This is a genomic window from Dendronalium sp. ChiSLP03b, assembly GCF_034531165.2.
Lineage (GTDB): Bacteria > Cyanobacteriota > Cyanobacteriia > Cyanobacteriales > Nostocaceae > Dendronalium > Dendronalium minutum.
The window spans coordinates 1-48,861 of record NZ_JAVRBR020000121.1 but is presented as its reverse complement, the minus strand read 5'-3'; the positions used below and the strand labels follow the sequence as shown (position 1 = coordinate 48,861).

Annotated in this window: 40 protein-coding genes and 1 pseudogene; 22 read left to right on the top strand and 19 right to left on the bottom strand. The window is 42.6% G+C overall.

Features of this window, described 5'->3' with window-relative positions:
- Window positions 1–133: 133 nt before the first annotated feature.
- Window positions 134–355 (top strand): annotated as a pseudogene (locus RMY31_RS27480) (Uma2 family endonuclease); the annotation flags it as partial.
- Window positions 356–403: 48 nt separating this feature from the next.
- Here the strand turns inward: RMY31_RS27480 and RMY31_RS27475 are convergent.
- The 3 genes from RMY31_RS27475 to RMY31_RS27465 all read right to left on the bottom strand — a co-directional run bounded on the left by RMY31_RS27475 (window position 404) and on the right by RMY31_RS27465 (window position 2,029).
- Window positions 404–634 (bottom strand): type II toxin-antitoxin system HicB family antitoxin, encoded by a 231-nt coding sequence (locus RMY31_RS27475; protein ID WP_322663871.1) that lies wholly within the window; start codon window positions 632–634, stop codon window positions 404–406.
- The gene (locus tag RMY31_RS27470) at window positions 631–846 is read right to left on the bottom strand and encodes a type II toxin-antitoxin system HicA family toxin (protein WP_322663868.1); all 216 of its coding nucleotides are present in this window, start codon (window positions 844–846) and stop codon (window positions 631–633) included. The genes RMY31_RS27475 and RMY31_RS27470 overlap by 4 nt, the downstream gene beginning before the upstream one ends.
- 271 nt (window positions 847–1,117) lie before the next feature.
- On the bottom strand, window positions 1,118–2,029 hold the full coding sequence (locus RMY31_RS27465) for a DUF6615 family protein (protein WP_322663866.1): 912 nt from the start codon (window positions 2,027–2,029) through the stop codon (window positions 1,118–1,120).
- A gap of 132 nt (window positions 2,030–2,161) precedes the next feature.
- On the opposite strand from RMY31_RS27465, the gene RMY31_RS27460 reads away from it, so the two are divergent.
- Window positions 2,162–4,753, top strand: coding sequence for a U32 family peptidase (locus RMY31_RS27460; RefSeq protein WP_322663864.1), 2,592 nt, complete (start codon window positions 2,162–2,164; stop codon window positions 4,751–4,753).
- Here the strand turns inward: RMY31_RS27460 and RMY31_RS27455 are convergent.
- Together RMY31_RS27455 and RMY31_RS27450 are read right to left on the bottom strand one after the other, a co-directional pair.
- Window positions 4,702–4,884 carry a hypothetical protein gene (locus RMY31_RS27455; RefSeq protein WP_322663862.1) on the bottom strand — a complete coding sequence of 61 codons (183 nt, stop codon included), beginning with the start codon at window positions 4,882–4,884 and terminating at the stop codon, window positions 4,702–4,704. The genes RMY31_RS27460 and RMY31_RS27455 overlap by 52 nt on opposite strands.
- Window positions 4,885–4,965: 81 nt before the next feature.
- Window positions 4,966–5,865: a LysR family transcriptional regulator gene (locus RMY31_RS27450; RefSeq protein ID WP_322663860.1), complete on the bottom strand. Its 900-nt coding sequence runs from the start codon at window positions 5,863–5,865 to the stop codon at window positions 4,966–4,968.
- 155 nt (window positions 5,866–6,020) lie between these two features.
- On the opposite strand from RMY31_RS27450, the gene RMY31_RS27445 reads away from it, so the two are divergent.
- Window positions 6,021–6,797 carry a class I SAM-dependent methyltransferase gene (locus tag RMY31_RS27445; protein ID WP_322663858.1) on the top strand — a complete coding sequence of 259 codons (777 nt, stop codon included), beginning with the start codon at window positions 6,021–6,023 and terminating at the stop codon, window positions 6,795–6,797.
- A gap of 601 nt (window positions 6,798–7,398) precedes the next feature.
- Here the strand turns inward: RMY31_RS27445 and RMY31_RS27440 are convergent.
- The 4 genes from RMY31_RS27440 to RMY31_RS27425 all read right to left on the bottom strand — a co-directional run bounded on the left by RMY31_RS27440 (window position 7,399) and on the right by RMY31_RS27425 (window position 14,989).
- Entirely contained in the window at window positions 7,399–11,937 is a 4,539-nt protein-coding gene (locus RMY31_RS27440) for a PAS domain S-box protein (RefSeq protein ID WP_322663856.1), read from the bottom strand.
- Window positions 11,938–12,280: 343 nt separating this feature from the next.
- Window positions 12,281–13,447, bottom strand: coding sequence for an 8-amino-7-oxononanoate synthase (gene bioF, locus RMY31_RS27435; protein ID WP_322663854.1), 1,167 nt, complete (start codon window positions 13,445–13,447; stop codon window positions 12,281–12,283).
- Window positions 13,448–13,604: 157 nt separating this feature from the next.
- Window positions 13,605–14,243: a Holliday junction branch migration protein RuvA gene (ruvA, locus tag RMY31_RS27430; protein ID WP_322663853.1), complete on the bottom strand. Its 639-nt coding sequence runs from the start codon at window positions 14,241–14,243 to the stop codon at window positions 13,605–13,607.
- Window positions 14,240–14,989, bottom strand: a complete 750-nt coding sequence (locus RMY31_RS27425; RefSeq protein WP_322663851.1) for a sucrose-phosphate phosphatase — start codon at window positions 14,987–14,989, stop codon at window positions 14,240–14,242. The genes ruvA and RMY31_RS27425 overlap by 4 nt, the downstream gene beginning before the upstream one ends.
- 294 nt (window positions 14,990–15,283) lie before the next feature.
- Between RMY31_RS27425 and RMY31_RS27420 the strand changes: the two genes are divergently transcribed.
- A complete protein-coding gene (locus RMY31_RS27420; RefSeq protein WP_322663849.1) occupies window positions 15,284–16,456 on the top strand; it encodes a serine/threonine-protein kinase in 1,173 nt (390 codons plus the stop codon).
- 92 nt (window positions 16,457–16,548) lie between these two features.
- On the opposite strand, the gene msrA is transcribed toward RMY31_RS27420, so the two are convergent.
- The gene (gene msrA, locus RMY31_RS27415; protein ID WP_322663846.1) at window positions 16,549–17,217 is read right to left on the bottom strand and encodes a peptide-methionine (S)-S-oxide reductase MsrA; all 669 of its coding nucleotides are present in this window, start codon (window positions 17,215–17,217) and stop codon (window positions 16,549–16,551) included.
- Between the two features lie 125 nt (window positions 17,218–17,342).
- Here msrA and RMY31_RS27410 point away from each other — a divergent pair, with 125 nt between their 5' ends.
- Window positions 17,343–18,188: a class I SAM-dependent methyltransferase gene (locus RMY31_RS27410; RefSeq protein ID WP_322663844.1), complete on the top strand. Its 846-nt coding sequence runs from the start codon at window positions 17,343–17,345 to the stop codon at window positions 18,186–18,188.
- 134 nt (window positions 18,189–18,322) lie between these two features.
- Here RMY31_RS27410 and RMY31_RS27405 read toward each other — a convergent pair whose 3' ends face one another.
- Window positions 18,323–19,756 (bottom strand): Rieske 2Fe-2S domain-containing protein, encoded by a 1,434-nt coding sequence (locus RMY31_RS27405; RefSeq protein WP_322663842.1) that lies wholly within the window; start codon window positions 19,754–19,756, stop codon window positions 18,323–18,325.
- 237 nt (window positions 19,757–19,993) lie between these two features.
- Between RMY31_RS27405 and RMY31_RS27400 the strand changes: the two genes are divergently transcribed.
- The 3 genes from RMY31_RS27400 to RMY31_RS27390 all read left to right on the top strand — a co-directional run bounded on the left by RMY31_RS27400 (window position 19,994) and on the right by RMY31_RS27390 (window position 21,294).
- Window positions 19,994–20,236, top strand: coding sequence for a hypothetical protein (locus RMY31_RS27400; protein ID WP_322663840.1), 243 nt, complete (start codon window positions 19,994–19,996; stop codon window positions 20,234–20,236).
- Window positions 20,233–21,036, top strand: a complete 804-nt coding sequence (locus tag RMY31_RS27395) for a phosphate/phosphite/phosphonate ABC transporter substrate-binding protein (protein WP_322663838.1) — start codon at window positions 20,233–20,235, stop codon at window positions 21,034–21,036. The genes RMY31_RS27400 and RMY31_RS27395 overlap by 4 nt, the downstream gene beginning before the upstream one ends.
- A 144-nt stretch (window positions 21,037–21,180) precedes the next feature.
- Window positions 21,181–21,294 carry a type II toxin-antitoxin system RelE family toxin gene (locus RMY31_RS27390; protein ID WP_409878597.1) on the top strand — a complete coding sequence of 38 codons (114 nt, stop codon included), beginning with the start codon at window positions 21,181–21,183 and terminating at the stop codon, window positions 21,292–21,294.
- Between the two features lie 15 nt (window positions 21,295–21,309).
- Here the strand turns inward: RMY31_RS27390 and RMY31_RS27385 are convergent, their stop codons facing one another.
- The gene (locus RMY31_RS27385) at window positions 21,310–22,560 is read right to left on the bottom strand and encodes a tetratricopeptide repeat protein (RefSeq protein ID WP_322663835.1); all 1,251 of its coding nucleotides are present in this window, start codon (window positions 22,558–22,560) and stop codon (window positions 21,310–21,312) included.
- 932 nt (window positions 22,561–23,492) lie between these two features.
- Between RMY31_RS27385 and RMY31_RS27380 the strand changes: the two genes are divergently transcribed.
- Entirely contained in the window at window positions 23,493–24,500 is a 1,008-nt protein-coding gene (locus RMY31_RS27380) for an SDR family oxidoreductase (RefSeq protein ID WP_322663833.1), read from the top strand.
- A 126-nt stretch (window positions 24,501–24,626) separates the two neighbouring features.
- Here the strand turns inward: RMY31_RS27380 and RMY31_RS27375 are convergent, their stop codons facing one another.
- The gene (locus tag RMY31_RS27375; RefSeq protein WP_322663831.1) at window positions 24,627–25,067 is read right to left on the bottom strand and encodes a thermonuclease family protein; all 441 of its coding nucleotides are present in this window, start codon (window positions 25,065–25,067) and stop codon (window positions 24,627–24,629) included.
- Window positions 25,068–25,433: 366 nt separating this feature from the next.
- Between RMY31_RS27375 and bchD the strand changes: the two genes are divergently transcribed.
- A complete protein-coding gene (bchD, locus tag RMY31_RS27370) occupies window positions 25,434–27,458 on the top strand; it encodes a magnesium chelatase ATPase subunit D (protein WP_322663829.1) in 2,025 nt (674 codons plus the stop codon).
- Window positions 27,459–27,508: 50 nt separating this feature from the next.
- Here bchD and RMY31_RS27365 read toward each other — a convergent pair whose 3' ends face one another.
- Complete coding sequence (locus RMY31_RS27365) at window positions 27,509–28,294, bottom strand: RNA polymerase sigma factor SigF (protein WP_214430307.1); 786 nt, start codon at window positions 28,292–28,294, stop codon at window positions 27,509–27,511.
- A gap of 616 nt (window positions 28,295–28,910) precedes the next feature.
- Between RMY31_RS27365 and RMY31_RS27360 the strand changes: the two genes are divergently transcribed.
- The 10 genes from RMY31_RS27360 to RMY31_RS27315 all read left to right on the top strand — a co-directional run bounded on the left by RMY31_RS27360 (window position 28,911) and on the right by RMY31_RS27315 (window position 42,039).
- The gene (locus tag RMY31_RS27360; protein ID WP_322663826.1) at window positions 28,911–30,224 is read left to right on the top strand and encodes a Fis family transcriptional regulator; all 1,314 of its coding nucleotides are present in this window, start codon (window positions 28,911–28,913) and stop codon (window positions 30,222–30,224) included.
- The gene (locus tag RMY31_RS27355; RefSeq protein ID WP_322663824.1) at window positions 30,217–33,693 is read left to right on the top strand and encodes a hypothetical protein; all 3,477 of its coding nucleotides are present in this window, start codon (window positions 30,217–30,219) and stop codon (window positions 33,691–33,693) included. Before RMY31_RS27360 ends, RMY31_RS27355 begins: the two co-directional genes overlap by 8 nt.
- Entirely contained in the window at window positions 33,686–36,448 is a 2,763-nt protein-coding gene (locus RMY31_RS27350) for a pPIWI_RE module domain-containing protein (protein WP_322663822.1), read from the top strand. Before RMY31_RS27355 ends, RMY31_RS27350 begins: the two co-directional genes overlap by 8 nt.
- A gap of 107 nt (window positions 36,449–36,555) precedes the next feature.
- Window positions 36,556–37,284 carry a Bax inhibitor-1 family protein gene (locus RMY31_RS27345; RefSeq protein WP_322663820.1) on the top strand — a complete coding sequence of 243 codons (729 nt, stop codon included), beginning with the start codon at window positions 36,556–36,558 and terminating at the stop codon, window positions 37,282–37,284.
- A gap of 615 nt (window positions 37,285–37,899) precedes the next feature.
- A protein-coding gene (gene prfB, locus RMY31_RS27340) for a peptide chain release factor 2 (RefSeq protein ID WP_322663818.1) occupies window positions 37,900–39,022 on the top strand; the annotation gives its coding sequence in 2 pieces (ribosomal slippage) (window positions 37,900–37,971 and window positions 37,973–39,022; 1,122 coding nt in all).
- A 136-nt stretch (window positions 39,023–39,158) separates the two neighbouring features.
- A complete protein-coding gene (locus RMY31_RS27335; RefSeq protein ID WP_322663816.1) occupies window positions 39,159–39,314 on the top strand; it encodes a DUF3285 domain-containing protein in 156 nt (51 codons plus the stop codon).
- A gap of 39 nt (window positions 39,315–39,353) precedes the next feature.
- Window positions 39,354–39,878 carry an rRNA maturation RNase YbeY gene (gene ybeY, locus RMY31_RS27330; RefSeq protein ID WP_322663814.1) on the top strand — a complete coding sequence of 175 codons (525 nt, stop codon included), beginning with the start codon at window positions 39,354–39,356 and terminating at the stop codon, window positions 39,876–39,878.
- Between the two features lie 122 nt (window positions 39,879–40,000).
- A complete protein-coding gene (locus RMY31_RS27325; protein WP_322663812.1) occupies window positions 40,001–40,453 on the top strand; it encodes a diacylglycerol kinase family protein in 453 nt (150 codons plus the stop codon).
- Between the two features lie 215 nt (window positions 40,454–40,668).
- On the top strand, window positions 40,669–41,268 hold the full coding sequence (locus RMY31_RS27320; protein ID WP_322663810.1) for an aminodeoxychorismate/anthranilate synthase component II: 600 nt from the start codon (window positions 40,669–40,671) through the stop codon (window positions 41,266–41,268).
- A gap of 3 nt (window positions 41,269–41,271) precedes the next feature.
- Window positions 41,272–42,039 (top strand): MBL fold metallo-hydrolase, encoded by a 768-nt coding sequence (locus tag RMY31_RS27315; protein WP_322663808.1) that lies wholly within the window; start codon window positions 41,272–41,274, stop codon window positions 42,037–42,039.
- Window positions 42,040–42,292: 253 nt separating this feature from the next.
- Here RMY31_RS27315 and RMY31_RS27310 read toward each other — a convergent pair whose 3' ends face one another.
- From RMY31_RS27310 to RMY31_RS27300, 3 genes are all read right to left on the bottom strand, one after another.
- The gene (locus RMY31_RS27310; protein ID WP_322663806.1) at window positions 42,293–43,522 is read right to left on the bottom strand and encodes an FG-GAP repeat domain-containing protein; all 1,230 of its coding nucleotides are present in this window, start codon (window positions 43,520–43,522) and stop codon (window positions 42,293–42,295) included.
- Window positions 43,523–44,072: 550 nt separating this feature from the next.
- The gene (locus RMY31_RS27305; RefSeq protein ID WP_322663804.1) at window positions 44,073–44,543 is read right to left on the bottom strand and encodes a hypothetical protein; all 471 of its coding nucleotides are present in this window, start codon (window positions 44,541–44,543) and stop codon (window positions 44,073–44,075) included.
- A 390-nt stretch (window positions 44,544–44,933) separates the two neighbouring features.
- The gene (locus RMY31_RS27300; RefSeq protein ID WP_322663802.1) at window positions 44,934–45,338 is read right to left on the bottom strand and encodes a response regulator; all 405 of its coding nucleotides are present in this window, start codon (window positions 45,336–45,338) and stop codon (window positions 44,934–44,936) included.
- Window positions 45,339–46,105: 767 nt separating this feature from the next.
- Between RMY31_RS27300 and RMY31_RS27295 the strand changes: the two genes are divergently transcribed.
- A complete protein-coding gene (locus tag RMY31_RS27295) occupies window positions 46,106–46,321 on the top strand; it encodes a methylated-DNA--[protein]-cysteine S-methyltransferase (protein WP_322663800.1) in 216 nt (71 codons plus the stop codon).
- Here the strand turns inward: RMY31_RS27295 and RMY31_RS27290 are convergent.
- Window positions 46,315–47,169, bottom strand: a complete 855-nt coding sequence (locus RMY31_RS27290) for an acyl-CoA desaturase (RefSeq protein WP_322663798.1) — start codon at window positions 47,167–47,169, stop codon at window positions 46,315–46,317. The two genes, RMY31_RS27295 and RMY31_RS27290, sit on opposite strands and share 7 nt — an antisense overlap.
- 217 nt (window positions 47,170–47,386) lie before the next feature.
- On the opposite strand from RMY31_RS27290, the gene RMY31_RS27285 reads away from it, so the two are divergent.
- On the top strand, window positions 47,387–48,616 hold the full coding sequence (locus RMY31_RS27285) for a TetR family transcriptional regulator (protein ID WP_322663796.1): 1,230 nt from the start codon (window positions 47,387–47,389) through the stop codon (window positions 48,614–48,616).
- A gap of 60 nt (window positions 48,617–48,676) precedes the next feature.
- Here the strand turns inward: RMY31_RS27285 and RMY31_RS27280 are convergent.
- Window positions 48,677–48,861 (bottom strand): hypothetical protein (locus tag RMY31_RS27280; RefSeq protein WP_409878589.1); only part of this gene is annotated, 185 nt, incomplete at its 5' end.

Here is a 48,861-nt window from a genome sequence, read left to right as displayed (position 1 = left end):
CAATCAGGCTTTGTAAACACTATTGAGACTTCGGTCTTAACTGTCAGGACACTTATAAATTTATCTGTTAATCAGTCCCATTCAACACTGTTTCTTTCATTCATAACGGGTGGTGCGCCGCCAGTGGGGCTGCTTTCAAGAATATCTGTTAATTGACCAAACCCGAATTCATGTAGAGCAATTTTCTAAAAGTGGAAAGAAGCAATGGACGCTTCGTGAATATGATGAAGAAGATGAAGCGATCGCTCTTGCAACTGTACCCTTTGAGATTACCTTGCAGGATTTATACAACAAAGTTAATTTTAAGCTTGTTGAGTCGGAAGCTGAAAGTGCTGATGCTGAGAATTTAGGATGAAACTCTAATTGTACAAAGTGTACATTTTATCCAGAATCAAAACCAGTTTTACGCTATTTTTAACGGCTTTTGAGGAAAAGTAATTGCCTCCGGCAGAGGTTTACCCTGTTCTTGATACCATTCAATCAGAGATTCAATCACTTCTTGTCCGTGTTTAGCAGCTTCCTCATACGTTTTGCCATGAGTATGGAATTGCTGCCAAGGAAATTCTGGTAAGTGTACCAAGTAGCAGTTATCTTCATCTGACCATTGGATTACCATACTGTAGCGATCGTTCATTCTTCCTCTTCTATTTCCCCTAGCTTTTTCAAAACACGATTGACTTGCTTTTCAAGGTATTGCGGTGCATCGTCTCCATCTTTGCCAGCAATGGTGACTGGTTCATCAGGTATCAGTGGGTGAGTCCAGAAGGTGTGACTACCTTTTGCAGGACGGTAGACAAACCCAGCTTTCAACAGAATTGCCTTTAACTCCCTAATTTTCTTGGGCATCTATCCTCAATCTAAATCACCATACTGATTGTTGACTATTAACCACTTAATTTATTTCATAACTTCTACAAATAGAAGGTTTGCGATCGCTCTCCTTGATAAAATCACTATGGTACTGGTTAACCCTGCCCAAGTCCGATGAAAAGCGATCGCTCTTGCAACTGTACCCTTTGAAATTTCCCTACAAGATTTATATAACAAGGTGAATTTTAAGCTTATTGAGTCTGAAGAGGAAAGGGTTGATACAGAGTAATTGGGATGAAAGGCGGTATCACCACAATTGATCATAACCTTCTCTAAAAATAGTTACAGTTCTTATATCATTATCAGGTGGTTCAATCACCTCACCTTCCATAAGTTGAGAGACATAATCAGGAGGGTGTTGGGTAAGTTCAATATTTTGATAGAGCTTGCGAAGCGCAGATAGCTTTTGAAGCTCAGATATTTTATTTTCATTTTTTAATCCGTAATAAAATTCATTATCAAAGTCGAATTCATTTAAAATATCTTTCTCGTCTTCATTTAAAACATCTTCTTCAATGAAAGCTATACTGTTTTTCCAGTATGTCCATGCACGCTGTGGTAAATCTTTATCTTCGTAACCATGAGAACACACAAGCTCATGCCAGGGATTTATATAAGGCAGCAAATATTTTATCCTTGTTTTTTTAATATCCATTATTCGATGATACACCACAGCAAAAGCTGAAATTAAGGAGCAGCCATAACTTTCCTGAAAATGATAGTTTTTATGATATTTCCAATCAGTAACTGAGGCGTAGTTTGTATACAAACAATATAAAGGAATAAGTTTTACTCCATATTTATTATCCAAGGCAGAGCGGATTAATATATTACTTTGATAATCACTTTTGCTTTTATAGTGAAGATGCTTGAATTTATCTGATTTGAACTCTATGATTTTGGCTTGTACTCTGAAACCAATCCACTTCCCACTAGTTCCTGTAAACCACCATTCCCAGTCAGATCCATTTTGACTTTCTTCCGATTTGGTAAATGTCTGACTATATATTTCTGATTGATGTCTGATTTTTAGCTCAAGAAGATTCAGGTCTGTAAGTGATTCTTCTCCTAATTGAATACCTACGGAACGGCCTTTTGAGAGTAAATCCCAAGACCTGAGTGCAAGATTTCGGAATGTATCACAAAGTGTGGGCTTCATTCAAACTTACAACGATGTTATTTATAATACTTTTCATACTTCAAATTATGGACAAAACAAAAATGATTGTCCATCATCCCCGACTAACTTCGATAAAATCACTATGGTGCTAGTTAAATCTTCCCAAGTCTAATGAAAAGCGATCGCCCTTCTTCCCTACTCTCCCCTCAACGTCCTGAAATACTTGCGCCAGCAGGTAATTGGGAATGTGCTAAAGCTGCTGTGGAAAATGGGGCAGACGCAATTTACTTTGGGTTGGATAGGTTCAACGCCAGAATGCGGGCGCAAAACTTTACCGAGGTTGACTTACCTCAATTAATGGCGTTCCTGCACCGTCGGGGTGTGAAAGGCTATGTCACTGTTAATACCCTCATCTTTCCTAAAGAACTAGTAGAAGCGCAGCAATATCTCCGCACAATTATTGCAGCTGGTGTGGATGCAGCGATCGTTCAAGATGTGGGTATCTGTCGTCTCATCCGTCACCTATCACCTGATTTCCCCATCCACGCTTCTACGCAAATGACTATTACTAGTGCGGCTGGAGTGGAATTTGCTAAGTCTCTTGGTTGTCAGTTGGTGGTGCTGGCCCGTGAATGTTCCCTCAAGGAAATCAATAAAATTCAGCAGCAGATTGCCCAACAGAATACTTCACTACCTTTGGAAGTCTTCGTTCACGGTGCTTTGTGCGTAGCATATTCTGGTCAGTGTCTGACTAGTGAAGCTTTGGGAGGACGTTCTGCTAATAGAGGCGAATGTGCCCAAGCTTGCCGGATGCCTTACGAGTTAATCGCTGATGGGGAAGTTGTAGATTTGGGAAATCGCAAATATTTACTCAGTCCTCAAGACCTAGCAGGGTTAGAGGTTCTGCCGGATTTGGTAAAGTCAGGAGTAACTAGCCTCAAGATTGAAGGTCGCTTGAAAGCCCCAGAGTATGTTGCCAATGTCACCCGTGTTTATCGACAAGCCTTAGATGGGGTGATGGAAGAATTGGAAAGACCTAACCCCCTAGCCCCCTTCCCTACCAGGGAAGGGGGAATTAAAACTCCCCTCTCCGAAGCGGAGAAGGGTAGGGGGAGAGGTCAAACAAATCGAGAAAACTACAATCTGGAGATGGCATTTTCTCGCGGACTCTACACAGGCTGGTTTAGTGGGATTAACAATCAAAAATTGGTTCACGCCCACTTTGGTAAAAAGCGCGGTGTTCTCCTAGGCGAAGTCATTCGCATCCGTAACGAACAAGTCACAGTCAGACTGGAAGCACCAGTTAAACCAGGTGATGGAATTGTTTTTGATTGCGGTCATCCAGAGGCGAGGGAAGAAGGCGGTCGTGTTTATGGAGTTGTTGAGAAAGGTAAAGAAGCCTTACTAACCTTTGGTCGAAGTGACTTGAACCTACGCCGAGTACATGTAGGTGATAAGGTTTGGAAAACCAGTGACCCAGAACTCGATAAGCAACTACGCCAGAGTTTTGCTGGCGATAACCCTCAATTTCAGCGCCCTATTTCCTTGGAGGTTTACGGAGAAGTTGGGCAGCCACTGATTGCGATCGCCCGCGATGAACTCGGTAATATTGTACAGCTGGAGTCTGCAATTTCACTGGTGGAGGCACACACCAAACCCTTGGACACAAACCGTTTACAAGAACAGTTGGGCCGTCTTGGTAACACTCCCTTCTGTTTAGGAATGCTAATCAATCATCTCAGCGGTGCTGTTATGCTGCCCGTAAGTGAGTTGAACCGGATGCGGCGAGAAATAGTGACGCAGTTGGAAGAATTACGAAGTCAACCCAAACGCTGGCAACTACGTTCTGATGTCTCTTTCCAAGACTTACTCCCTTCCTCATCTGCCTCATCTATCTTATCCTCTTCACTCATCGTTCTAGTACGCAACCTCAAGCAACTCCAAGCCGCACTCCAAGCTGGTGTCGAAACACTGTACTGCGAATTTGAAGACCCTCGTGCCTACCGAGAAGCAGTGCAATTAGTCCATGAACACAGACAACAATCCCAACTCCCCACTATTTGGGTTGCACCACCCCGAATTACCAAACCTGGGGAAAACTGGATTTTACAACAAGTGCGTGCCTCCAAGGCAGATGGCTATCTGGTGAGGAATTATGACCAACTACAATTTTTTGCCGCAGACCGTTGTATCGGAGATTTTTCGCTTAACGTTACTAACCCTTTAACAGCCGATTACTTTCAACAACACTTTGGTTTAGAACGCTTGACCGCATCTTACGACCTGAATATTAGCCAATTAGAAGACTTGATTACCAATTCTCCACCTAATTGCTTTGAGGTGACAATCCATCAGCACATGCCGATGTTTCACATGGAACACTGTGTCTTCTGTGCTTTCCTCTCTACGGGGACAGACTACACCAACTGCGGACGACCTTGTGAAAAGCATGAAGTGAAATTAAAAGACCGCGTCGGTAGCGAACACGTCCTGCAAGCAGATGCTGGTTGTCGGAACACTGTATTTAATGGTACTGCCCAAACTGGAGCCGAGTACGTACAACGTCTTCTAGAATTGGGATTGCGTCACTTCCGCATCGAATTTGTGAATGAAACTCCAGACCAAGTGCAAAAAACAATACATCACTACCGCCAATTACTGCAAGGCAAGATTACAGGTTCGCAACTGTGGCGAGAGTTAAAGCTGCAAAATCAATTAGGCGTAACTCGCGGCCCTTTGGGTGTGTCTGCATTGCGGTCATAACTGATTTTATTGCGATCGCCTACTGGCTGCATTTCAACAATTACGCCATCGTGTAGTTCATAGCGTCCGCCGTCTGGTTTCCAATTTAGGAATTCTTCAAATGCGATCGTTTTTGGTGAGGCTTGAAACATCACACTTACTCCTAATAATAATTCAGAGTTTAGCAAATAACACTTGCGCCTGCTTCCCGTAAAACCTGGGGGCAGAAACTCTCATAATTGCTTTGCAACTTGTCTAACTATCTCTAGGAATCCCTGCACAGTCGGGGATTTTTCGTTTCGTCGCCAAATCATCGCGATCGCTGCACTAACATCTTTAACTAAGCTAGCTTCCTGAATATTTTTATAAACTACTCCAGTGCGTTGCAAGTTTTGCAAAGATGCAGGCACGATCGCCACACCCATATCGGCTGCGACTAAACTAACAATCGTTTGCATCTGGATGGCTTCTTGAGTAACCGTAGGGCTAAAGCCTGTTTGCTGGCAGAGACTGATAATTAAGTCGTACAGTCCAGGCGCTAATATTCTGGGAAATAAAATAAACGGTTCATTGGCAAGCGATTGCAAACAAACATCAGATTGATTTGCTAGCGGATGTGTTTCAGGAAGTGCTATTATCAGCGACTCTTGAAAAATTTTCTCCCAACTAAATGTATTGTCCTCCACAGGCGGACGCAAAAATCCTACATCTATTCGACCTTGCCGCAAACAATCTAATTGCTGGTCTGTAGTCAGTTCATGTAACTCTAAGCTTACGCCAGGGATGCAACTACGAAAAGTTTGCAGAATAGTTGGCATAACATTATACGCTGCTGAACTGACAAAGCCAATTACCAACTGTCCAACTTCGCCTCTACTAGTTTGTTGTCCGACTTGGATTGCCTGTTGTAATTGCTTGAGAATTTGCTGCACTTCACTCAGAAACACTTGCCCTGCCTCTGTTAACTGCACATTTCGTTTCGTGCGATAAAACAGTTCAAAACCCAATTCCTTCTCTAGTTGCCGAATTTGCTGACTTAGAGGAGGTTGGGCAATATGTAATCGTTCTGCTGCCCGTCCAAAGTGTAATTCTTCTGCCAAAGTTACAAAATAGCGTAGGTGTCGTAATTCCATCTCTGAGTTAAATTCATATCTTTTAGATATTAGTTAAGATAGAAAAATATATTGGACATGATTAAAAATCTTTTTTATTGTAATGGTTAGGCAGTCATCGACCTAAAGCGCGTGGTTGAAGATCGGCAAACCAACATCCTGTAATTTCACCCTCTATGAATAATCTTTTGATACCCAATAATGATTGGGATAGTAATCTTTATGAAGATAAACACGCTTTCGTGTGGCAATATGGCGAAGACTTGCTGAAATTACTCAACCCAAAACCAGGAGAATCAATTTTGGATCTTGGTTGTGGTACTGGGCAACTTACAGAAAAAATTGCTTTGACAGGGGCAGAAGTCATAGGAATTGATAGCGCGCCTGCAATGATTGAGAAGGCTAGACAAAACTATCCCCATTTGCGTTTTGAGGTTGCTGATGCCAGAAATTTTCAAGTAAAAGAACCAATAAATGCTGTATTTTCTAATGCTGCCTTGCATTGGGTAAAAGAAGCAGATGCAGCGATCGCCTGCGTACATCAGGCATTAAAATCAGGAGGGCGTTTTATAGCCGAGTTTGGTGGTAAGGGAAATATACAGGCGATTCTTCAAGCTTTGTACAATGCTTTGGCAGCATTTAATATCCCTACAGAAGGACTAAATCCCTGGTATTTTCCTAGTATTAGTGAGTATGCCACTCTTCTAGAAAAGCAAGGCTTTGATGTTACTTATGCCATTCTGTTTGACCGCCCCACTCCTTTAGTAGAGGGAGAAGCAGGTATAGCAAACTGGATGCAAATGTTTGCAGGTACTTTCTTAGTAGGACTATCTGCTGAACAACAAACACAAGTAACTAGTGCGATCGAGGAATACCTGAAGCCGACACTTTATCACAATGGTACTTGGACAGTCGGCTATCGACGAATTCGCATCGTTGCCATCAAAGGTTAAGGCTGAAAGCGTTATTTAAAACACAAAAATAAGCAGGTTCAAGGCGTTGTGGCTTTTTCGAGCGAAACTTTGATACAGATTTCTTCACAAGCAAAAGTATTAAGTAGGTCGGCGTGAATATTTATCATTAAGATAAGGCAGAGGGCAGATGGCAGAAGGGAAGAGAGTTTTAGTTAAGTTTACTTTTCGTAATATAGTTCTGTTTATTTGCACCGTTCTACTTAATTCTGGATTTTAAAGATAAAACTAAGTAAGCCGATACATTAATAATGTCAGTCGATGCATTAACAATGTGAGCCGATGCATTAATAATGTAATACCATTTCCCAAAAATAATGATACAGATCCAAACCCAGAAACCTAGACTAAATGGGACTTTCTTAATTACGAATTACGAATTACGAATTACGAATTGGTATAAGTTGATGCATTAACAATGTAAAACCGACTTAGCAAAAAACAGTGCGTTTTCGGATAGAGTCAAACGGATTGTCCTTGACTATCAAGAGTGTAAACAGTGGTTAGCCCACAATGGGTCAATTTATAAGCTTTAAATATCTTTGCTTTAGATTGGTGGAACTGTTTCTTCCTCTAAGCTTTTTTAATCGCTTGCTTCAGTATTAATACTGTTATTATGTCCGATGAGATTGACGATCGCAGTAGCTAACTCAACTGGATCGGCAGGCTTAGGTATATGCTTTTGAAAACCTGCTGCTAGTGCCCGATTGTAGTCAATTTCTCCGGCATAAGCTGTCAAAGCGATCGCAGGAATTTGCCCATTTTGCTCTGGTGGCAATTTTCTCACCTCGCGCAGCAACATATAGCCATCCATCATCGGCATTCCAATATCGCTTAACAAAATATCTGGCTTTGACCGAGCTAAGGCTTCTAATACCTCACTTGCCGATGCCACCGCCGTTACAGTTGCCCCATACTGTTCGAGTGCAAAACTAAAAAACTCCCGCACATCAGCCTGATCGTCAACTAGCAGAATTTGCACTCCAGAAAGTATTGCTTCGTCAGTGATTTCTAATTGAGCAGACTCAACACTCAGCACTCGGTACTCAGCACTTTTGTGTAACGGTAGCTTAATTGTAAAAGTTGCTCCTTGTCCTTCTCCGGGACTCTCTGCGTGAACCGTACCGCCGTGAAGTTCCACCAGATGACGTACAATTGCCAGTCCCAGCCCCAGTCCGCCAAATACCCTGGTTGTCTTGGCATCTGCTTGACGAAAGTAATCAAAAACGTAAGGCAAAAATTCCGGGCTAATTCCCTTACCTGTATCAATGACTTGGATTTGGACATAATTGTCAGTTGTTAGTTGTTGGTTGTTTGTTGTTGTTGACCACTGACCACTGACCACTGACCACTGACCACTAACTACTGACAATTGCACCTCTATCCGTCCCCCTGTAGGTGTGAACTTCACAGCATTCGATAGCAAATTCCAGATTACCTGTTGCAAGCGATCGCTATCGCCCATAACTTGGCCGATATCATTGCTGAGTACTGTGTGAATTTGAATTGACTTAGCTTCTGCTGCTAAACTCACCGTTTCTAGAGCTGCCGCGATCGTGGTTCTCAAATCCACTTCACCAATATTCAGACTCAGCTTACCTCGTAAAATCCGCGAAACATCAAGCAAGTCGTCAATTAGTTGAGTTTGTAACTTGGCATTGCGCTCAATTGTTTCCAAAGCCCGGACTCTTGCAGCTTCATCAAACTTGCGGGTTCGGAGTAACTTTGCCCACCCCAAGATAGGATTGAGGGGAGTTCTTAACTCATGGGAAAGGATGGCGAGGAATTCATCTTTAATTCGGTTAGCTGTCTCAGCTTCTGCCCGTGCAGTTTGTTCTGCTTCGTAAAGTTGAGCGCGGGCGATCGCTTGGGCACACTGCTGCCCTAGAGTTAACATGAATCTCCGGTCTTGTTCGTTAAATGTTTGGGCAGTAGCAAAGCTTAATCCCAGTGCCCCAATCGCTTGTCCCTCTAGAATCAGTGGGATAGAAACCCAAGCATTATTCCCAGTTTTAGCTATAGTATCAGCTAGGTTGGGATACCTAGTAGTTAAGGCTGCGACATTTTCTAAAAAAATAGGCTTTTTAATTCTGACTGTTTCTGCAAGCGGTACAGCAGTAGTTATCGGGAAACTTACCCAGGTATCTATAACCGATTGCGGATAGCCCATTATTTGTAAAACTTTCAGGTCAGTGCCAGTTAATAAGACAACAGAACCAGCTTTGGCTTTCAAGGCAGCAATTCCTTTGTTAACAACCACGTCAGCTACCTGCTGGGGAGTTAAGGCTTCACTCAGGGCAGCGGTGATTTTTTGTAAAAGTACCGTGCGATTGACAGCTTGCTCGGCTGCCTGTTTTGCTTTTTGAGCTTCTTGGTAGAGGCGGGCGTTGTCAATCGCTGTCGCAGCACGCCGAGCAATATCCTCTGCTAAGGCTAAATCTACCTGCTCGTAGTGACGACCTGAATCAACTGTGACAAAAGAAATTGCTCCGAATACTTGTCCGCGAGAGCGGAGGGGAATCACCATCAGAGAAGCAATCCCTAGGCTGCCTAGTTGCTGAAAATATTCCGCTTCTTGGCTGTCTACAACAATAGAGTCTAAATCGGAATAAAAAACCGATTTTCCCTGCCGTAACTTCTGCAAAAAAGGATGTTTTCCGCCGACTAAAGATGGAAAACGCTCTCGTAATTTGAGTAAGATATGCCGTTTTGCCGGATCGGCAGTGGCGATCGCAATTTGTTGAATTGAGCTATCTTCCCTAAAAATATCTACAATACACCAGTCAGCTAAGGTCGGAACTGCCATATTCGCGACACTAGCTAGGGTGATTTTATAATCCAAAGAGGCAGCCAGTAGGGCGCTGGTTTCGACTAAAAATTGTTGCGCTGCTTCTGCTCGTTTGCGTTCGCGCTGCGCGGCTTGCCGTTCGCTGATATCTTCAATAATGCCTAAAATATACTTCAGCTGTGCGTTAGCATCACACACCACTGATGCAGTTAGGTTTACCCAAACGATGGAACCATCTTTGCGGATGTAGCGCTTTTCTAGAGAATAACCATTAATTTCCTTTGCTAACACTCGCTGAGCTTGCACTGAATCAGCTTCCAAGTCCTCGGGGTGGGTAATTTCCTCACAGTTCATTTGGATTAATTCTTCATGGCTGTAGCCAGTAATCTCACATAGAGCAGGATTAATCTGAAGGAATTGCCCATCTAATGCTACTTGGGCAATGCCTACAGCTGCCTGGTCGAACATCGCCCGGAATCTTTCTTCGCTTTCGCGTAAGGCAATTTCCGCCTGCTTTGCTGCTGTTACGTCTACCAAAATAATCCCAACTCCTACCGTTTCCCCCACTGCATCGCAGACAGGGTAATAGTTACCCAGCCAGTAACCATAACGTCTGGGTTGCTCCCGTGTCTCACCGCTGATTTCCACATTCAGCAGAGGTTCTCCCGTATCCAAAACACGCTGTAACTGTGGTTCAAACTCAGCCTTCATCTTTGGTAGGACTTCCTGAAATTTGCGTCCTAGATGCTCTTCTATGCTCAAACCGTTAATATTAGCAAATACCTGATTAATCCGAATATATCGTAGTTCTCGATCTAGGAAGCAGACAGCGACAGGAGCCGCTGCTAACAGCGCATCTAAAAGAAATAGCGATTCGGCATAATGCAGTAAAGTCTCATGGATGTCTCGATAAAGTCGGGCATTTTCAATTGCTAAAGCAGCACGCTGGGCAATATCCTTGGCTAAAGCTAGGTCATATTCATCATAACGACGAGCTGATTGGGCGGTGACAAACGTAAGGCTGCCAAGTACTTGCCCTCGTGTAGCTAAAGGCACAATCATCACAGACTCGATCCCCATCTGTCGAACAACTTGTAAGTGTTCGTTATTTTGAGTAATCGCCATTAGTAACGAGTCAGATACTGCTGGGATTAATTCGCTTTGCTTGGTTTGCAGTACCCTAGCAACTGGAGTTACACCCTTGGGGTCTGGTGCATACTGCTGAAGTTGACGCGCTAACTCAGCTTTTGCTGGGTCTGCGTGGGCAATGCTGAGACAGCGAATTGAACCATCTTCGTTCAAAATCTCGACACTACACCAATCAGCTACCTGGGGGACTGAGATTTTGGCAATCTGTTTTAAGGTTTCTTCGTAATCTAGGGATGTGGAGAGGGTATTACTAATTTGGGCAATATAGCGGAGTGCTTCCTCAGCTTGCTTGCGTGCTGTGATGTCGAGAACAAAGAAAGCTCCTCGATCTAAAGTAGTTTCTAAGGTACCTGCTAAAGGTGAACTGGCCAGCCAAGCATTTAGTAAAGCCAGAAATTCATCTTTTTGTTGGAGTTCTTGATATAGTTTGGTGTTTTCTAATTCTGTCTGCTGGCGATCGCGCTGCACAACTCGCCGTTCGCTAATATTCACAGCTGCACAGGTAATGCCCTGAATGCTATTTTCTGCATCCTTGAGTGGTTTAACCAATAAGTCATAGTAACGGGTCTCTCCACTTACCGTTACCCGAACCTCTTCACGGTTTGAAACACCACTTTCCACTACCCGCCGCTTTATTGTCGTCAATTGCTCTGCTATTGAGGCTGGGAATAATTCATAGTCAGATTTGCCTATGATTTCCTCGCTGGTTTCTTTACTTTGAGGATTATGAATCCACCGATAGCGCAAATCTCGATCTTGCTGAAAGATGACGATATGTAAACTGCTTAATGCTAATCGAAATTGTTCCTCACTCACTTTCAGCTTCTGTAGATTCACCTCAGTCTGTTGTTTAGTGGTTCTCAATGCCTCAAATAGGACACTCAAGAGCAATCCTTGCACAACAAACAACCCAACTTGCACAGCATCAGGTGGATCAAAATTTAGGCTATACGTTGGGGCAAGAAAAAAGTAATCGCTCAGTAGAACAGATAAGAAAGTTGCTAAAACACCTGACTTCAAACCCCCATACCAAGCACTCACAATTACAGCACTAAAAAACGGCAACAAAGGAGTTCTGCTGATGTTCAGCCACGGGTCTAGTATCAGCATTAGTGCCAGTGTTGTTGCAATAATTAATACATCGCAACCATAACTCCGTAATTGAGAATAATTAATATAAGGCATGAAAAATAAATATGAAAATGTTTTGGAACAACCAATACTTTTCAAGGGGATTGATCATACCTTAAGCTAGTTCGTAAATTTTAGTAATTTATCTCCAGATAGATTTTCATCTAACTTTAAAAATACTTTTGCTAGAGGCTAATTTTTTACTAAGCTGGTACCTTAGCATCAAGTATTTAACATTGAATTAAAAATTTTAGATGAGTAGATAATACATTTACAACATTATTTTATTTATTAAATTAATGAATTTAAATCAATGTATTAATTCTAATTTAGAGAAAAACTTATAGATGAAATCTAAGCAGAGAAAGGATAAAGCGCCAAGAATGATTTATAGTTGTTATTTGCTGATGTTGTTCAGTTCTGCTATTAATTTATCGATATGCTTTAGTTCATGAGTTGCCATTAAAGATATTCTTAGCCGACTTGTTGGAACTGTGGGGGGACGAATTGCTGGGGCAAAAATGCCAGCTTGTCTGAGTTGCTTTCCAACTTGCAGCGCCTCGGATGCACTTGGTAATTGAAAACAGACTATGGGTGATTCTGAGGGTAGCAATTTTAGGTTTAGTAGCTGCTGTTGCAGTAACTTTTTCAAGTAATCTACATTCCGCCACAATTGCACACGCCGTTGTGGTTCTTGTTGAACTATATTGATTGCTGCTAACGCCGCCGCTGTATCAGCAGGAGACAGTCCGGTTGTGTAGATCCAAGTGGATGCGCGATTCCGCAAAAATTCAATCAAGGAGGCGCTTCCCGCTACGTAACCGCCTAAACTACCCAAGGCTTTACTCAAAGTGCCAATTTGAATTAACAGCCTCCCCGTACATCCAAAATGTTCGACACATCCAGCACCAGTTTTGCCCAGTATTCCAGTGGCATGAGCTTCATCGACTAGCAGCATACAGCTAAACTCATCAGCCAGATCCAACAGTGTCAATAAAGGACACAAATCGCCATCCATGCTGAAAACGCTATCAGTCAGAATCAAACAGCGTCGGTATTTCTGTCGCTGCTGACTCAACTGAGTTTTTAGTGCTGCAACATCACAGTGGGGATATTCAATAACTGCTGCACCGCTAAGAATCGCCCCATTTTTCAGACTTGAATGGTTGTACTGGTCAGATAAAATTAAATCGCGCTTACCCACTAAGGCGGTAATTGCACCCAAATTTGCTAGATAGCCGGAACTAAATACTACCGCATCTTCTGTTTGCTTTAGAGATGCGATCGCAGTCTCTAACTCCCTATGTAATTCCCGATGTCCGCTTAGTAATCTAGAGCCAGTACTACCAGTACCATATTCTTGAATAGCAGCGATCGCCGCCTTCATCAAGCGCTCATCTCCAGCCAATCCTAGATAGTCATTACTGGCAAAATTAATAACTTCTTGCCCCGCTAGAAGTACAATTGCACCCGGTTGACCGTGGATTGTTTGTACTGAGCGATACCAGTCTGCCCGATGAATAGTTGCCAGAGATTCTTTTATCCAAGCATAAGGGTCAGTCATGGGAGGATCGGATGCAGGGGGGCAGAGGGGCAGGGGGGAAAAATTATAAATAACTAAATCAATAATGGCTGTTGACAACTGACAACTAACTACTGACCATTGTACAGACGCGTAGACGCTCGTAAGAGCGGCTTCTCGTAAGAGTATAATCGCGTCTCTACTGACCAACTTCGCTGCTACTGAGATGAGCGATCGCTTGTTTGATCCAGTCTTCCACATAGGCATCTTTCGGCAATCCGATGTCTTCGCTGACTACATGCAAGGCGTGACTGACTTCATGGGCAGTATATCCCAAGGCAAAGAGAGTCATTTGCACTTCTTCGAGAATTCCGGGTGCTGGCCCGCCTGTAGCGACAAAGAAGCCTGCTGATTTGCGCCACTCGATTAACTTGCTTTTCAATTCTAAACAGATGCGTTCTGCGGTTTTCTTGCCAACACCTGGGGCTTGAATTAAGACTTGGATATTGGCGGCGATAATTGCTTGGACTAAATCTGGTAATTCCAAAGTGTCCAAGAGGGCGATCGCTAAAGCTGCACCAATACCACTAACAGTCAACAATTGGCGAAATAAATCGCGTTCTGCTGGCGAAGCAAAGCCATATAGTAACGGCACTTCGTCACGAATTTGAAAATGGGTAAAAATTTGCGCCACTCCCCCTGAATCTGGCAACTGCTGTGCTAATTTTTGCGGAACTTGCAAATCATACCCCAATCCATTCACTTCTAGAGTCAAAACAACGCGATTACCGCTAATTGTTTGAATACCTGCGACGATTCCTTTGAGATAACTAATCATTCTAAGAAACCAAAATATTTTAATCCTTCCAGAATTCCACCCGCACAAAAATCTTGTGCTAGGTAACGATGGTCAGCGGGATACTCGTTGTGCCACTGGAGTAACTCTTGTCGAGCATTCCCTACTATGATTCCCCTTTCGTTGCCTACAGCAAATAAAGCAATATCATTACCTGAATCACCGCAAACAACAGTCTGTTCTGCTGCAAATTTCCACTTTTGGCGCAGAAATTGCATTGCTTGACCTTTATCGCTGGTAAGGGGTACAATGTCAAGGTCTATTCCGCTACTATAAATTAACTTTACATTTAATTCACATTTTTCCAGCTTGGACTCAAGTTGCGGTAAAATATTAGCCGCTACTTCTTGATGCAGGAAAAAACTGAGTTTAAAGGAACGCTGTTCTGAGTCTGGTTGTGGTGCTAACTCAGGAAAAGACTTAGTTATCGATAATACAAGCTCGCTATCCCACCCCGGAGAGAGAATTTCTGACCAACCGGCATCGGGAGTTTCATGACCATCAAGATAAATTTCTGTCCCCACCGACAGGACGAGAGCATCAGGTTGCAAAAGATTTTTTTCTACTTGGAGTTCTCGGTAAAGAACAGGCGATCGCCCAGTGGCATAAACAATTTTAGTGCCATACTCTTGGCGATGTTGACTCAGCAATTGGTTGAGTTCTGTTAAAGCTTTGTCATTACCGACGAGAGTGTTATCCAGGTCAGTTACAAAAAGAAATGGTTTCATAATTTTAATTACTCCAAGTTAGTAGTTGCTAAAACACCTGAAAATCTCCAAATGGGTCAGATATCACAATATCTGTAAAGTGAATTCTTGACTAAAGAAAGGCAGAGGGCAGAGGGCAGAGGGCAGATGGCAGAAGTTAATTTACCAGATTTTGGCTCTTATATTCTCAATAGTCTGCGAGCTGAGGAGTCATTAGTTCTCCCCTGCTTCCCCTGCTCCCCCAATCCTCTTGATAGTGATTATCCTGGAATAAGTAGGGGAATCACCTTAGCGTAAATTGCCAGCAGGTGTCAGATGCTGCAAGTAGAACAGTTATTACAAGGCCGTTATCAAATCCAGTGCCAACTCGGCAACAATGGAATTCGTCAAACTTGGCTAGCGAAAGATTTACAAGCCTCGAATGCGGAAAAATCAACAGTTGTGGTCAAACTCCTTGCCTTTGGCGGTACTATTCAGTGGGATGACCTTAAACTTTTTGAACGGGAAGCACAGATTCTCAAACAGCTACACCATCCCCGCATTCCTCAGTATCTTGATTATTTTTGTATTGATGACCGCACACTCTGGTTTGGTCTAGTACAAGAATATATTCCTGGTGAGTCACTGAAGGAAAAACTGACTGTTGGCGCAAGGGTGACAGAAAAGCGAGCTAAGAAAATTGCTGTTGAGGTTTTAAAAATTCTCACATATCTGCACGAACTGAATCCGGGCGTATTACACCGGGATATCAAGCCGACTAATTTAATCTGGGGTAAAGATAATCGGATTTATTTGGTAGATTTTGGTGCAGTTCAAGATAAAGCCGCCAAAGAGGGCGTTACTTTTACTATTGTGGGTACTTATGGTTATGCGCCAATGGAACAATTTGGTGGTCGAGCGGTTCCAGCGTCGGATCTTTATGCACTAGGAGCAACTTTGATTCATTTGTTAACCGGCGTTCCCCCTTGTGAATTACCCCAGCAAGATTTGCGGTTGCAATTTGCTGACCGAGTTAACCTCAGTCCTGGTTTTGTCAGATGGTTACACAAGTTGACAGAACCCGCACCAGAGCAACGTTTTGCTAGTGCCCGTCAAGCTCTAGATGGTCTCAAGTCTGGTCTAGTTGTCAAACCTATAAGTAAGACATTTATTAACAATTCTGGTTGCGGTATAAATAATCTTGCAGAACCCGTCCCCGAAGAAATTCTGGGATGGAATTGGGGCGCATTTCTACTGCCTTGGTTGTGGTTGTGGACTAATCAAGTGTGGTATGGGTTGTTTTGTTTTGTACCACAAGTTGGTTGGGTAATGGCGATCGCCCTTGGTGCCAAGGGCAATGAATGGGCTTGGAAAAGCAGACGCTGGCGCAGTATTGAACACTTCAAAACCCATCAAAGAGGCTGGGCGTTGGCAGGTATTCTAATTGGTGCGCCTATTAGTATTATGTTGTGGGTCGGGGCGATCGCTTTGCTCAAAGCTGTGTTGTAAGCAGGCAGAAGGCAGAAGGCAGAAGGCAGAAGGTTATTCTCTTATCCCCACGTCTTCTTCATCTCCCTTTGCTTCCCCTGCTCTCCTACCTCTTACCCATTCATCGGCGATTCAACTACGCCTACAGGACAAGCAACATTTGTCCCGCCTAACCCACAATAACCGTTGGGGTTCTTGGCTAGGTACTGCTGATGGTAGCCTTCTGCGTAGTAAAACTCAGGCGCATCTAAAATTTCTGTTGTGATCTTTCCATAACCTGCGCTATTGAGAGCTTGCTGATAAGCATCTCGTGATGCCTCTGCTTGCTGCTTTTGATTTTCAGAATATACATAAATTCCCGAACGGTACTGTGTGCCAGCGTCATTACCTTGGCGCATCCCTTGGGTGGGGTTGTGGCTTTCCCAGAAAACTTTGAGTAATTCCGAATAACTAATTACTTGGGGATCAAACACGACTAAGACCACTTCATTGTGACCAGTCCGTCCACTACACACCTCTTCATAGGTGGGGTTGGGTGTGAACCCAGCGGCATAACCTACTGCGGTGGTGTAAACTCCTGGAAGTTGCCAGAATTTGCGTTCTGCACCCCAAAAACAGCCCAAGCCAAACAATGCTTTCTCTAATCCGTCGGGATAAGGAGGTTTCAGCGGATTCTTGTTGACATAGTGATGAGCGGGTACTGACATAGACTCAGCCCGTCCTGGTAGAGCTTCTTGAGGAGTGGGCATAACCTGCTTTTTGCCAAATCCAAATAGTACCATTGCTTCTAACTCTGTTCTTTGGTATACATCTTTAATCTATTTAATATTGTAAAGATTCTGGCGATCGCTGGCATTTTCTCAGCAACTTCAGTCTAGACATTTAGCCTTTGTAATCAATAAACAAGATGTCAGATTTATCTGATTTACACAACCTGCTTTCAAATGAGGCATTGAGCCATTATGCCAGTGGAAGAGAGCAAGAGCGGTTATCAAAAGGTACAGGACAGTTGGAATTAGTCCGCACCCAAGAAATTCTCAGCCGTTACTTGCCTCCTCCGCCAGCAGTGATATTTGATATTGGTGGCGGTTCTGGTGTCTATTCTTGTTGGCTGGCCCAGCAGGGCTATGAAGTCCATCTGATTGATGCGGTTCCCTTGCATGTAGAACAAGCCCGCAGCTTTTCTCAAGCGCAACCAAGTTATCCTCTCGCTAGTTTGGCAATTGGAGATGCTCGTCAACTAAATCGAGCGAATAATAGTGTTGATGCTGTGCTTTTACTTGGGCCTTTGTATCACCTAACCGAGCGCACAGAGCGGATAGTTGCTTTGCGTGAAGCTCATCGTATTTTAAAAACGGGAGGTCTTGCCTTCGCTGTGGGAATTTCTCGCTTTGCTTCAACTTTAGATGGATTATTTTCAGGATATCTAGATGACCCAGAGTTTGTAGGCATTGTGCAGCAGGATTTAATTGATGGTCAACACCGCAACCCCAACAACCATCCTGCCTACTTCACAACAGCCTTCTTACATCACCCTGAAGAACTCAAAGCAGAAATTAAAGAAGCTGGTTTACATTTTGAACAAATCTTATCTATTGAAGGCCCTGGCTGGTTACTACAAAACTTCGAGTCAAACTGGAATGAGCAAGGTCGTCGCGATCGCCTGCTAAAAGCCATCCGTTGGCTAGAAACCGAACCCTCTGTATTGGGGATCGGCGCTCACATTATGGCTGTTGCTTGCAAAAGACTTTAACCTGGGAGCTGCTAAGTTTGCTCGTGGTGAAGAATTACCTTTGCCATATCAGAATCCTTGGTAAGGTTTAGATTCCCAAGCAGCCGATAAACACCAATATCTTGCCTTGGCTACTCAAATGCTGCTATGTACTGTTACCGAATTGTCTCAGGAAAATTTCTGGGCGGAACTGAGCGTCCTTGATAAAATCGTCGCTCCAACTTGCCTAAACCAAACCAAATGCTAGCGCCGCTAATAACAGCCAAGATCGCAAAGCTAATGGCGATCGTATCTATCTCATAAATGAGCGTCAGTAAGGGAAGCAGCACCCAAGCTAACGCTGTCACCGCTGCTATTCCCAGCCGCAACCGTTGCAGGTTAATCAGTGCAGTGCTACAACTGGCGCATTTTTTCGTGTGGGAATGATATCTATCTAGTAGAGCTTCCTTCGGCAATGGTGGTGGTAGAGTCTTTCCTAGAAAAGGATCGACACTATATTGGTTCACCCAAGAATGCAACTGGAATACAAACATATCTGCCTTGGTTGGCAAATAAAATGCTTTGGTAAAGTTGGCACTACCACCGCGTTGTTCTAAATACCGTTCTTGATGATGCAGGAAAATCTGGTCATCTTCTAGCACGCTATTTTGCCCGATGTGTGAGTACCAGCGCGGAGTTAGCTTCAGAAACAGTCCTGGTAATTTTGAGTTGAACTTGAAGGGAAAGCGAGCAAATAGCCGACATTCTCCTTTGCGAATAGGAGTAGCGTAGACTACCGTTAATGTTCTACCAAACTGTTTAGAAGTAAGGTCATGCCACATTAGCCCAGGAGCAATAAAGATAGTATCCTGCTTTCCTAGAGTTCCTTTACGGGGGCCTGCTGCCCAACTTCCTTTAAATCCCCACTTTCCTGATTCCACAATCTCCAATTCTACAGTAGAGACGTTAGCCCGATTGCCGACAGTACCATGGTGGGTGTAAGGAATGTGACTGGAATCAAGGACGTTTTCCATCAATGTCAGGGCATCATAAGGTAAGTCTCTAAAAGTATTGAGGCAAATCCAACCGTCTTTTTCTGCATCTAAGATGTCAACAATGGGAACTTTGGTTTTAGCTGCATTCTCTGAAGAACCAGCATAAACAAATAACAGCCCTTGGCGAACTGTGGTAGGTAGTGAAGTCACGCAAGCACGTTGAGAAACTTCTGCCTTTCCCCCCTCCTCTTGTTGAGGAATGCGATCGCATTTTCCTGTTCCCGAAAACGCCCAGCCATGATAAGGACATTCGAGCAATCCGGCTTCGTTTATTCTCCCTTCCGAAAGTGGTGCTAACCGATGTGGGCATCGATCTACAAATGCTCGCCACATCTGTTCTTTGTTGTCCCACCACAGCACAATATCCTGCTCTAGCAAGGTGAAACGAGTTGGCTGCGATTTATCTAAATCCTCAATATAGTGGACAGGATACCAAACCTCGTGCCAATCAAAGCAATCTGGGTCGATGCCACCAGCAGGGATATCTTCTGTGACTTGGGTTTGAGATGTGACTGCAAGAGGAGAATCCTCTGACTTGAGAATGCTGTTGGACATGGTGGGAACAGTCAACAATTATTTTGATTTTTTCTCCAACCAAAATGTAACAAGTTTTTAACGACACTAGCAGGGAAGAGTTGAAAAATCAGCCAATAGTCTCAACCATCTTTGAGTGTTTACCTGCCAAAGATAGCTTTTTAGTTTTGAAACAGCTGTGATGATATGGTGTACAATCTACACTAAGTCTATCAAATTACCGTTCTTTGTTTTCTTGGGTTGAGGAGAAAAATCGAAATGGCATTAGCCCAACACATCAGTATCCAAAACACTGAAAAAGTAAATCATCATTTTTTGTGGAAGATATCACAAACAGGTACAGCTTTGTTAAAGCGGTTGTTGTGGCACACTAAAGGCTATGCAACGGTTTTTGGAATTATGCTGCTGACTTTTGCTAGTCTGAGCTTTTTATATCTCTATTGGTCTGGGAAGAAGTTAACTCAAGTTTTTCAGCATCACACCGTTGTAGAACAAAAATGACTAGATATAAAGGGTTGCGAACTATATCTTACCTAGCTCCCAATTGGTTGGGATTCTATCAAGCGATCGCAGCTTATTTAGGTCGTGTTTTAGGAATAGAAACCCAACTAGAGCAAGGTGAATGCGACCCCTTAGAAGACCCTCTGTTATTTCAAGACCAACTAGACCTAGCTTTTATTTGTGGATTACCACTAATTCGCTATAGTCAAATAGTTTCCAACCAATTGCAGACATTGGTAGCCCCTGTATTACAATCATCTCGGTATGGTAATTGCCCTATTTATTATGCAGATGTAATTGTCAATGCAGATAGTAATATTAAAAAATTTGCAGATTTATTAGGGAAAACATTTTGCTATAACGACCCTGGTTCTAACAGTGGTTATAATTTACTGTGCCACCGCTTAATTCAGGAACAATACCCTCATAATTTTTTTGGGAAAACGATAAAATCAGGCTTTCATCAGCGTTCAATTCGCTGGGTAGTTGAGGGATTAGCAGATTGTGCAGCAATTGACAGTGTGGTATTGGAACAGGAATTAAACGATTTTCCCGAATTATCAAAGCATTTGCGTGTGGTGGAAGTTTTGGGGCCTTCTCCTATGCCACCATTGGTAGTTGCACAGCGTTTAGGCATATCTTTAATTCAACAAATGCAGTTAGCTCTACTCCAACCAGATGCAGAATTGCAAAGAGTTATGGAAAAGTTTGGAGTCAGGCGTTTTGCAGCAGTAAAATTAGAAAATTATCAGATACTAAACAAGATTTACCACGATCGCTCTTTTGTAAACTTATCTTGATACAGAATCTAGTATATTTTTCGGTTTTAATGGGATTACATCGCAGAAAATACCTGCCTAATTGCGATCGCAAACATTATCTGTGCAACCTGAAATCAGCAAGCAGATATAGAGATAAATATTAAGTGGCTTACAGGCGATTTGGTGGGACTTTTTCGTTATCGAATTGGTGATTGGCGAGTCGTTGATCGAGTGGATGATACAGAGAAAATTATTACTATTCTTTTGATAGCCAATCGTAGTAATGTGTATAAATAAAAGATCGTATTCAAATTAGGCAGTCATGCCATAAATATGATTCTGTTTTTGTGCCAACAACACTGCATCTTGATAAACTTGCCCAAATAAGACGCGCTGTGCATGACTACCACCCACTTCATGCAAGCGTGACAAAACAGGTTTGAGTTCCGCAACAGTTGTGTTGAAATCACCTTTGGCATGAGCTACCATTCCTCTGGCTGCGGGAATTGCTACCTCCAACCAACTCCGTCGCAGAAAAGGATTGATACTTAAGGCATGATATTGCATACTCTGAAGCATCTCGTTTACCCACTCATGCAGTCTAGCTTTGGCAAGAGCATAGACATAATGCAAATCCTGGAATGGTAAAGCGTGTTCATCAATACGACTGTAAAGATAAGGACTGATGCCTTGCCAACGGTTCCCCACATCTACCCCGCGTAATTCCAGCCGCAATAATAGTGAAATTGCTCCTACTTGGTCTTTGGGAGATTGTTTATTGGCACGTTCCCAAATGTGAGTATCGTAGAGTGAAAGAACTTTCTGATAGTTTCCCAGTTCTAGATAATACAGTGCAATGTGCCACCAGTTATGTGTGTAGAGCATAGAGTTGCAGTTTTCCCAGGTATCTGCAAAACTCTCCATCCAAGCTATGCCTTCATCGACTCTTCCTTGAGTTTCCATGACATGAGCGATCGCATGATGCGCCCAAGGATCGTATCTATTGAGTGCGATCGCAATACGAGCCATCTTTTCTGCTGCTTTAAGTTGGTGACATTGTTCTAAACCAAATGCCACCATGCCGTATAAATAATGTTGTTCTGAGTTGCTAGATAAAACTTTTTGGGCAATTTCTAGTAATTTTTCTTGATTGCCTGTATAAAAATAGTGATACTGTCCTTGCTGAACGGAAATTAAATCGTGGGGAAATTGGTTAGTAATTTCTTCATGAAACGCGATCGCTACATCAATCTCTTTATTTGCCCAAGCTAAAATTGCCTGCACATATAACTGTTCTCTGTTAGTAATCTTTGCTAAATACTGTTGTGCTGCTTGCAGATATGGTTGTGCTTGCTGCCAAGCTTTGCTACTTTCTTGGGTCAGATAATAAGCACCCGCATAAGCATGAGCTAATGCACAAGTTGGATCTGCCGTAATTGCTTGCAATATTACTGTTTCTGCATCTTTGCCATAACCGAGCGATCGCTCGATGAAATGGTTAATGGCAGCGATCGCTTTGGCTGAATCTGTTGTAACTACTAGTCCTTGAGTATCTTTGAGCATGATTGATTCCTTATACCAAGATTTTAATATACTGTAAAACTATCGGAATAGTGTACTTTCAGCTTTGAGTATGTCACACTTGTTGAGAAACCGCAAGCACAAACTACTAAGTAGTTGACAAGGAATAAGGGAATGGGGATTAGTATTTTTATCGTTCCATCACTCTAGGCAGAGGGGAGGTGTTTTTGTTGCTCATCTGCATAGATTCGGGAATTATAACTAATTAGCCGCACTTGATATGACTTGTCACTCAGCCATGCCAGTTGCTACCCTGCGGGAAAGCGTTCCGCCTACAACGAGGGAAAAGCAGAGCCTTGATGCTCGTCAGCGTAGCGTCTCCCATCCTTAGTGGTGGACTGACTGCAATGCAGTATCCTCTCATACTTAATATGTTGTTTATCAATAGTCTTACAGAGTAATATTTTTATAATATTTATAATTCTATAGGTTGATTTATTTACTAAATATTTGTTTCTATAATTGTTAGAAATCAAATAGCACTTTTAATCAATTTATATTTTGGAAATCAAAAAAGTATTCATCTTCAAAGTGAAATTAAGTGGCGATTTTAGATATTAGTAATAGGTTTTCTGGTTCATGACCTGCTTGTTGTGGTCGAGGTCAATTCAAAATCAAAAATTGCTTGATTTTTGTATGTCTTTGGCAATTTCTGGAACGCATATGGGCAATTATTACCTTGTCAAATAGCTTTCAAGACTACGGCTATCGATGAGTTAGCGATCGCTAGCAGTAAAACGCCTTTAGGTGCAAAGCAAGGGGTTTAGTTTTGAGGGTGTTGCTCTTTAGCTCATCCCTCCCTTCCCTAGAGCTTACCAGAACAAGAGCGATTGGGTTCCTGGCTTTTTGGAAGCAGGTTTATCTACGATTATGTTCCCAACTGTATTTGATTCAGACTCAAAGGAGTACTATCTATGGAACTGAAGCCAATTAATCAGCAAGTCGTTTCAGTCGTTGGGGCTGCTAGCGGCATCGGACGTGAAGCAGCGCTCAAGTTTGCTAGATGCGGAGCCAAGGTGGTTGTCTCGGCTCGCAGTCAGTCAGGATTAGAATCTTTAGTTAAAGAAATTCGTGACTTTGGCGGTGAGGCAACTTTTGTTGTTGCTGATGTGAGTGTATTCGAGCAAGTTAAAGCGCTCGCTGATAAAACTGTTGAGGTTTATGGTCGATTGGATACATGGGTACATGTCCCTGCTGTTGGTATTTTTGCCACTTTCGACCGCACAAAACCAGAAGAGTTTAAGCGTGTCATTGATGTCAACCTTATGGGACAGGTATATGGTGCAATGGCGGCATTACCCCATCTCAAGCATGAGGGGCGAGGGGCATTGATCCATGTATCTTCAATGGAAGGTAGGCGATCGCTTCCATACCAGAGTGCTTATTCTTCATCTAAGCACGGAGTGGAGGGCTTTATTGAAGCTATGCGCTTGGAACTGCTACACGAAAAATGGCCCATCAGTGTGACAAGTATCAAGCCAGCAGTCATCAACACACCTTTTTGGAATAATGGCCTTACAAGGTTAGGTGTCAAGCCATCAGGTATACCACCTTACTACGATCCCAGGCTGGTAGCTGATGCCATCATCTATGCAGCCGAACACCCGACTCGTGATTATTTAGTTGGGGATATAGCTAAGTTATTAGATTTACTACAGCGAATATCGCCATCTTTAGTAGATTCGCTGTTATTACTCGTGGGGTTTCAGTTGCAGCACAGTAACGAGCCGAAGTCCGAGGAACCGAATAATCTTTACCAACCAGTTCCAGAACACGACAGAGTGGACGGAGATTATAAAAATTTAGTGATACCAAGCATTTCCGATGTGCTGGATAAAAATCCTTTGCTTCAGTGGGGGGCGATCGCTACCGGGGCTGCATTAGCGTTGCTTACAGCACAAGCATTTAAACAGAAGGGGTAGTAACTTCCCGTAAATTCGTAATTCCCATACCGCAGGCGTTTCAATTTCACCTATCACTTTTTCTAATTTTGCGATCGCACTGCGGTAATTACTTTAACTGACAGATCTATATAGAACCTGTATCTATTATCTGGGAACCTTCTTAGTAATAGCAGGATTTAATTGCTGCCATAATCCTAGCCGTTTATTTTCAGCATTGGCTTGTGCTATTAAAAATTGCGTTTTAGTTTCATCACAGATATTTAGAGATTCGCGATCGACTACAGCATAACCTTCTTCAACCAAACGGAGATTGACCGAGCGATTATCCACATACACTTCACCAAATGTGCGGTCAAGTTCATCTCCTCCTACAGTCCTGATGACTACAGGAGTTCGGGGTGGTAGCATTTTTTCGAGTTTCTGTTTGGCCGCTAAATGATACTGCTGTTGAGATGTCTCAGGTATATCAATACAGGCTAGTCTAACTGTACCAGTGTGCCCTGTATTATCTTTAACCCGAATCGTCTTACCATCTACTACACCAGTAACAGTAGCTAGTATTAAAATTAGCTCGAGTAAAGCCATAAATTTGAAGTATTATTTTATGCCTACATTTGAGTTTATTTCAGTAATTGTGTGGCTACTGTGATTTCACTCACAAGTTTTTGCAGGCTCTTGGGGACAAGAATTAAAAGTTAGACGTAAGACAGAAAAGAAAACGGCAATGTCAATAGAGAATCAGACCATAAGTATCAAAGCATTACTTTATTTTAAACAATAGATTATTAATAAATTAAGTTTATTGAAAATCTACTTAGTATCAAAAAGTGGGGACGCGATATCTGCGACGGGCTACGCCTACGCACAACCATTGCCCCTTTCCCATAACACTTATTCTAAAGTTGCGAGAAATTGATATGCTAAAAGCCGAGACTAGCTATTTTGCAAACAATGCCTGCGCCTATCATCAACCCCACGATCGCTGCCTTTCCCTTAACAGCCGTAGTCGGTCAAGAAGCAATTAAATTAGCCTTGCTATTAGCATCTGTCGATCCTGGTTTGGGAGGAGTTGCGATCGCAGGTCGCCGCGGTACGGCAAAATCTGTGATGGCTCGTGCTATCCACGCCCTCATACCACCCATTGAAGTGGTAAAAGGCTCGATTAGCAACTGCGATCCCAGCCATCCGGAAGAATGGGATGATGTACTTTTGGCAGAGTACGCGGATAAAGACATTCAAGATGTGCCCACCGACATCATTCCTGCGCCCTTTGTGCAAATTCCTTTGGGTGTGACAGAAGACCGACTTCTGGGTTCTGTGGATGTAGAACAGTCGGTAAAGCAAGGAGACACGATTTTCCAGCCTGGGTTACTTGCTACAGCAAACCGAGGCGTTCTGTATGTGGATGAAATTAATTTATTAGACGACCAAATATCAAATCAACTATTAACAGTATTATCTGAAGGACGCAACCAGATTGAGCGCGAGGGGATTAGTTTTCAGCATCCCTGTAAACCGCTGTTTATTGCCACCTATAACCCAGAAGAAGGAGCGCTACGGGAGCATTTACTAGATAGAATTGCGATCGCACTTTCTGCTGACGGTGTACTCGGCTTAGATCAAAGAGTAGCAGCAGTAGAGCAAGCGATCGCCTACTCTAAATCTCCCCAAGAGTTTCTCCAGCAGTACCACGAAGATTTAGATGCGCTCAAAACTCAAATTATTCTGGCACGGGAGTGGCTCAAAGAAGTAATCATCACCCATGACCAAATTGCCTATTTGGTAAATGAGGCAATTCGTGGCGGAGTCCAAGGACATCGCGCTGAATTATTTGCCGTGCGAGTTGCCAAGGCGGCTGCGGCTTTGGAGGGACGAACAACAGTCAATGCTGAAGATTTGCGCCGCGCTGTGGAATTGGTGATTGTCCCACGAGCAACAATCGTGCAGACACCGCCACCCGAACAACCGCCACCACCGCCACCACCCCCCCCACCTGAAAATCAAGATGAGCCAGAACAAGAACAAGAGGAACAGGAGGAAGAACAAGAGGAACAAGAACAGCAAGAACCACCCAGCATCCCCGAAGAATTCATCTTTGATCCGGAAGGAGTGATCCTTGATGATAGTGTGCTTTATTTTGCTCAGATGGCGAAACGGCAGGGTAAATCTGGCAGTCGTAGTGTCATCTTTTCTGAAGACCGAGGACGCTACATTAAGCCAATGCTGCCAAAAGGTAAGGTGCGCCGTATTGCCGTAGATGCCACCCTCAGAGCCGCTGCACCGTATCAAAAAGCACGGCGGCAGAGACATCCAGGTAGAAAAGTAATTGTTGAGCAGGGTGATATCCGCTCGAAACGTTTGGTACGCAAAGCCGGGGCGTTGGTGGTGTTTGTGGTAGATGCTTCTGGCTCAATGGCCCTCAACCGGATGCAGTCAGCTAAAGGTGCGGTAATGCAACTTTTGACCGAAGCTTATCAAAACCGCGACCAAGTAGCCTTGATTCCCTTCCGAGGAGAACAGGCGGAAGTATTATTGCCGCCAACGCGTTCTATTGCCTTGGCACGCAACCGCCTGGAAAGATTGCCCTGTGGTGGAGGTTCGCCGCTAGCACATGGTTTAACGCAAGCTGTACGCGTCGGTCTAAATGCCCAAATGAGTGGAGATATTGGGCAAGTTGTGATTGTAGCGATAACCGATGGGCGGGGTAATATTCCTCTAGCGCGTTCTTTAGGTGAACAGCTAGAACCAGGAGAAAAACCAGATATCAAAGCGGAATTGCTAGAAATTGCCGCTAGATTACGAGCTTTGGGAATGCAACTATTGGTGATTGACACAGAAAGTAAATTTGTTTCCACTGGTTTTGCTAAGGAATTATCGCAAACAGCAGGAGGCAAGTATTATCATTTGCCAAAAGCGTCCGATAAAACCATTGCTGCCATGACCAGAGGTGCGATCGCCGATCTAAAATCTCGGTAGTTAGTCAATAGGCATTTGTCATTTGCAGTTGCTTTGCCACTAACCACTGTCTACGATCCTGTAGGCATCACCTGTGGTTGCAAATAACCCATCAAATCCTGAATTCCCTTTTGCAGATACCGCGTTACTGTCATGGGACTGGTGCCAATATTCTTAGCAGCATCCTTGCGAGAAAGTTCTTTCAAAAAGACCATCTCAACTGCCATGCGGGGCTTTTCTTCTAACAAACTGATAGCGCCTTGGAGTTGTTGGCGTTCTTCTTCTTGTATCTGGAGAGCGGTGGAACGAGGACAAGGAAGTGCTTCGCCTAAAGTTATTTGGCAATCAACATAGTGAACTGCGGTAGCATCCAAACTTAGAGGCATCCGGTTTTGAGCCGCTAACTTAGTTTCTTGCCATTCTTGCAGAGATACACGAAGTATGTTGGCAATTTCTGAATCTTTAGGAGTGCGACCCAAAGTCATTGCTAATTCTTTGCGAATTCTTTGTCCTTCATTGTACAGTTCTTGCCAGCGACGAGGAATTTTTAATAGAGTACTGCGATCGCGTAGAAAATGCAGCATCTCACCGCGAATATATGGCACAGCAAAAGAACTAAAAGCATATCCTTGGCTGGGATCGAAGCGCTCAATTGCCCTAATTAAACCAAAATAACCGATTTGTTCTAAATCTTCATAAGGTTCATTACATTGATGGCTAAATTTATGAGCCATCTTGCGGACTAATCCGGTATGTAACTGTACAAGTTTATTACGAAGTTTAATAGAGGGATTTTGGTGGTATAAATGCAATAACTCTATACCATCAGCCCGTACAGATGACTCAGTTGTTGCCATATAAATTCCTTTTTTGTAACTCCTTTTTCTAAAAAAATGGAGTTGCGTATATTGCCTTCAAAGCTGTCATTATTTTCCTTAGTCATAGATGATTAAGCCATCGTCGTTTCACTGAACTTACGGGAGTACCCATTCTGCCGTTCAGTATTTACACGCATGATTTCGCTTATTTATCTGTTGCAAGTTATTTTGATTTTGCAACTCTCAATTGAGCGCTAAATAATGTTGATTTTTTGCAACAAAAGCTAGCTATTTATGCTGAAAAATGTATGACCTACTCAATAGCAATCCACCATACTGAGTGCAATGCAGACCGATACTGTATTAATACTTAAAGAAACTGAGCAATCTTATTTCTTAGTGAGGGATATTCCCAGACATTAAACGAGTTAAGGGGTAAAACAACTTTGCAGGTTTCTGGTTCTTCATAAATTTTCACTAACTATTTGGCAAAGTCCTTGATGCTAAGTGACCTTTTGAAATCACAGAACTGTGTCATAAATGCGTAAGTATTACTAAAAATGGAAACTTTGGAAACTTAATGGAAACATCGAAACAGTTGATTGACATGCAACTTTAGTGGGTGTCACACTTCTGCTAAACAGGAGGGTGAACAATGAGAATCACCAAGCACCGACAAAAAATTCTTGATGCACTTGAGCAATGGTTTCGCATTCACAAACAAGGGCCAACCTTGGAAGAGTTGTGTCAAGAACTCGGAATGCAACCATGTCAGAAAGCAACAGTTCAGAAGTGGTTGCAGACTATGCGCGGTATAGACGTTGAATGGGATAATCACAGCGCCCGCAGTCTTCGCCTCCTTACATCTGAACCGGAAAAACCCTCCTTACAGCTATCTGTGACGGACACTCTGCGATATCTGGCTACTGGCGTAGTGCAGTGGGAAAAACTTGAGCTAGAAAAGCGAAGTCAAGTACCAGAAGCTCTTCGCATTGGAATGTCGCGTATGTACTTAACTTCCTTGCTGCTGGAAGAACAAGCCCCAGAGAACCTACCCCAATTTTTTAATTGGGCGGAAACATCAATTACTTCTTGGAAACTTGCCCAAGAAATTAAATATCTTTCGCCAGATGTCAGCCTCATAGAAGACGGAGTAGTTTCTGACTTTGCCAGAGAATGGCAAGTTTCAGGTAATGATGTGGTGGCGCAGGTACAAGAGTCAGTACTGAAAGATGTATTGGAATATTGTCGAGGACACCAATTAGAAGATGCCTATCGTGTCTTTCGACAAATGATTATTACCAAACCCACTCTTCATTACTCAGAATATCGACAACAGTTACGTTTACCCGAACTCAAACCACTGCGGGAGTTATTGACGCAGCTAGAAATCTATATCGATATGAATAAGTTAGCCGAGAACAGCATTTATCATTTATGTCCTCGTTGCAAGTATGTTCAACGCCAACGCCCTGATGGTACTTACACTTGCCGTAACCCGTGGTGTGAAAGGCTTTGTGAAAATAGTAACCTCCAACCATTATCATCTATTTCCAAAGAAAAAGCAGAAGAATGGAAAGCCGTTACTCCTGGCGTACATTGGTACGGTACGCTGCCAGGCATTTGGGAAATTCAACTTAAAGAAGAACTTACAAAATTGGGTTCGCGCGTAACTCTTTGGCCTTTTGTTGATGAATTTGACTTACTCGTAGAGTTCCCGCGTAAAGTTCGCTGGGCAATTGATTTCAAAGATTGGGCATCTGTAGATGAGGAACGTTTGCAAAAGGTGCAGTATCGGCGTGATGCAACGGAAACTTTTGTAGTTTTTCCAGATGAACGTGAAGACTTTTTGCGGATAAGAGTTGTGCGCGAACAACTAGAACCAAAACTTGAGGGGGTACGCTTACGCCTATTTAGCGAAATCATTACTCAAGCCCAAGCAATTTTAGGGAAGAAAAATAATGCGTGAGACTATTAAATGGCGTAGGAATCTATGCAAAAAACTCCGCAACTCAGATGAATTACAACAGTATGTATTATCTAGTTTAGTTAACGCAGATACTCAATTACAGCAGCGTCAAACTAAGCGTTTTGCCCAACTTATTGCTGATGTGGAATTAGGATTAACTTTACTTCAGGAAGTAGCACCAGAAGAACCCGCAACTTCTGTGGAAGCTTTACTGAAAGGGTATCGCTTTCCAGTGCAACAACTACAAAGCGATCGCAACTGGCAACTTATACAAAATGCTCGTTTCTATCTGATTCAGCGCAAAGGTAGGCAGTGGTTGCGAGTGCTTCAAGAGTACATCAACTTACCTGAAATTCTTAGAATCTATAGCCTTGAAGAGGTAAGGAATGTTCCTCAACTTATTCCATCCAGTATCTACCCAAATCGGTTACAAGCAATATATCGCCCAACTTTATTAGAAACCCCACAGCATAGACAACGAAAAGTCAACTTAGCAACTGAAGGGCGCTGGTATGTGAAGATTTCCCAAAGGGGTAACTCTCCAGTTGAAGTTCCTATTGATATTCCCAAAGAAGTTGCTAATGTAGCCACCGAATCTTTAGTATCCCTTCATCGCACACGGACTGAGCAAAATCCACCGTGTAGCGTTACCCGTGAGGAATTATTACTAGCTGCCCAAGAAATGGACGATAAATTATCTCAGTTTGGGCAACAAGAAAATTATCGTAACCGCTTGGAAAACATTCTCTTCCAGCTATACGATGCGGAATCAGATAATTTCCATCAGGGTAATCAGCTGAATTTTGAGGGGCTGATCCACATTGTTGGACTTTTGAATGTGGGCAAGTCTACGCTGTTGGAAATTCTGATTTACCTCTTGGCTAAACAAGAATATCGCTGTGGGTTGATGGTGAATGATGTAGCTACAGCTGTCCGCCTCGCTTCCTTGTTTTGCCACAAGTTAGAAATTCCTGCTGCACCAGTGCTAGGTAGTAAGCGCCAAGAACAATTGACAAAAGTCTACGAACCAATTCTCAAAAGTGAGGGTCAGGAAGTTACTAAGGGAGGGATGCATCCAGCTTGGCGTTGGTTTAGTTCAGTCTGCCCACTTTTAGCTTTAGTGCAATCAGAAGAGAAGTGGGAATTTGGCAATGAACCGTGTCACAAGCTTTATCAAAAAGTTCCTATAGCTGAGAATGATGATTCTGATGATGAAGACTTGCAGGAAAGCGATTATGAGCAATATACTTGTCCCCTTTATTACAAATGTCCGCGTCACCATTTAGAACAAGATATTGCTACAGCCTTAGTCTGGGTTTTCACTCCTGCTAGTTTCATTCATACTCGTGTATCCCGCCAAGGGTTTGAACAAGACTTGACCTTTGCTGAGGCGGTTTATCGAGAATGTAAATTTCTATTTGTTGACGAAGCCGATCGCGTACAGATTCAGTTTGATGAAGAGTTTGCCCCTGATGAAGTCTTAGTTGATGCTTCTGGAAACTCATTTTTAAATAGACTCGGACTGAATCTTGCCATGATTTACAATTCCGATCGCGGTGATATGGCAGGCGATCGCTTTGTTGCTTGGACAAGCGCACATTATCACACTCAAAATGCAACTAACCGTATCTATCACTTACTTCTTACCCGTTCTAAACTCGTTGAGTGGTTGGGGCCTCTCCCCTTTACAGGTCGTTCTTTATTTGCGCGCATTATCCGCGATCTTGTCGATCCTCCCAACATTACTGTTTCATCGAAACCAAAGCTAACTCGCCAACAAATCATGGAAGAACGGCGTAAACGCATCATTGAAGCAGACTTAGCTCCCACAGAACAACGTCGCTGCCGCAAACAAATGATGGACGAACTAGACGGATTTTTGCAATATCCGCTTAACCGCCGTCGTGGAGGTGAACTTTCAGATTTGGCATTGACAATCCTAACTGCGGAAAATGACCGTCAAGCATTAACTGAAATTGCTCCTTGGTGTGAAAGATGGCTGGAAACTCACAATATTTTCGTGCCAGATGAAACTCAATTAGAAGAACTAATCCGAAATCTCCAATTTGCGATTTTAATTACTGTACTCGACAACCGACTTGGTTTTTTAGTTGATAATCTGAGCGACCTTGGTCGGGTAATGAACTTGCACGACTTAAACCAAGACCTCTTGCATCGCCCACCGAAAGACTTTCTCCCAGTTTTACCAGAATCGCCAGTAGGAAATATTCTAGGCTTTTTATATAAGCAAGAACCTAGCAATAAAAAAGCTGGTAAGTTGGACTATTTTCGCTATGTAGGTGTAGGCCGTGCTTTACTGTTAAATTTCCCAAAACTGTTCGCAGTTGATGGCTGGGAAGGCCCGCATACTGTTCTGATATCAGGTACTAGCTACGCCCCTGGTTCGCCAGCTTATCACATCAGTATAAAACCTACCGTGTTACTGCAACCTAGAACTGGTGAGGCAGGTATAGCTGAGAGTCAATTTTTCTTTAGTCCCAAAAAGAATCGGGAAGCCGACTATATTGCTTTATCAGGATTGCCACCTGCAAAACGCAAACTTGCTGCTAAAGAAATGGTCGAGGCTATGTGCCACTCAGCAAGACGTGCAGAGAGTTTTCTCGATCGCGTATTTCAGGATTTATCACAACGAAAACAACAGCAACCCCAATGGTGGAACGATCGCGATCGCATTTTGATTGTTGTGGGTAGCTACGAGGAATCGGAGTGGGTAGCCTCTATCTTACAATCGCGCTACCGCTTGCAAATCATGGACGACGATGGTATTGCTACCCTCCGTCGTGACAATGCTCCTACTAATCTTTCTGGTATTTTGCGAAGCGAAATTCGGAATTTAAAAGACCTTTCCACACAGATTGTAGTTGCTCCTTTGATGGCTCTAGAACGGGGTCACAATATCTTGAATGCTCAAGGTAAAGCTGCCTTCGGTGCAGTACTCTTTCTCAACAGACCTATGCCAATACCTGATAACTGGCAATCTACTGTTCAGCAACTCAACGCTTGGGCGCTGAAACACGAAAAAGATTCCACCCTTTACGAAGAAGCTCAATCAACTTTGGGAAACTTAACCATAACCCAGGTTGCAGATATCTTCTACCAGAATGCTGCTGCTGAGATGGTCAATTTGAATTACACGGCGTGGTCTTTCAAACAACTAACAAAAGACGAGCGATCGGTACTTTGCTGGACTCAGTTAGTCAGTATCTGGCAAATCATTGGGCGTTTGGTGCGTGGTGGCGTACCAGCAGTAGTCCATTTTATAGATGTGAAATTTGCCCCAAATTCAGCCATAGGCGAACAAGACAGCCAAACCACTTCACTTTTAGTTGCCATTATCAAGGTGCTGGAAGCTGATATCAAAAGTGACGATGTGTTGGGGCGATCGCTTTATGGCGCTTTTTTGAATGCACTTCAACAAATGCAACAAAGAAACTTAAACTATGACTAAAATTATTCTTCCTGGTGCTTGGAAACTTACTGCAACAAATCCAACATGCGAACTCTCTGCAATCTATGTTCCTACTGCGTGGCGACAAGTTGCTAACAACCTTGCTCAACAGCGTGCCAGATTCAGAGGTCAAGGTTATCGAGCCGTACCAGTTTATTCTCTTGACCCCTTGATAGTTGGTAGCTTTCCTCAAATTATCAAGACTATGCGTAATGGCTGGCAGAGAGGCAATGTACCTTGGTTGTTAGCAACAGAAACCACAGACCTTTCTGACTTGGGTAACTATATCAAAGATTGGTTGATTGAAGAATTCAGTTCTTTAGAAGATGTTGAGTCACAGCTTGCAAATCTGAATAATGATGATTGGCACTGGGAAGAGCCAAAAATGTATGATTTACTCCATCCTCAAGATAAGGTCGAAACAAGCAACCTTTACCAAGCCATTCCAGATTACCTTGCCAAGGAGTTTCTCCAAAACCCAACAGTCTGCTTTGGTGTTGATGAGCAGTATCAACTGACATTTTATCGAGTAGTTAGCCTCCAAGGCGCTGAGTTAATGTCATGGCCTCCCAGTAAAGTTACGGTCACTAAAGGAAAGGAAACAACAGAAACAGCATATATTTCGTTTGTCCTTAAGTTTGTTTTGCAAACAGTCCCTTGGCGCGAAAAACCGATTATCTATCATCATTTATCAGTTCGACGCTGGTTAAGTCAACCTCTGAAATATGTACCGTACCCAGGTGTAAAAGCTCATATCGGTGATAACCGTCGATGGTTAGATGGCCAACGCCAACCCTTTTGCTTTATTCCACTGACGATCAAGCTTTATGGAGAGCAAAGGAAATGGCCTCAAGCCATCAGCAATCTTTTTTCTCTCAATGACTCTCAACTTCCTGACGCAAATAATTTCGTTTCTAACCCAAATCACAATTGGTCAGGTATCAACACAATTCCTAGTGGTATCCAAGCTGCGATCGCCTACACTTCTAAATTAGGTGAACCACCCTGCTTTGGTGGTGTCAGTCCACAGGATTTGGCTAGTTTAGATCGAGCTATTGAAGCACGTCTTTGTGTTCAGAGAGTGGGTGAAGCTCAAAGGTTGACAGATGTTTTTATTTTCTGGCCTTCAGAAAAACCCAAAAATAAAATTGTTCCTCTGCTTGTTGATGAAGATAACCAATCTTCCAAGCCTAAAAAAGCCAAGAAATCTGAAGATCCAAATCATTCAGCTACTCCAATGCTGCGACCCAGACTAGCAGCACCAGCAGTATTTCGTAAACTTGAAAATCCCCTCTACACTATACTTATTTTGTGGGAAACTCCACAATGTCGTGATGCACTAATTGATGAGATTTGCAAGTTACTGTATTTATCACCTACAAACGTAGGCAATATTTATGAAGGAGCATATGGTTCGCTGTGCATCAAAACTCAACACGTTGGCGACCTTACACAAAAACTAGAAATTAAAAGTTTTTCTGAAGTGAGGAAAACTTATCAACAGCAACGTCCTGATTTATTAGCAGAACGCATTAACAAGATTACTGCATTTCTACCTAAAACTAAAGAATTAAGCGGAGCCTTAATTGAAATCAGACCGAAACCTTCCAAAACTGAAGCCGATCCTAAACTTGCATGGCGGATTGGGGCAGTGAAAGCAGGCTATCTCAATCAACACATCCATCGAATAACTTATATTACCAAAGCTGGTGAAGAAAAGCTGAAAAAATCAGGTTTAGAACCAGTGAAACGAGCAGTATCAGACTTACTTAGACAATTCGGAATTTTACCGGATACTCCTTTAATTAATCCTGAAAAAGATGGGATTGATCCTGATGTTTGGTTAACGTGCTTTTATGTTCTACGCCGCACCCGCAAAACAAATGCCGAAAACATTCCCAAAACTGTTGTTTTGATGATTAGAGTTAATCCACAAACAGCAAAAGTAGAGTTAACAACACCTAAATTATTTAATGAACAAGGCTGGGTATCATATCCTGTTGGACTTGCACACCTTTCGGATGAAGACTGGGATTCTAACTCTGATAATGAAAGTAATGAAGAACTTGATGATGAACAAAAACACAAAGAGCAAACAAAAGAACAAAGATTAATCAATAAATTTGTTGCTGAATGTTTGCAAGATTGCTTAAATACTCCAATTACTGATGAAAAATCCCCGCGTGTGCTATTCATGGCAGAAGCACAAAATGCTCGCAAAATGCTGAACTGGTTACAAAACAAAAATCTAGTAACTAATGACCCACTACAAGCACTAAAACAGCACCTTTCACAAGCAGAAATCAATCGCCTGTGGATTGTGCGCTTACGAGTTGCAGATAATGGTGAAGTGCCAGTTGCTATTGTTAAAGATTCTCCTGGTAGTCGAACCAGTGGTGTTTATCGATGGCAGAATGTATGTGATGATGGGGAGCGATCGCTTTACCTGAGCCTTAGAAAACCTTTAAACACGGAACAGGGTACAAAAATACTACAACAGAAGCATTCTCGCCTTGATAGTGGCAACAGAGCAGCAGGCAAGGCCAAAATCTTAGAAATCGCCCTAATTCATCACCCAGAAATCAAAGCTGACAAGCTAGCTCACTTTGTCCATTCTCTCAGAAGTCGCTGGCCTTACTTTGCAAATGATGTTTCCTTACCGTTGCCTTTTGCATTTGCTACTAAGGCTAAAGAGTATGCTGTCAGTAGTAAAGATGCTGTGGAATTTTCAGAGACTGACGACCATGATTTTTAGCTAAGCCGCCCTTCAGATTTAGCAAACCACATTAAATCCTTGGCTGTTAACCGCAAATATTGGTAAGAATGGAAATAAATAGAACGTTTACCTGAAAAAATTGAAATATGAGCAACACCAGTAACTTTCGTGAAGCTATCCGTGAGGCTAAAACTCAAGCCCTCGTTGGCCCAAATGTAATTGCCAATGCATTACCCTATGTCGGTGGCGGTCTTGTACTCACTGCATTAGGAACCTACGGCGGCTTGGGAGTTATCCGTACTAACCCCGAAATATTCTTTCCCACATTTATTGGTGCGGTGATTGTGGAGTTAATTTTGTTCTTTGTTGCCCAAAATGTTGCCCAAAAAGGTAACAAGGGACTTGCACTACCTTTGTTGGCAACTTACAGCCTCTTGTCTGGATATACTCTCAGTGGCTTGGTATTTGTCGCTTTGAGATCCCAAGGTGTTGGCATTCAAGGCATTGGGTTGGCTGCCCTTGGTTGTGGTGTTACCTTTATTGCTGCCCGTCAAATTGGTTCAAATCTCTCTGAACAAGATGGGATGGCTTTGACTAAAACCATCAATCTTGGCGTTATTGCCTTGGTGGTTGTGTGCCTCGCCCAATTCGGGTTTGCCATGTTTGGTGTTTATACGCCAAATTGGTTAGAAATTGCCATTTCAGGTTTAGGAGTATTTCTGTTTGTTGGGGTTTCTGTTGTCGATTTCTATATCTTGCCCCGCACTTACAGCGATGACCAATATCTGCCTGCTGCTTTGTCGATGTACCTCACTTATATCAACTTGTTCGTCTTTATTTTGCGGTTGTTAATTGCCATCAATGGTAGAGATTAAGCACCCATAGCCAGAAAACTCTAACAAATCATCAGCCGTGGTTACTGACATAACCACGGTTTTTTCATTTCAATTAGAGATATGAGTAATTTTTGTAATACAATCTGTAGTAATAGATTAGCCTTAAGCAAGCAAAACTATGCTGGAACTCTTAAATATCAAAAGCGAAGTAGAAAGGCTGTCGAATATGCTAAGCAAAACTGAGGACTGTCTTTGACCTCCGAGAACTAGGCGTAAAAATTCAATAATTACCTCAATTAATTGCCCAACCCAATTTTTGGGATAATTCAGATCCTGCCTATCAAACAGTTCAAGAAATCGAATACTTCACATTCTCCAAGCAAAAACAATATCAGCGATCGCACTTCATTTTAGAAGATACCAAAGCAGCCCTAGAACTACTGGAAATATCAGCAGACGAGCAATTGCTGTAAGAGACACAAACCAGCTTTACCCAACTCTAGCAAGAACTTGAAACAATAGTTAAAAACGATTTGGGTAACTTATACAAGTGATAACAAGAGAATTTGCCCAACTACAGCTAAAATCAAGAAGTCAAATAAAATAAACGAGAATCATCAAACATCCTCAGCGCTCCATACTTAAGCAAGCACTATGGAAGTCCTAGAACTCAAACGCGAAATCGAAACATTGTCCGGTCGTCTGGGTAAAGCCCAGGACTATCTTTGACATACCTGCACTAACTGCCAAAATTCAAGACCTAGAACAAATAGCAGCCCAGCCAGAATTTTGGGAAGACCAAACTCAAGCCCAAGATACACTGCAAAAACTCAACGACCTCAAAGCCCACCTCGAACAGTATCATCAGTGGCGAGCCAATCTGGAGGATACTAAAGCAGTTGTTGAGCTATTGGAGTTAGAAACCGATGAAGCACTACTGCAAGAAGCGGAATCTACTATTACCAAACTCAATCGTGACCTCGACCAATGGGAATTACAACAGTTACTTTCTGGCCCCTACGACAGTGAAGGGGCAGTACTAACAATTAATGCTGGTGCTGGTGGTACAGATGCTCAAGATTGGGCATTTATGCTGCTGCGGATGTACACCCGTTGGGCAGAAGCCCACGGCTACAAAGTAACTTTGGCCGAAGAGTCCGAGGGTGATGAAGCGGGAATTAAATCAGCAACTCTGGAAATTACTGGTCGCTACGCCTATGGTTACTTGCGGTCGGAAACCGGCACACATCGCTTAGTGCGGATTTCACCTTTCAATGCCAATGGCAAGCGACAAACTAGTTTTGCCGGGGTGGAAGTGATGCCGCAGTTAGATAACTCTGTGCAACTGGATATTCCAGAGAAGGATTTAGAAATCACCACATCCAGAGCTGGTGGTAAAGGTGGGCAAAATGTCAACAAAGTAGAAACGGCTGTGCGAATTGTTCATCTTCCCACTGGTATTGCAGTGCGCTGTACAGAAGAGCGATCGCAGCTACAAAATAAAGAGAAAGCTCTCGCCCGTCTCAAAGCCAAGTTGCTAGTCATTGCCCGTGAGCAAAAGGCACAAGAAATTGCCCAAATTCGCGGCGATATGGTGGAAGCTTCTTGGGGCAACCAAATCCGGAACTATGTGTTTCACCCTTACCAAATGGTAAAGGATTTGCGTACCAATGCCGAAACAACTGCGATCGCTGATGTGATGAATGGCGACCTCGATCCCTTCATCCAAGCCTATCTCCGGCAAGAAAATCAGTTGGTAGAAAGCACTCCTGCCTAATTGGGAGCAGGGGAGCAGAGGAGCAGGGGGAGATGAGGGAGAAAATATTAATACTCAATCCCCAATCTCCAGTCCCCAATCCCCAATCTCCAAACCTGTTACATTTATATATAAAAGAGTTTGTTATCAAATCATTATGAGCAACTCTCCGACAACGGAACCTAAACCAAGCTATGTAAAACTTGCCATGCGAAACATGGTGCGAAAGGGTGGTACTTCCTTGAAACATTTTGCCCTGACCAGTATAGGGCTTTTAGTTGTCCTCGTGGGTCTTGCTTACCTAACTCGCTGACGACACAACAACCAAAGCGCCTAGGAGAATTTGTAACTGGTGCGAGTTGAATTAGATGTCCAGGATTTTTTTTACGAGTCGTCCTCAAGCATAACTCTAAATTTTGGGGATACTGATGACCGAGTTGCTCCTGAAACTTGGGAAAATTGGTTTCATCGCTGGTTGGAAGTTCTACAACCTCATCTTCCACCAGCATCAAGCTACGAAATAGGGCTGCGTTTGACGGACGATGCGGAAATTCAAGCGCTAAATGCCCAGTATCGTCATCAAAATAAACCAACAGACGTTTTAGCCTTTGCCGCCTTAGAAGTAGACTTTCCTCATCCGGAAATGTCTGCCGACCCTTTGTATCTAGGTGATATTGTTGTTTCAGTGAATACGGCACAACGCCAAGCCCAACAGCAAGGACATAGTTTGCTAACCGAATTAGCTTGGTTAGCTACTCATGGTCTACTACATCTATTGGGCTGGGATCATCCAGATGAGGAAAGTTTATTGCAAATGCTCAAACAGCAAGTGATATTACTGGAGACGATAGGTATTGTTATTGACATAGAATATTAAATAATCTTGATGTCTGTAAGTGTTTATAATACTTCTGTAGAAAATTGTCTCAAAGTTTATTACACCATTAAAATCAGCAAAGATTCCCACTTTACTTACTCTATTGTTTTATTTTTAAGCTTATGTCCCAACAAGTTTCCCCTCCACAACAAACTAACCACTTACCACCACTTGTAAAAAAGGAACGGGAATCTTGGCAAGTTGCCTCTAATTTATTTATTAGTTTTAAATATGCTTGGACTGGAATCACCTATAGTTTTCAAACTCAACGAAACTTTCGCATCCACGTAGGTGTTGGTGTTTTAGCGATCGCCTTAAGTGTTTTTTTACATTTGCAACCAATCGAAATAGCAGTTATTGGTATAACTAGTGGTTTAGTTTTGGCATTAGAGTTATTGAATACTGCGATCGAGTCACTTGTGGACTTAACAGTCAAGCAGACATACCATGATTTAGCAAAAATTGCCAAAGACTGTGCTGCTGCTGCTGTGCTTGTCTCTGCTTTGGTAGCAGTGCTGGTTGCTTGTATTCTCTTGTTACCACCGCTGGTAGTCTTAATTATGTCAAATTTCTAGGTTTGTTTGAAGTCAGGCGGGGCGCAAAGCCCTGCGCCCTTAAAGAAATTAGGAGTTAGGGATTGGGAAAAGGGAAAGGGAAGAACATTCCTTTGCCCTTTCCCCTCTCTTGTTCCCAGTACCTAATCCCTTTTTCAGATGATTTTTACAGCAAGTAAAATCTGGTAACAAATAAGCAAAATAAAATAAGTGATAGAAACCAGGAGTTATAGGCTGTGATTATAGTCATCGATAACTACGACAGCTTTACATATAATTTGGTGCAGTATTTGGGAGAACTAGCGGTAGAGTTCCCCGTGGCTGCGGATATTAGGGTTTTTCGCAATGACAAGATATCTATAGATGAAATTCAGAAATTAAATCCTGATGTTGTAGTCATTTCTCCTGGGCCAGGCCGCCCGGAAGATGCTGGAATATGCTTAGATTTAATTAAACAGCTAGGAACTAACTTGCCAATTTTGGGTGTATGTTTGGGACATCAAAGCATTGGTCAAGTATTTGGTGGTAAAATCGTCTCTGCTCCAGAATTAATGCATGGTAAAACTTCTCAGGTGTCTCACACTGGCGTGGGTGTTTTTCAGGGATTAGAAAATCCCACGATCGCCACCAGATATCATAGTCTGGTTATCGATCGCGAAACTTGTCCCGAAGTGTTAGAAATTACCGCTTGGGTTGAAGATGGCACGATTATGGGAGTGCGACACCGGAACTATCCTCACATTCAAGGTGTCCAATTTCATCCAGAGAGTGTCCTCACATCTTCAGGAAAGCAGTTACTGCGAAACTTTCTGGAACAATTACAGTCGAGAGAGTAACTAATGAAACGACGACAATTGATGGGCTATGCTGGGGCAGGGTTAGCCACAGCTTTGGTTACTACCTTGGGTTCCGAATTCCAGGCTGACGCACAATCTAGCGGTTTATCAGTTCAGTGGTTGGGTCATACTTGCTTTCTGTTTACTGGTGGCGGGGTGAGAGTTCTTGTTAATCCATTTCGGGCAGTGGGTTGTACTGCTGGTTATCGTCCACCGAAAGTTGCAGCAGATTTAGTACTGATTAGCAGCCAATTGCTAGATGAAGGTGCCGTGGATCGACTATCAGGGAATCCAAAGCTCGTATATGCACCAGGAGTTTACGAGTTCCAAGGAATCAAATTCCAAGGAATTGCTATAGACCACGATCGCAAAGGTGGTAAGCAGTTCGGTACAAATACTGCTTGGAGTTGGAAGCAAGGGGGAATTAATATCGTGCATTTAGGAGGCGCTGCTGCACCGATTTCCATTGAGCAAAAAATCCTCTTAGGACGACCTGATGTGGCATTTATCCCCGTGGGAGGTAGTGCGAAAGCTTACAATGCCCAAGAAGCCAAGCAAGCAGCTGAGGTACTAAATCCCAAACTGGTGATTCCCACTCACTACCGTACCCAAGCTGCTGATGCTGCTAACTGCGATATCTCGCCACTAGATGAATTTCTGACATTGATGCAGGGTATAACAGTCCAGCGCAGTAAGACTGACACCATTACTATTAGTTCCGGTAAATTACCAGAAAATAGCGTAATTCAGGTTTTCAGTTACAAATTTTAACGCTATGCAACCCTTGTGAGTAAAGAATCCCCCAACTTCAAGCTGGGGGATTCTCAATATGGAAGGAAGAAAATCCAGATAAAATCTGAATACGGGCGCAAGGACTTGTGCCCCTTCATTACGAATTACATTAGCGTAGCGTTAGCGAGTCTTCGCCCAAGTAGAGCAAGTGGCGTGCGACGCTAAAAGCGATAGCGCAGCGAAGCGCGAGTCATCGAGCGTCACGAGCCTCATTATAAATTATGAATTCGTATTAAGCGGTATACCACTCTGGCCCGAGCTTATTTTCGTCGGCTATGGGAGTTTCAGTAGCTCTCGTGCCATCCATAGTCCAAAGAGTGTCTGCACCGGATGTCTGATCGCGCCAGTAGACATCGGTCTTACCATCGCCGTTGTAATCACCAAGGGATGGTGTCGCAGATGCGCTGTTACTTGGTAGAAAAGCTTCACTACTAACTGTTGTGCCATCCATTAACCAAGCGGTGTTTTCACCAGTTGCATTATTGTGCCAGAAAACATCGGTTTTGCCATCACCATTAAAATCGCCAATTTTAGATGTCCAGTTTGAGTCAAGCGCGCCCAAAGCACCCTCAGTGACTATGATGCCATTCACCTGCCAAATCTTGTTCTCTCCTGTTTGAGCGTTTCTCCACAGAATATCGGTGCTAAAATCGCCGTTGAAATCACCAAGGGTATAAGTCCAGGCTGCATCCTGTGATTGTAAAGAAAACTCACTCTTTTGCGGCCCATCCATAAACCAAACTTTGTTCTCACCTGTTGTCTGATCGCGCCAGAAGATGTCGCTCTTGCCATTACCGTCGAAATCAACTACGGCAGGGGTTAACGATGTACTTGTTGTGTCTAGAACAGTCGCGCTGGTGACAGTTGTGCCGTCAATCTGCCAAACAGCATTCTCGCCGGTTGTCGCATTATGCCAGAAGATGTCTGTCTTGCGATCGCCGTTGAAATCGCCAATGCTAGAAGTCCAGGTTGGGTCAACTTTGTCTAGCGGAGCAAAACTAGCAACGTTAGTCCCATCCATTAGCACAATGTTGTTCTCACCCGTTGTCTTATTGCGTAATAAGAAGTCAGTCTTGTTATCACCATTAAAATCGGCAATGTTGTAATTCCAGGAGGATAAGTCATATGTACCTAGAGAAGCCTGTTGGATAATGTTTGCACCATCCATTAACCGAACTACAATCTCACCAGTTTGAGAATTGACCCAGACTTTATCCGTTTTGCCATCGCCGTTGAAATCAGGAGTAACCGCCGCACTAGTTATATAAGGATTGGGATTGGGATTTGCACTTGCCGATAAAGAAGGTGTTGATACAGTTTCTGTCAAGTCTGAAGAACTACTACGTCCTAGTGAAGAAAAATCTAATTGCTGCAAATCATTAGAATAATTGACCAAAGCCTTTGATTTTTCTAAAGATATATCAAATGAACTAGCAGACGAAGAATTTTGATTGGCAGACATGATGTGTTTTTATGACTGGTTGTCATAAAAGTTTTAACTCTTATATTGAATATCTTTCTGTCAAAGAATAACATTTTTTAAGGTTTTATTGTTTTTTTATAAACATTCTTTTTTAATAAAAGTCATTGTTTAGCAACATTTTTACTTTGTCATATATGATTGTTTTTAAAATCTAAAGTTAGATATAATAAATTAAAAAATTGTACAATTATCATGATTTATAGATAAAAACACTGGGTTTATCTGGATTTTATGAAAATATCAATATTTGATTAAAAGCTTAATTAAAATTTTTATAACTTATGTATTGCATTCAAAACATTTAGTTCTATAATTTCAAGAATAGTAAATGCAATATTTACCATAATTAGGATAAAATTGGCTATTTGGTTAGATATAAGCAGATAAATTAAAATATTGCTATAAGAGTAATATAGGTAATGCGATTGCTCTATGATTGAAAGCAGAGAGCAATTGTTCGCCATATCATCTTATTCTGTTTATTTCTGCGTGTCTAAATTTATCCCACTATTATGGAACGCCTGTAATTTTAGTCTACATAATCCTTTGTAATTTCAAGATTAGCAGCATTATCTGAAACTATTGGGCGGCAACCATCTATCTCAAGAACATCCTCAACTTGAAAATTGCTCTTAGCAATCGGACGTTTGCCATCTATATTAAGAATTTCTTTAACCTCCAAATCATTTGGGTCGACTGGGCGATCGCCGTCTAAGGTTAGCATGTTATGCTCCTGAAAATTGCTCTTAGCAATCGGGCGTTTACCATCTACGTCAATTATTTTTTCAGAATAATTTTCATTTTTTACGATTGGGCGCTGACCGTCTATGTCAATTGTTTCTTTAATTTGAATGTTACTTGGGTCAACTGGACGCTGACCATCTATGTCAATTGTTTTAGAAGTTTGTGTCATTTCGTCAGATGCTGACTCAGTGTTAATTTCAGTTTCAGTATCTGTTGTGTTTCGATCCAAACTATTGACGTTGTTGATGTTATCCATGATTAGCTTTTTCCTCTACAAGTATTTGCAAACTAATAAGATTATTTCAGAATTTTTTATGCATAATTGAACTACTTAAAGTTTATATATGCTAAAAAATTAGCTTTGAATATATGAGGTTAGGATGCCTGAACATTGCTATCAAGCTAATCTAGTGGAGTTAGTAATGTTAACATGTTATTTTTTAATGATTTGATTACTATTTAATATACTTAGATAAAGCCGAAAAAACCTCTACCAACGCACAGAAAGCGCCTCTAACTTAAGAGCTATTTTTCCATGTTAGAATAAGAAACCCAATACAGCCAAACTCTACTTGCTTTACTACTTACTTAAGCAAAATAGTTTTTAGATGTACTGGACTCAGTATGATTATTCAGCTTTGCACAATTACCAGTTACAAGAAGCAACTAAATTAGCAACGATTTCAACAAGTTCTTCTGGAGCAACTGGTTTAGAGACATGAGTTTGAAAACCAGCTTCTAAGGCACGAACACAACTGTCACTATCACCAAAGGCTGTTAAGGCAATAGCTGGAACTCGTCCACCAATATCAGGCTTGAGGGCACGGATTTTGCGGATTAAGGTGTAACCATCCTCACCAGGCATACCTATATCACTAATTAAGACATCGGGTTGTAATTGAGGTAACACTTCTCGTGCTGCGGCTGCTAATGGAACTGCTGTAACGGTAGCTCCATCTGCTTCTAACACGGTAGTGACGAAAAAGCGAATATCATCATCATCCTCAACTACCAAAATATTTAAGCCAGCAAGAGACAAAGAAGTTGGCATAACACATTAAATTTTATTCAAAATCCAAACGCTTACTGAACCTACTGGTATCTAACTATTTTTTATTAAAGAATTATTATTCAAGATGAGCTTGCAGGCTTCTAAATCAAATTTTTAACCATGTTGCAGAATATGAAGCTTAGCTCCGCTAACTGCCAATGGTTTATGTTTGAAAATTTTCTCGCATTATTATATTAACGTATCCTTTCAATCTCAATCTACTGGCTATCAATTATTTATTGCTGCACTTAGGACTCGCACAGAAATCATTTACCTGTTTGTAAAAACATAATCTTTAGATTTACAAGCGTTTCAGCGATCAAAAAAGTAACTTATTCTTGCAGGATGCCTTGGGTTTGGTTCACGGTCTTCGACAACACCTACTCAAGAAGTGAAGTTTATGCTTCAGCATAACCCTCTTCATATTATTTTGCGACAAAATAATCTCTAATCGTTACAGCATCAGACTTTTACTAAAAAGCTTGATTCCAGCAGTTTTGTTAAAAAATAAATGCTCAAATTCTCGCTTTATCTACAGTTGAAAAATTGGCTCTTATTTTTATTTTGCCAGATTAATTAAAGAGGGATACTGATTATGCACCACGAATGTTAAAACTTCTTCAGAGGCGTTAGGGCAACTTCCATTTCCAGGATGTAAAAGACTCACAGGGTTTTAGCAGTAGAATTCAAGCTTATCTTAAGGGCGATCGCACTATATAAAACAATATTCCTCTAAGTACAGGGGGTACTGCTTTTCAATAGCAAGTTTGGCTAGCACTGCAAATTATTTCTTGTGGAAAACCATTTTTGATGCTGAGTTAGCAGCAAAAATTGGTAAGCCGACTGCTGATCGCGCTGTCGGCATGGCAAACTCACTAAGTCATCGCGTCATGGCTACAAACGCTGTACTCACGGGATATACAGGGGGAATAGAGCGCAAGCGCTGGTTGTTGAATCATGAAGGTGTGGCAATTTATCAGTGAGTCACACTTTGTGGGGGAGGCAAAATTACTTTTTTAGCTAAACCCAAACTCTTCAGTACTTGAATACTCCACCAAGTAACGTCAATTTCCCACCAACGTAATCCGGATTTTGCCATATGGGGATAAGTATGATGGTTATTGTGCCATCCTTCTCCATAGGTTACAAGGGATACCCACCAAAGATTACGAGCGCCGTCATTGGCATCAAAAGTACGATAACCCCACAGGTGTGATGCAGAGTTCACGAACCAAGTAGAATGCCAGAGCAAAACTGACCTGACAAATATTCCATAAATTACAAAAGACCACCCTCCTAAGACATACAGCAACAGTCCTAGAGGAATTTGCATCAGCACGAAGTAGCGATCCAGCCAGCGATAGAATGGTTGTCGCGCTAAGTCAGGCGCATATTTTTGATAAGTTTCATAATCAAAAAACTCTGGACGCGGATATAAAACCCACAGCATATGGCTCCACCAAAACCCTCGCTGAGCAGAGTAGGGGTCTAAGTTGATATCTTCGGTGTGAGCGTGATGCTGTCGATGTGCGCCAATCCAAAAAATTGGCCCGCCTTGGAGAGCCAGCGCTCCAATGATGGCGATCGCATATTCCAACCATTTAGGTACTTGAAAACTTTTATGGCTCAGGAGTCGATGATATCCCAGGCAAATGCCAATGCTGCCAAATAACCAGTGGAGAAACAGCAGCAAACCTAATGCCGACCAGGAAAAAAACCACGGAGCCAGGAGAACTAAAGCATGAAATGTGCCAAAAAAGGCCACATTTGTCCAACTGAGCCGAGGCGAATTTCCTTTATTAGGGGCGATCGCCGAAAGTTTTGCGGTCATAAAAACTCCTGTTGATGGATGATAAAGCGATTTGCTTTTTCTTGAGGTTAGACTTCTTGCAGAAGTTGGCATAAGGGTCAAAGAAGAGAGCAGGGGGAGCGAACCTCTTACCCACTCTTCACAGCAGTTCGTTACAGTAAATAAGAGCAAGTATCACTTACATTTGGTATGCTAACAATTCTCTTGTTTATATGCAAGTGCCACTTGCATTTTTCTTATGTCTCCTCAACCTATTTCAGCTCGTCAACGTCTGATTCAATCAGCACTTGAGTTGTTTACAGCTCAGGGAGTAAGTGCCACCACAACCCGCCAAATAGCTGAAAAAGCAGAAGTCAACGAAGTCACCCTATTTCGGAATTTTGGTAATAAACATGGATTGCTTTTAGCAGTACTGGAGGAATCCGCAGCCTTCAAAAATTTAGGTGAGTCTTTGGTACGACGGGCAACTCCTCCTGGTAATGTCTACCAAGCACTAAAAGATTATGCAAGTGATAGCTTGCATGCATTAGAACGAGTACCAGAGTTTGTCCGGTCTGTGGTAGGTGAAGCTGACCAATTTCCGACGGAAAATCGCCGTGCCTTAGGCAGAGGGTTAACGGAAGCTAATCGCTACGTGGCCCAGTATTTAGCTACTGTTATTCAGCAGGGAGACTTAAATACCTATCTACCAGCAGAGAAATTAGCTAGTTTGCTGAATGGGATGATTCTGGGTTATGCCGTTATTGAATTTACCAGTGAATTTCACGAACTGTGGGAGAATCGGGATGATTTTCTCGAAAACTTGGTGGAGTTGTTTTTGCATGGGGCGATGTCACCTGCTCCAGAATTAACAACAGAAGCTTTACCAGGAAGCATCATTACTAAGGAAGTAGCTGATTTGCCTGCTGGCTTGGTTCACGAAATTCTGCGACAAGCTAGAAAATTGGGCGTAAAAGACTATGCTTTGGCATATACGTTGTTTGGGGCAGGGTTATCTCCTACAGAAATAGTTAATTTGCAGCGATCGCATCAAATTAACGATAATCATGGGCACTTTCTTCAGATTACAACCCCAGGATGCATCCGCCAAGTGCCTGTTAATCAGTGGATTTTGGGTAAACGCTATGGTTCCTACACCAACAACCCCTTAATCAAATGGCTAAAAAGCCGCAAAGATAGTCACCCTGAGATGTTTCTCGACGAAGCAGGTAAACCAATCTCAGAATCACAAATTTTCGGGCACTGGCAAGCATGGACTGAGGGACTGTTAACTCCCCAAGGAAAATCACCAGAAATTGCTCAAGCACAACATACTTGGTGTGTAGAAATGTTAATGCGGGGCATGAGCTTGGATAACCTGAGTATTCTTACAGGTTGCGATCGCACTCAATTACAGCCCTATGCTAGGAGAGCCAGAGAAAAAGCAGCCCTAGAGCAAGCAACCCGTTTAGATCACAAGCCTGCGTAGTGCTGAGTTAGGAGCAGCCTCACTGGCGGTACTACTACCCGCGATGAATGAATAAACAAGTCAAATCCTCTTCGCTTCTGCCTTCTGCCCTCTGCCTCCTGCATTGTTTCTTGAAAGCAGCCCCACTGGCGGCGCACCACCCGTTATGAATGAAAGAAACAGTGTTGAATGGGACTGATTAACAGATAAATTTATAAGTGTCCTGACAGTTAAGACCGAAGTCTCAATAGTGTTTACAAAGCCTG

Bases quoted from the DNA above. Each gene is read 5' to 3' on its own strand.
- RMY31_RS27445 (WP_322663858.1), top strand. From the start codon at position 6,021: ATGAATAATCTTTTGATACCCAATAATGATTGGGATAGTAATCTTTAT.
- RMY31_RS27380 (WP_322663833.1), top strand. From the start codon at position 23,493: ATGGAACTGAAGCCAATTAATCAGCAAGTCGTTTCAGTCGTTGGGGCT.
- RMY31_RS27350 (WP_322663822.1), top strand. From the start codon at position 33,686: ATGACTAAAATTATTCTTCCTGGTGCTTGGAAACTTACTGCAACAAAT.
- RMY31_RS27345 (WP_322663820.1), top strand. From the start codon at position 36,556: ATGAGCAACACCAGTAACTTTCGTGAAGCTATCCGTGAGGCTAAAACT.
- RMY31_RS27465 (WP_322663866.1), bottom strand. From the start codon at position 2,029: ATGAAGCCCACACTTTGTGATACATTCCGAAATCTTGCACTCAGGTCT.
- RMY31_RS27375 (WP_322663831.1), bottom strand. From the start codon at position 25,067: ATGGCTTTACTCGAGCTAATTTTAATACTAGCTACTGTTACTGGTGTA.
- RMY31_RS27400 (WP_322663840.1), top strand. From the start codon at position 19,994: ATGGCATTAGCCCAACACATCAGTATCCAAAACACTGAAAAAGTAAAT.
- RMY31_RS27475 (WP_322663871.1), bottom strand. From the start codon at position 634: ATGAACGATCGCTACAGTATGGTAATCCAATGGTCAGATGAAGATAAC.
- RMY31_RS27325 (WP_322663812.1), top strand. From the start codon at position 40,001: ATGTCCCAACAAGTTTCCCCTCCACAACAAACTAACCACTTACCACCA.
- RMY31_RS27285 (WP_322663796.1), top strand. From the start codon at position 47,387: ATGTCTCCTCAACCTATTTCAGCTCGTCAACGTCTGATTCAATCAGCA.
- RMY31_RS27385 (WP_322663835.1), bottom strand. From the start codon at position 22,560: ATGCTCAAAGATACTCAAGGACTAGTAGTTACAACAGATTCAGCCAAA.
- bioF (WP_322663854.1), bottom strand. From the start codon at position 13,447: ATGACTGACCCTTATGCTTGGATAAAAGAATCTCTGGCAACTATTCAT.
- RMY31_RS27355 (WP_322663824.1), top strand. From the start codon at position 30,217: ATGCGTGAGACTATTAAATGGCGTAGGAATCTATGCAAAAAACTCCGC.
- bchD (WP_322663829.1), top strand. From the start codon at position 25,434: ATGCCTGCGCCTATCATCAACCCCACGATCGCTGCCTTTCCCTTAACA.
- RMY31_RS27420 (WP_322663849.1), top strand. From the start codon at position 15,284: ATGCTGCAAGTAGAACAGTTATTACAAGGCCGTTATCAAATCCAGTGC.
- RMY31_RS27450 (WP_322663860.1), bottom strand. From the start codon at position 5,865: ATGGAATTACGACACCTACGCTATTTTGTAACTTTGGCAGAAGAATTA.
- RMY31_RS27335 (WP_322663816.1), top strand. From the start codon at position 39,159: ATGAGCAACTCTCCGACAACGGAACCTAAACCAAGCTATGTAAAACTT.
- RMY31_RS27300 (WP_322663802.1), bottom strand. From the start codon at position 45,338: ATGCCAACTTCTTTGTCTCTTGCTGGCTTAAATATTTTGGTAGTTGAG.
- RMY31_RS27365 (WP_214430307.1), bottom strand. From the start codon at position 28,294: ATGGCAACAACTGAGTCATCTGTACGGGCTGATGGTATAGAGTTATTG.
- RMY31_RS27315 (WP_322663808.1), top strand. From the start codon at position 41,272: ATGAAACGACGACAATTGATGGGCTATGCTGGGGCAGGGTTAGCCACA.
- RMY31_RS27405 (WP_322663842.1), bottom strand. From the start codon at position 19,756: ATGTCCAACAGCATTCTCAAGTCAGAGGATTCTCCTCTTGCAGTCACA.
- msrA (WP_322663846.1), bottom strand. From the start codon at position 17,217: ATGGTACTATTTGGATTTGGCAAAAAGCAGGTTATGCCCACTCCTCAA.
- RMY31_RS27460 (WP_322663864.1), top strand. From the start codon at position 2,162: ATGAAAAGCGATCGCCCTTCTTCCCTACTCTCCCCTCAACGTCCTGAA.
- RMY31_RS27395 (WP_322663838.1), top strand. From the start codon at position 20,233: ATGACTAGATATAAAGGGTTGCGAACTATATCTTACCTAGCTCCCAAT.
- RMY31_RS27455 (WP_322663862.1), bottom strand. From the start codon at position 4,884: ATGTTTCAAGCCTCACCAAAAACGATCGCATTTGAAGAATTCCTAAAT.
- ruvA (WP_322663853.1), bottom strand. From the start codon at position 14,243: ATGATTAGTTATCTCAAAGGAATCGTCGCAGGTATTCAAACAATTAGC.
- RMY31_RS27290 (WP_322663798.1), bottom strand. From the start codon at position 47,169: ATGACCGCAAAACTTTCGGCGATCGCCCCTAATAAAGGAAATTCGCCT.
- RMY31_RS27425 (WP_322663851.1), bottom strand. From the start codon at position 14,989: ATGAAACCATTTCTTTTTGTAACTGACCTGGATAACACTCTCGTCGGT.
- RMY31_RS27470 (WP_322663868.1), bottom strand. From the start codon at position 846: ATGCCCAAGAAAATTAGGGAGTTAAAGGCAATTCTGTTGAAAGCTGGG.
- RMY31_RS27360 (WP_322663826.1), top strand. From the start codon at position 28,911: ATGAGAATCACCAAGCACCGACAAAAAATTCTTGATGCACTTGAGCAA.
- RMY31_RS27410 (WP_322663844.1), top strand. From the start codon at position 17,343: ATGTCAGATTTATCTGATTTACACAACCTGCTTTCAAATGAGGCATTG.
- RMY31_RS27310 (WP_322663806.1), bottom strand. From the start codon at position 43,522: ATGTCTGCCAATCAAAATTCTTCGTCTGCTAGTTCATTTGATATATCT.
- RMY31_RS27440 (WP_322663856.1), bottom strand. From the start codon at position 11,937: ATGCCTTATATTAATTATTCTCAATTACGGAGTTATGGTTGCGATGTA.
- RMY31_RS27305 (WP_322663804.1), bottom strand. From the start codon at position 44,543: ATGGATAACATCAACAACGTCAATAGTTTGGATCGAAACACAACAGAT.